Origin of the sequence: Cedecea colo (assembly GCF_011808225.1) — a bacterium.
Classification (GTDB): domain Bacteria; phylum Pseudomonadota; class Gammaproteobacteria; order Enterobacterales; family Enterobacteriaceae; genus Dryocola; species Dryocola colo.
On sequence record NZ_SOYS01000009.1, the window covers coordinates 57,099 to 113,603 of the forward strand.

59 protein-coding genes, 1 tRNA gene and 2 pseudogenes (1 of these 62 cut by a window edge) are annotated in these 56,505 nt (G+C 52.1%); 37 read left to right on the top strand and 25 right to left on the bottom strand.

Going from position 1 to position 56,505, the window contains the following annotated elements; translation table 11 throughout:
- The 3 genes from ansA to chiD form a co-directional block, all read left to right on the top strand.
- Positions 1-416, top strand: partial view of an asparaginase gene (ansA, locus tag E2L00_RS17035; protein WP_167613758.1) — the 3' end only. 601 nt of this gene lie to the left of the window's left edge; 416 of the gene's 1,017 nt are visible here — the last part of the coding sequence; the start codon falls outside the window, past its left edge; its stop codon occupies positions 414-416.
- A 9-nt stretch (positions 417-425) separates the two neighbouring features.
- Entirely contained in the window at positions 426-1,061 is a 636-nt protein-coding gene (gene pncA, locus E2L00_RS17040) for a bifunctional nicotinamidase/pyrazinamidase (protein ID WP_167613760.1), read from the top strand.
- A 173-nt stretch (positions 1,062-1,234) separates the two neighbouring features.
- Positions 1,235-2,506, top strand: coding sequence for a chitinase ChiD (gene chiD / locus E2L00_RS17045; RefSeq protein WP_167613762.1), 1,272 nt, complete (start codon positions 1,235-1,237; stop codon positions 2,504-2,506).
- Between the two features lie 39 nt (positions 2,507-2,545).
- Here the strand turns inward: chiD and E2L00_RS17050 are convergent, their stop codons facing one another.
- Together E2L00_RS17050 and msrB are read right to left on the bottom strand one after the other, a co-directional pair.
- On the bottom strand, positions 2,546-2,821 hold the full coding sequence (locus E2L00_RS17050) for a YeaC family protein (protein ID WP_201279481.1): 276 nt from the start codon (positions 2,819-2,821) through the stop codon (positions 2,546-2,548).
- Positions 2,822-2,864: 43 nt separating this feature from the next.
- A complete protein-coding gene (gene msrB / locus E2L00_RS17055; protein WP_167613766.1) occupies positions 2,865-3,278 on the bottom strand; it encodes a peptide-methionine (R)-S-oxide reductase MsrB in 414 nt (137 codons plus the stop codon).
- A 345-nt stretch (positions 3,279-3,623) separates the two neighbouring features.
- On the opposite strand from msrB, the gene gapA reads away from it, so the two are divergent.
- Positions 3,624-4,619: a glyceraldehyde-3-phosphate dehydrogenase gene (gene gapA, locus E2L00_RS17060; RefSeq protein ID WP_167613768.1), complete on the top strand. Its 996-nt coding sequence runs from the start codon at positions 3,624-3,626 to the stop codon at positions 4,617-4,619.
- A 77-nt stretch (positions 4,620-4,696) separates the two neighbouring features.
- A complete protein-coding gene (locus E2L00_RS17065) occupies positions 4,697-5,584 on the top strand; it encodes a D-hexose-6-phosphate mutarotase (RefSeq protein WP_167613770.1) in 888 nt (295 codons plus the stop codon).
- On the opposite strand, the gene E2L00_RS17070 is transcribed toward E2L00_RS17065, so the two are convergent.
- Together E2L00_RS17070 and E2L00_RS17075 are read right to left on the bottom strand one after the other, a co-directional pair.
- Positions 5,581-6,432, bottom strand: coding sequence for an aldo/keto reductase (locus E2L00_RS17070; RefSeq protein ID WP_167613772.1), 852 nt, complete (start codon positions 6,430-6,432; stop codon positions 5,581-5,583). The two genes, E2L00_RS17065 and E2L00_RS17070, sit on opposite strands and share 4 nt — an antisense overlap.
- 77 nt (positions 6,433-6,509) lie before the next feature.
- A complete protein-coding gene (locus E2L00_RS17075) occupies positions 6,510-7,256 on the bottom strand; it encodes a MipA/OmpV family protein (protein ID WP_167613774.1) in 747 nt (248 codons plus the stop codon).
- Positions 7,257-7,683: 427 nt separating this feature from the next.
- Between E2L00_RS17075 and yeaG the strand changes: the two genes are divergently transcribed.
- Positions 7,684-9,618: a protein kinase YeaG gene (gene yeaG, locus E2L00_RS17080; protein ID WP_167613776.1), complete on the top strand. Its 1,935-nt coding sequence runs from the start codon at positions 7,684-7,686 to the stop codon at positions 9,616-9,618.
- Positions 9,619-9,812: 194 nt separating this feature from the next.
- Positions 9,813-11,099 (top strand): YeaH/YhbH family protein, encoded by a 1,287-nt coding sequence (locus E2L00_RS17085; protein ID WP_167613778.1) that lies wholly within the window; start codon positions 9,813-9,815, stop codon positions 11,097-11,099.
- Between the two features lie 50 nt (positions 11,100-11,149).
- Here E2L00_RS17085 and E2L00_RS17090 read toward each other — a convergent pair whose 3' ends face one another.
- On the bottom strand, positions 11,150-11,356 hold the full coding sequence (locus E2L00_RS17090; RefSeq protein WP_167613780.1) for a hypothetical protein: 207 nt from the start codon (positions 11,354-11,356) through the stop codon (positions 11,150-11,152).
- 173 nt (positions 11,357-11,529) lie between these two features.
- On the opposite strand from E2L00_RS17090, the gene E2L00_RS17095 reads away from it, so the two are divergent.
- A complete protein-coding gene (locus E2L00_RS17095; RefSeq protein ID WP_167613782.1) occupies positions 11,530-11,820 on the top strand; it encodes a Bor family protein in 291 nt (96 codons plus the stop codon).
- 63 nt (positions 11,821-11,883) lie between these two features.
- Here E2L00_RS17095 and lysM read toward each other — a convergent pair whose 3' ends face one another.
- The 3 genes from lysM to E2L00_RS22030 form a co-directional block, all read right to left on the bottom strand.
- Positions 11,884-12,330 carry a peptidoglycan-binding protein LysM gene (gene lysM / locus E2L00_RS17100; RefSeq protein ID WP_167613784.1) on the bottom strand — a complete coding sequence of 149 codons (447 nt, stop codon included), beginning with the start codon at positions 12,328-12,330 and terminating at the stop codon, positions 11,884-11,886.
- A 47-nt stretch (positions 12,331-12,377) separates the two neighbouring features.
- The gene (locus E2L00_RS22025; protein WP_420808862.1) at positions 12,378-12,683 is read right to left on the bottom strand and encodes a transporter substrate-binding domain-containing protein; all 306 of its coding nucleotides are present in this window, start codon (positions 12,681-12,683) and stop codon (positions 12,378-12,380) included.
- A gap of 88 nt (positions 12,684-12,771) precedes the next feature.
- The gene (locus E2L00_RS22030; protein WP_420808863.1) at positions 12,772-12,972 is read right to left on the bottom strand and encodes a hypothetical protein; all 201 of its coding nucleotides are present in this window, start codon (positions 12,970-12,972) and stop codon (positions 12,772-12,774) included.
- Positions 12,973-13,266: 294 nt separating this feature from the next.
- Between E2L00_RS22030 and E2L00_RS17110 the strand changes: the two genes are divergently transcribed.
- On the top strand, positions 13,267-14,805 hold the full coding sequence (locus E2L00_RS17110) for a methyl-accepting chemotaxis protein (protein WP_167613786.1): 1,539 nt from the start codon (positions 13,267-13,269) through the stop codon (positions 14,803-14,805).
- Here E2L00_RS17110 and E2L00_RS17115 read toward each other — a convergent pair.
- Complete coding sequence (locus E2L00_RS17115) at positions 14,802-15,587, bottom strand: AraC family transcriptional regulator (protein WP_167613788.1); 786 nt, start codon at positions 15,585-15,587, stop codon at positions 14,802-14,804. The genes E2L00_RS17110 and E2L00_RS17115 overlap by 4 nt on opposite strands.
- A 98-nt stretch (positions 15,588-15,685) precedes the next feature.
- Between E2L00_RS17115 and E2L00_RS17120 the strand changes: the two genes are divergently transcribed.
- Positions 15,686-16,888: a CynX/NimT family MFS transporter gene (locus E2L00_RS17120; protein ID WP_167613790.1), complete on the top strand. Its 1,203-nt coding sequence runs from the start codon at positions 15,686-15,688 to the stop codon at positions 16,886-16,888.
- Positions 16,889-16,923: 35 nt separating this feature from the next.
- A complete protein-coding gene (locus E2L00_RS17125; protein WP_167613792.1) occupies positions 16,924-17,673 on the top strand; it encodes a class I SAM-dependent methyltransferase in 750 nt (249 codons plus the stop codon).
- Between the two features lie 50 nt (positions 17,674-17,723).
- Here E2L00_RS17125 and E2L00_RS17130 read toward each other — a convergent pair whose 3' ends face one another.
- A complete protein-coding gene (locus E2L00_RS17130; protein ID WP_167613794.1) occupies positions 17,724-18,428 on the bottom strand; it encodes a CTP synthase C-terminal region-related (seleno)protein in 705 nt (234 codons plus the stop codon).
- A gap of 194 nt (positions 18,429-18,622) precedes the next feature.
- Between E2L00_RS17130 and E2L00_RS17135 the strand changes: the two genes are divergently transcribed.
- Positions 18,623-18,973 (top strand): DUF488 domain-containing protein, encoded by a 351-nt coding sequence (locus E2L00_RS17135; RefSeq protein WP_167613796.1) that lies wholly within the window; start codon positions 18,623-18,625, stop codon positions 18,971-18,973.
- Here the strand turns inward: E2L00_RS17135 and E2L00_RS17140 are convergent.
- The 4 genes and pseudogenes from E2L00_RS17140 to E2L00_RS21875 form a co-directional block, all read right to left on the bottom strand.
- Positions 18,970-19,275: a hypothetical protein gene (locus tag E2L00_RS17140; RefSeq protein ID WP_167613798.1), complete on the bottom strand. Its 306-nt coding sequence runs from the start codon at positions 19,273-19,275 to the stop codon at positions 18,970-18,972. The genes E2L00_RS17135 and E2L00_RS17140 overlap by 4 nt on opposite strands.
- A 126-nt stretch (positions 19,276-19,401) precedes the next feature.
- The gene (locus tag E2L00_RS17145) at positions 19,402-19,560 is read right to left on the bottom strand and encodes a YqaE/Pmp3 family membrane protein (protein WP_121267868.1); all 159 of its coding nucleotides are present in this window, start codon (positions 19,558-19,560) and stop codon (positions 19,402-19,404) included.
- Between the two features lie 173 nt (positions 19,561-19,733).
- On the bottom strand, positions 19,734-19,946 hold the full coding sequence (cspG, locus tag E2L00_RS17150) for a cold shock protein CspG (protein WP_121267867.1): 213 nt from the start codon (positions 19,944-19,946) through the stop codon (positions 19,734-19,736).
- 242 nt (positions 19,947-20,188) lie between these two features.
- Positions 20,189-20,374 (bottom strand): annotated as a pseudogene (locus tag E2L00_RS21875) (LysR family transcriptional regulator); the annotation flags it as partial.
- A 240-nt stretch (positions 20,375-20,614) separates the two neighbouring features.
- Here E2L00_RS21875 and E2L00_RS17160 point away from each other — a divergent pair.
- Together E2L00_RS17160 and E2L00_RS17165 are read left to right on the top strand one after the other, a co-directional pair.
- The gene (locus E2L00_RS17160; protein WP_167613802.1) at positions 20,615-20,857 is read left to right on the top strand and encodes a DinI family protein; all 243 of its coding nucleotides are present in this window, start codon (positions 20,615-20,617) and stop codon (positions 20,855-20,857) included.
- Between the two features lie 351 nt (positions 20,858-21,208).
- Positions 21,209-21,751 carry a hypothetical protein gene (locus E2L00_RS17165; RefSeq protein ID WP_167613804.1) on the top strand — a complete coding sequence of 181 codons (543 nt, stop codon included), beginning with the start codon at positions 21,209-21,211 and terminating at the stop codon, positions 21,749-21,751.
- A 105-nt stretch (positions 21,752-21,856) separates the two neighbouring features.
- Here E2L00_RS17165 and E2L00_RS17170 read toward each other — a convergent pair.
- The 4 genes from E2L00_RS17170 to fucI form a co-directional block, all read right to left on the bottom strand.
- Positions 21,857-21,932, bottom strand: a tRNA-Thr gene (locus E2L00_RS17170).
- A gap of 129 nt (positions 21,933-22,061) precedes the next feature.
- Complete coding sequence (gene fucU, locus E2L00_RS17175; protein ID WP_167613806.1) at positions 22,062-22,490, bottom strand: L-fucose mutarotase; 429 nt, start codon at positions 22,488-22,490, stop codon at positions 22,062-22,064.
- Positions 22,417-23,937: an L-fuculokinase gene (fucK, locus tag E2L00_RS17180; RefSeq protein WP_167613808.1), complete on the bottom strand. Its 1,521-nt coding sequence runs from the start codon at positions 23,935-23,937 to the stop codon at positions 22,417-22,419. Before fucK ends, fucU begins: the two co-directional genes overlap by 74 nt.
- 52 nt (positions 23,938-23,989) lie before the next feature.
- Positions 23,990-25,768, bottom strand: a complete 1,779-nt coding sequence (gene fucI / locus E2L00_RS17185; protein WP_167613810.1) for an L-fucose isomerase — start codon at positions 25,766-25,768, stop codon at positions 23,990-23,992.
- 491 nt (positions 25,769-26,259) lie between these two features.
- Between fucI and E2L00_RS17190 the strand changes: the two genes are divergently transcribed.
- The 7 genes from E2L00_RS17190 (at position 26,260) to hmpA (ending at position 33,727) form a co-directional block, all read left to right on the top strand.
- Positions 26,260-27,759, top strand: a complete 1,500-nt coding sequence (locus tag E2L00_RS17190) for a sugar ABC transporter ATP-binding protein (protein WP_167613812.1) — start codon at positions 26,260-26,262, stop codon at positions 27,757-27,759.
- A gap of 3 nt (positions 27,760-27,762) precedes the next feature.
- Positions 27,763-28,746, top strand: a complete 984-nt coding sequence (locus tag E2L00_RS17195; RefSeq protein WP_167613814.1) for an ABC transporter permease — start codon at positions 27,763-27,765, stop codon at positions 28,744-28,746.
- Positions 28,747-28,807: 61 nt separating this feature from the next.
- Positions 28,808-29,758 (top strand): ABC transporter substrate-binding protein, encoded by a 951-nt coding sequence (locus E2L00_RS17200; RefSeq protein WP_167613816.1) that lies wholly within the window; start codon positions 28,808-28,810, stop codon positions 29,756-29,758.
- A gap of 145 nt (positions 29,759-29,903) precedes the next feature.
- Positions 29,904-30,899, top strand: coding sequence for a LacI family DNA-binding transcriptional regulator (locus E2L00_RS17205; RefSeq protein WP_167613818.1), 996 nt, complete (start codon positions 29,904-29,906; stop codon positions 30,897-30,899).
- Positions 30,900-31,012: 113 nt separating this feature from the next.
- The gene (fucA, locus tag E2L00_RS17210; protein WP_167613820.1) at positions 31,013-31,660 is read left to right on the top strand and encodes an L-fuculose-phosphate aldolase; all 648 of its coding nucleotides are present in this window, start codon (positions 31,013-31,015) and stop codon (positions 31,658-31,660) included.
- 76 nt (positions 31,661-31,736) lie between these two features.
- On the top strand, positions 31,737-32,408 hold the full coding sequence (locus E2L00_RS17215; RefSeq protein ID WP_167613822.1) for an SOS response-associated peptidase: 672 nt from the start codon (positions 31,737-31,739) through the stop codon (positions 32,406-32,408).
- Positions 32,409-32,509: 101 nt separating this feature from the next.
- Positions 32,510-33,727, top strand: coding sequence for an NO-inducible flavohemoprotein (gene hmpA / locus E2L00_RS17220; protein WP_167613824.1), 1,218 nt, complete (start codon positions 32,510-32,512; stop codon positions 33,725-33,727).
- Positions 33,728-33,829: 102 nt separating this feature from the next.
- Here hmpA and E2L00_RS17225 read toward each other — a convergent pair whose 3' ends face one another.
- The 5 genes and pseudogenes from E2L00_RS17225 to icd all read right to left on the bottom strand — a co-directional run bounded on the left by E2L00_RS17225 (position 33,830) and on the right by icd (position 37,716).
- Entirely contained in the window at positions 33,830-34,627 is a 798-nt protein-coding gene (locus E2L00_RS17225; protein ID WP_167613826.1) for an alpha/beta hydrolase, read from the bottom strand.
- A gap of 374 nt (positions 34,628-35,001) precedes the next feature.
- Positions 35,002-35,328 (bottom strand): four-helix bundle copper-binding protein, encoded by a 327-nt coding sequence (locus E2L00_RS17230; protein ID WP_167613828.1) that lies wholly within the window; start codon positions 35,326-35,328, stop codon positions 35,002-35,004.
- 216 nt (positions 35,329-35,544) lie between these two features.
- On the bottom strand, positions 35,545-35,787 hold the full coding sequence (locus tag E2L00_RS17235; protein WP_167613830.1) for a hypothetical protein: 243 nt from the start codon (positions 35,785-35,787) through the stop codon (positions 35,545-35,547).
- A 279-nt stretch (positions 35,788-36,066) separates the two neighbouring features.
- A pseudogene (locus tag E2L00_RS17240) lies at positions 36,067-36,174 on the bottom strand (transposase); the annotation flags it as partial.
- A 291-nt stretch (positions 36,175-36,465) separates the two neighbouring features.
- Positions 36,466-37,716, bottom strand: a complete 1,251-nt coding sequence (gene icd / locus E2L00_RS17245) for an NADP-dependent isocitrate dehydrogenase (RefSeq protein ID WP_167613832.1) — start codon at positions 37,714-37,716, stop codon at positions 36,466-36,468.
- 103 nt (positions 37,717-37,819) lie between these two features.
- Between icd and rluE the strand changes: the two genes are divergently transcribed.
- The 9 genes from rluE to E2L00_RS17290 all read left to right on the top strand — a co-directional run bounded on the left by rluE (position 37,820) and on the right by E2L00_RS17290 (position 45,979).
- Positions 37,820-38,485, top strand: a complete 666-nt coding sequence (gene rluE / locus E2L00_RS17250) for a 23S rRNA pseudouridine(2457) synthase RluE (protein WP_167614080.1) — start codon at positions 37,820-37,822, stop codon at positions 38,483-38,485.
- The gene (locus E2L00_RS17255; protein ID WP_167613834.1) at positions 38,482-38,811 is read left to right on the top strand and encodes a lysozyme inhibitor LprI family protein; all 330 of its coding nucleotides are present in this window, start codon (positions 38,482-38,484) and stop codon (positions 38,809-38,811) included. The genes rluE and E2L00_RS17255 overlap by 4 nt, the downstream gene beginning before the upstream one ends.
- Before the next feature lie 11 nt (positions 38,812-38,822).
- Positions 38,823-39,272, top strand: a complete 450-nt coding sequence (locus tag E2L00_RS17260; RefSeq protein WP_167613836.1) for an NUDIX hydrolase — start codon at positions 38,823-38,825, stop codon at positions 39,270-39,272.
- A gap of 66 nt (positions 39,273-39,338) precedes the next feature.
- On the top strand, positions 39,339-40,445 hold the full coding sequence (gene mnmA / locus E2L00_RS17265) for a tRNA 2-thiouridine(34) synthase MnmA (protein WP_167613838.1): 1,107 nt from the start codon (positions 39,339-39,341) through the stop codon (positions 40,443-40,445).
- Between the two features lie 23 nt (positions 40,446-40,468).
- Entirely contained in the window at positions 40,469-41,098 is a 630-nt protein-coding gene (gene hflD / locus E2L00_RS17270) for a high frequency lysogenization protein HflD (RefSeq protein WP_167613840.1), read from the top strand.
- 21 nt (positions 41,099-41,119) lie between these two features.
- Entirely contained in the window at positions 41,120-42,490 is a 1,371-nt protein-coding gene (gene purB / locus E2L00_RS17275; protein WP_167613842.1) for an adenylosuccinate lyase, read from the top strand.
- A gap of 161 nt (positions 42,491-42,651) precedes the next feature.
- Positions 42,652-43,323: a two-component system response regulator PhoP gene (gene phoP, locus E2L00_RS17280; RefSeq protein WP_167613844.1), complete on the top strand. Its 672-nt coding sequence runs from the start codon at positions 42,652-42,654 to the stop codon at positions 43,321-43,323.
- A gap of 2 nt (positions 43,324-43,325) precedes the next feature.
- Positions 43,326-44,786, top strand: coding sequence for a two-component system sensor histidine kinase PhoQ (gene phoQ, locus E2L00_RS17285; protein ID WP_167613846.1), 1,461 nt, complete (start codon positions 43,326-43,328; stop codon positions 44,784-44,786).
- A 71-nt stretch (positions 44,787-44,857) separates the two neighbouring features.
- Entirely contained in the window at positions 44,858-45,979 is a 1,122-nt protein-coding gene (locus E2L00_RS17290) for a ribosomal protein uL16 3-hydroxylase (RefSeq protein WP_167613848.1), read from the top strand.
- Positions 45,980-46,284: 305 nt separating this feature from the next.
- Here E2L00_RS17290 and E2L00_RS17295 read toward each other — a convergent pair whose 3' ends face one another.
- Entirely contained in the window at positions 46,285-46,563 is a 279-nt protein-coding gene (locus E2L00_RS17295; protein WP_236127772.1) for a hypothetical protein, read from the bottom strand.
- Positions 46,564-47,590: 1,027 nt separating this feature from the next.
- Between E2L00_RS17295 and E2L00_RS17300 the strand changes: the two genes are divergently transcribed.
- Positions 47,591-48,382, top strand: a complete 792-nt coding sequence (locus E2L00_RS17300; RefSeq protein ID WP_167613850.1) for an MBL fold metallo-hydrolase — start codon at positions 47,591-47,593, stop codon at positions 48,380-48,382.
- Between the two features lie 339 nt (positions 48,383-48,721).
- Here E2L00_RS17300 and E2L00_RS17305 read toward each other — a convergent pair whose 3' ends face one another.
- On the bottom strand, positions 48,722-49,750 hold the full coding sequence (locus tag E2L00_RS17305; protein ID WP_167613852.1) for an LLM class flavin-dependent oxidoreductase: 1,029 nt from the start codon (positions 49,748-49,750) through the stop codon (positions 48,722-48,724).
- 393 nt (positions 49,751-50,143) lie between these two features.
- Here E2L00_RS17305 and E2L00_RS17310 point away from each other — a divergent pair, with 393 nt between their 5' ends.
- The 6 genes from E2L00_RS17310 (at position 50,144) to E2L00_RS17335 (ending at position 56,245) form a co-directional block, all read left to right on the top strand.
- The gene (locus tag E2L00_RS17310) at positions 50,144-51,442 is read left to right on the top strand and encodes a hypothetical protein (RefSeq protein WP_167613854.1); all 1,299 of its coding nucleotides are present in this window, start codon (positions 50,144-50,146) and stop codon (positions 51,440-51,442) included.
- 415 nt (positions 51,443-51,857) lie between these two features.
- Positions 51,858-52,556: an RluA family pseudouridine synthase gene (locus E2L00_RS17315; protein ID WP_167613856.1), complete on the top strand. Its 699-nt coding sequence runs from the start codon at positions 51,858-51,860 to the stop codon at positions 52,554-52,556.
- Between the two features lie 115 nt (positions 52,557-52,671).
- A complete protein-coding gene (locus tag E2L00_RS17320) occupies positions 52,672-53,535 on the top strand; it encodes an alpha/beta fold hydrolase (RefSeq protein ID WP_167613858.1) in 864 nt (287 codons plus the stop codon).
- Positions 53,536-54,265: 730 nt separating this feature from the next.
- Positions 54,266-54,847: a DUF4142 domain-containing protein gene (locus E2L00_RS17325; RefSeq protein ID WP_167613860.1), complete on the top strand. Its 582-nt coding sequence runs from the start codon at positions 54,266-54,268 to the stop codon at positions 54,845-54,847.
- Between the two features lie 424 nt (positions 54,848-55,271).
- Entirely contained in the window at positions 55,272-55,676 is a 405-nt protein-coding gene (locus tag E2L00_RS17330) for a tautomerase family protein (RefSeq protein ID WP_167613862.1), read from the top strand.
- A 257-nt stretch (positions 55,677-55,933) separates the two neighbouring features.
- Entirely contained in the window at positions 55,934-56,245 is a 312-nt protein-coding gene (locus E2L00_RS17335) for a hypothetical protein (RefSeq protein WP_167613864.1), read from the top strand.
- The last annotated feature ends 260 nt before the right edge of the window (positions 56,246-56,505 follow it).

The following is a 56,505-nucleotide window of genomic DNA, read 5'->3' on the forward strand; positions in this document are numbered from 1 at the left end:
AACTTATCGTTCACCCGATTACGCCGCAGCCGATTGGCGTGGTGACAATTTATCCGGGCATTTCTGCTAACGTTATTGGTAACTTCCTGCGTCAGCCGGTCAAGGCGCTGATCCTTCGTTCGTATGGCGTGGGTAACGCGCCGCAGCATGGCGCATTCCTTCAGGAGCTGCAGGAAGCCTGCTCGCGCGGCATTGTGGTGGTGAACCTCACCCAGTGTATGTCCGGGAAAGTGAATATGGGCGGCTACGCTACGGGTAATGCGCTTGCGCAGGCGGGCGTTATCAGCGGCTATGATATGACTGTTGAAGCGACGCTGACTAAACTGCACTATCTGCTAAGTCAGGGTCTGGATGCGCAGGCCATTCGCGATGCGATGTCGCGAAATCTGCGTGGGGAATTAACACCTGATGAGTAAGGAGAGTCGATGACCAAGCGTGCATTATTACTGGTCGATTTGCAGAACGATTTCTGTGCTGGCGGCGCGCTGGCCGTGACGGAAGGTGACAGCACAATTGATGTGGCAAACGAGCTGATTAACCGCTGTAAAGCGCGTGACGACGCGATCGTTGCCTCTCAGGACTGGCATCCCGCTAATCATGGCAGCTTTGCCAGCGTGCAGGTTACCGAGCCTTATACCCAGGGCGAGCTTGATGGTTTACCGCAAACCTGGTGGCCCGTTCATTGCGTGCAAAATACCGAAGGGGCCGCCTTTCATCCTTTGCTCAATGCTAAAGCTATCGACGCCGTGTTCCATAAAGGCGAAAACCCCGCTATCGATAGCTACAGCGCATTTTTTGATAACGGTCATCGCCAGAAAACCGGGCTGGACACATGGCTGCGCGAATGCGGCATAACAGAATTGATCGTGCTGGGACTCGCCACCGATTATTGCGTGAGATTTACCGTGCTGGACGCGTTGAAGCTGGGCTACGCCGTCACGGTTATTACCGACGGCTGCCGTGGGGTTAATATCCATCCGCAGGACAGCCTGATGGCTTTCCAGGACATGTCAGCAGCAGGTGCCGTGCTGATGACGCTTGCCGATTTCTCCTGCCGGTAACGATCGGGGCGCCCGCGCCCTGCTTCTTTTTCGACCCTGCTCTCATTTTGAAGGTTATTTGCTCGCCCTTTTTTGAGAGCGCTCTCATAATCTTCCTGCTTATTTATTCAGCGTTTAGCTGATTTTTACCTCTTCAGAGGTTTTTCAATATTGTCCGTCAAAGAGGAATTGCTATGAAGTGTACGCGCAACTTGCTGCCGTTGCTGGCAGCGCTCCCACTCGCTTTTGCCGGTGTCGCCCATGCAAAAAATTATCTTTCAGTCGGTTATTTTAACGGTGGCGGCGATATAACGGCCGGGCCGGGAGGCGACGTTAACAAGCTTGATGTCCGGCAGATTACCCACCTTAACTATTCGTTTGGCCTTATCTACAACGATGAAAAAGGTGAAACTAACACGGCGTTAAAAGACCCCGCTAAGCTGCATCAAATCTGGCTTTCGCCAAAAGTAACGGCCGATCTGGAAAAAATTTCTGCCCTGCGCAAACAGAATCCCCGGCTGAAAGTGCTGCTTTCCGTGGGCGGCTGGGGCGCACGTGGTTTCTCCGGGGCGGCGGCAAGCCCGGAAAACAGAGCCATTTTTATCCGGTCGGCGCAGGAGGTTATCAAGCGCTATGGCCTGGACGGCATCGATCTGGACTGGGAATACCCGATTAACGGCGCGTGGGGTCTGGTGGATGCAACTGAAGCTGACCGCGATAACTTCACCGCCCTGCTTAACGAACTACGGCAGGCGCTGGGTAAAGAGAAATTGCTGACCATTGCCGTGGGCGCCAATGTGAAAAGCCCAACAGAATGGGTGGACGTAAAAGCCATCGCCCCGGCGCTGGATTACATCAATCTGATGACCTACGACATGGCTTACGGTACGCAATATTTCAACGCCAATCTGTATGATTCGAAAGCCTGGCCGACGGTTGCCAGCGCAGATAAGTACAGCGCGAATTTTGTGGTGAACAACTACATAGCAGCGGGACTGAAGCCTGCGCAGCTGAACCTCGGTATCGGCTTCTATGGCCGCGTGCCTAAGCGCGCGACCGAACCCGGCATCGACTGGGATAAACCAGACGCGGCAAAAAATCCGGTAACGCAGCCTTATTTTGGCGCACCGGAGAAAGCGATCTTCGCTTCGTACGGGTTAGATCTGACCAAAGACAGCTATTTCAAATACAACGCTATCGTCAGCAAGCTGCTTAACGATCCGCAGAAACGTTTTACAGCACGCTGGGATGACGATGCGAAGGTGCCGTATCTGACCATGAAGACTTCAGAGGGCAAAGATGTCTTTGCTATCTCTTATGAAAATCCAAAGTCCGTGGCGATTAAAGCGGAATATATCAAGCGCAAGGGCCTGGGCGGCGCGATGTTCTGGGAGTATGGCGCCGACGATAAAAACCAGCTAGCGAAGCAGCTTGCCCGGACGCTGGGGATTCAGAGCGGACATTAACAGTTTGCCTCCCTCTCCTTGCCGGGAGAGGGAGCAGCGCTACAGCTTCACCGTCACAATCGGCGCAGGCTCAATGCCGAACTCTGCTTTTAACTGCTGCTTACTCTTCATTACGATGTTGCCGTCGGTGCCGATGGACATATGCTGTGCATCGACGTTATGCCGCGTTTGCCACATCATCACCAGTTGCAGACTGTTTTCTTTCTGGTCTGGCGTTAATGCCACGCCGTCCGGCCATTTACCTAACTCAACCGCGGTCACCAGACGCTGATAAATTTCCGGCGTCATCGCGGCTAACATATCATCCAGATTCATCATGCGGGTTGCTTCCTGTGGAATAATTGGCTGAATCGATTTTTCACCCTTTCGTTTGCTCGCCGTCTTTTTCATCGGTGAAGCTTAACGATGCGGAATTCACGCAGTAGCGTTCGCCTGTAGGCTGCGGCCCGTCAGGGAAAACGTGGCCAAGGTGCGCTTCGCAGTTGCCGCAGCGGATCTCGACCCGCTCCATCCCGTGTGAAAAATCCTTTATATAACGGATGGCCGTCTCGCTTACCGGCTCGTAAAAGCTCGGCCAGCCGCAGCCGGAGTCATACTTGGATTCAGACATAAACAACGGTGCATCGCAGACCAGGCAGTGATAGACACCGTCACGTTTGTTATGCAGCAGACGCCCCGAAAACGGCGGCTCTGTGCCGTGTTGTTGGGTGACATAAAACTGCATCTCGTTAAGGTTTTTTTTCGCGAAATCAGGGGGGGTTTGGTTAGCCATATGCGTGCGTCTCGGGCAATAATTGCAGTGACTGATAACAGCATGATTCTAACAAAAAATTAACAACGCCGCGCAGCTTTTTGTTCTAAACTTAGGCCTGAATTTCTGGCGCAGCACTAATTGTGATATGCATCACATTTTTGTTGGATGTGCCCTTTAAAATTCCCGGATTCGCCCTCATATGGTCGACAGCCAAGAGGGAAACGTGAAGCGGTTTGATCGTACGATTGGTGTCCACAGGATTGATTTGTCGCAATGATTGACACGATTCCGCTTGACGCTGCGTAAGGTTTTTGTAATTTTACAGGCAACCTTTTATTCACTAACAAATAGCTGGTGGAATATATGACTATCAAAGTAGGTATCAACGGTTTTGGCCGTATCGGCCGTATTGTTTTCCGTGCTGCTCAGGAACGTTCTGACATCGAAATCGTTGGTATCAACGATCTGTTAGACGCTGAATACATGGCGTACATGCTGAAGTATGACTCCACTCACGGCCGTTTCAACGGTACCGTAGAAGTGAAAGACGGCCACCTGGTTGTCAACGGCAAAACCATCCGTGTTACCGCTGAAAAAGATCCGGCTAACCTGAAGTGGAACGAAATCGGCGTTGACGTTGTTGCTGAAGCTACCGGTATCTTCCTGACCGACGAAACCGCTCGTAAGCACATCTCTGCCGGCGCGAAAAAAGTCGTTCTGACTGGTCCTTCCAAAGACAACACCCCAATGTTCGTTCGTGGTGCAAACTTTGAAAAATACGCGGGTCAGGATATCGTTTCTAACGCATCCTGCACCACCAACTGCCTGGCGCCGCTGGCTAAAGTTATCAACGACAACTTCGGTATCGTTGAAGGCCTGATGACCACCGTTCACGCTACCACCGCTACGCAGAAAACCGTTGATGGCCCGTCTCATAAAGACTGGCGCGGCGGCCGTGGCGCGGCACAGAACATCATCCCTTCTTCTACCGGTGCTGCTAAAGCAGTAGGTAAAGTTCTGCCAGAGCTGAACGGCAAACTGACCGGTATGGCGTTCCGCGTGCCTACGCCTAACGTATCCGTTGTTGACCTGACCGTGCGTCTGGAAAAAGCAGCGTCCTACGAAGAAATCAAGAAAGCCATCAAAGCCGCTTCTGAAGGCGAAATGAAAGGCGTTCTGGGTTACACCGAAGACGACGTTGTTTCTACCGATTTCAACGGCGAAGTTTGCACTTCCGTGTTCGATGCCAAAGCGGGTATCGCACTGAACGACAACTTTGTGAAACTGGTTTCCTGGTACGACAACGAAACTGGCTACTCCAATAAAGTACTGGATCTGATCGCTCACATCTCCAAATAAGCTGCGATGAGTAATTAATCCCAGAAGGGCGACAATGGTCGCCCTTTTTTTTCGCTTTCGATATATAGGTTGAGTCAATGATTACTAAAATTTTTGCCCTTCCGGTTATTGAACAGATCGCCCCTGTCCTCTCTCGTCGTCAGCTTGATGAACTGGACGTAATTGTGGTCGATCACCCACAGGTACGCGCCTCCGTGGCTTTACAGGGGGCGCATCTGCTCTCCTGGAAACCGGCCGGTGAAGAAGAAGTCCTGTGGCTGAGCAACAACACGCCGTTTAAAAATGGCAAAGCGCTGCGCGGCGGCGTGCCGGTCTGCTGGCCGTGGTTTGGCCCGGCTGAAGATAAAGCCCTGCCCGCGCACGGCTTTGCCCGTAATTTGCCGTGGACGCTGAGCGCGCATAGCGAAGACGCCAGCGGCGTTTCGCTGACGTTTGAACTGCAAAGCAGCGATGAAACCCGCAAGCTCTGGCCGCATGATTTCACTCTGTACGCACGTTATAAGCTGGGTAAAACCTGCGAAATGGAGCTGGAAGCGCACGGTGAATTTGAAGTCACCAGCGCCCTGCACACCTATTTCAACGTGGGCAATATTGCCGATGTGAAAGTGAGCGGCCTGGGCGATATCTATATCGACAAGGTGCTCGGCGGTGAAAAAGGCCAGTTAACCGATGGCGTGCAGACTTTCCCCGATCGTACCGATCGCGTTTACCTGGCGGCAGAAGAATGCAGCGTCATTCATGATGCAAGCCTGAAGCGCACCATTGACGTTGAGCATCGCCACCACAGCAACGTAGTGGGCTGGAATCCGGGCCCGGCGCTGTCTGCCTCGATGGGCGATATGCCGGACGACGGCTATAAGACTTTTGTTTGTGTAGAAACGGCTTGCGTGACAACGTCACAAAAAGCGAGCACCGACAAACCGGCGCGCCTGGCAGCAACGCTGCGTGTAGCGAAGAACGGCTAAACCATAGCTAAAGGCGTTTTGTGGCCCGGTGCCGGAAACGCCTTTTCCATCACGGCAATTTCTTCGTTACTCAGGGTTATTTCGCGCGCCGCAGCGTTCTCTTTAACATGCGCCACGCTGCCGGCTTTTGGAATCGCCATCACGCCGTTATGGCTTATCAACCACGCTAATAACAACTGCGCGACAGCGACGCCCTTCTGCGCAGCCATTTGCTTCAGCGCCGGATGATTCATCAGCCCATCGCGCAATCGCCCCGCCTGAGCCAGCGGGCAATAGGCCATCACCGGCATGTTTTGTTGCTGGCACCATGGCAATAGATCGTGCTCAATGCCACGCGAAGCTAAATGATAAAGCACCTGATTGGTTGCACATTCTGCACCACCGGCAAGCACGGTGAGCTCCCGCATATCGTCATAATCGAGATTTGATACGCCCCAACGGCGGATTTTCCCCTGCTGCTTCAGGGCTTGCATGGCGCTAACGGTTTCTTCCAGCGGGATATCCCCGCGCCAGTGCAGCAGATAAAGGTCGAGATAATCGCTCTGCAAACGTTTGAGGCTGGCTTCACAGGCGGCAATAGCTCGTTCTCCGCCCGCGTTCCATGGATAGACTTTCGAAACAAGGAAAACCTCGTCACGCCGTCCGCGAATGGCTTCGCCAACTATGCGTTCCGCGCCGCCCTCGGCGTACATTTCAGCCGTGTCGATAAGCGTCAAACCAAGATCGATACCTGCCTGCAGGGCATGAACCTCATCCCGACGCTGTAACGCCTTCTCGCCCATAGCCCAGGTTCCCTGCCCTATTGCCGGTAAGCCCTTGTTTGCTGAAAAATGAATCTGTCTGGTCATAACGCTTCCTTCACAGTTTGCCTCGTCATAATGCAAACGGGGCGCAAGCGCCCCGTAAATATGCATAAATTGCACTATCAGAAACTATAGGTTATGCCGGCAGAAATCAGACTGCTCCATGATTTATCGACCATCGGGCTGTCTTTGATCTCATTACCCAGGCGGTTGTAACGTCCGCTGCCATACACGCTCCAGTCGTCAGCAAACTTGTAGCTCGCCGTCAGTTCCAGATACGGGTTCCAGCTATCGTCAGCATCGTAGCTATTCAGACCGCTACGTCTCGCCTCATTATGGGAAACCCCATAATAGTAATCATTATAGTTTTCGCTGTGCCACGCCATACCAATGCCCGGCGTCAGGGTTAACGCGCCGTTGGTATAGCGGTACAGCCAGGCCAGATCCCAGACGATGCCGTTGCTGTTATCCAGCGTATCGCCCGACAGCGTCGTACGCAGGAAACCATATTCAGTGTTATGAACGTATGACAGCCCCGCCATCATTGTGCTCTTACGCTTGTCCAGACGGCGTAACTGACGATCGTCACTGTCGCCCGGTTTAAAATAGGTAGGCGAGTAATAGGCCATGATTGACAGTTTGTCGGCCTTGTCGTTCCACAGATAGTAGCCGCCGCCCAGCCCGCGGAACCAGAAGTCATCTCCTTCATAGGTGACAACCGGTATCGGGTAGACATCGCGATCGTACTGTTTATACGGGCTCTCAACGATACCAACGCCCGCACCAACAGACCATTGACTGGCCGCGCTCGCGGTACCCAGTGAAGAAGCGATAATGACACTCAATGCCAGAAGTTTGAATTTGGTCACAATCCATTCAGTCCTTTAATCAAATAATCAGCGGAACAAGTGTAACTGTGCCGCCCATTTCTCCCAAATTTTTTACCAATCAAAAAACCTTATCAATCAATCAGGCTGGCAGAAAAGGATTTCATTCTCTTTTCACTTTCATGACGGCTGTATTATTCCGGCGGCGGCGCTTTACGCCGGAGGAAGCAAGAACCTGATGAGTTATTGATATGTCGTTGAAATTGGCCTGCGGCCGTATGCAAGTTTTGCAAATGCCATCTACGCTTTATTTTAAGAAGGTGAATTACTCTGACGGCAGTACCGAAAAGCACCACAACAGATAAGTTGGCATAAGGGTTGCTGTACTCAGAATACGTCTTCCGGGAGCCCCTATTACTATTACCTTCGGCTCTCTAACCTGTGCTAAAAAACGAAAGGACGGCATGCCATGAATATATTCGATCACTATCGCCAGCGTTATGAAGCTGCCAAGGACGAAGAGTTCACACTGCAGGAATTTCTTGCCATCTGTAAGCAAGATCGCAGTGCCTATGCCAACGCGGCAGAAAGGCTATTGATGGCCATTGGTGAGCCAGTGATGGTGGATACTGCCACAGAGCCACGGCTGTCCCGTCTCTTTTCGAACCGGGTGATTTCCCGTTATCCGGCGTTTGAAGAGTTCTATGGTATGGAAGAAGCCATTGAGCAAATCGTTTCCTATCTGAAACATGCGGCTCAGGGGCTGGAAGAGAAGAAACAAATTCTCTATTTGCTGGGGCCGGTCGGCGGCGGTAAGTCTTCACTCGCCGAACGCCTGAAGGCGCTGATGCAGCGCGTACCGATTTATACCCTCAGCGCGAACGGCGAACGCAGCCCGGTAAACGACCACCCGCTGTGTCTGTTCAACCCGCAGGAAGACGCCTCGATCCTTGAAAAAGAGTACGGCGTACCTAACCGCTACCTGGGCACGATTATGTCCCCATGGGCGGCGAAGCGCCTGCACGAATTTGGCGGCGATATCACCAAATTCCGCGTGGTGAAAGTCTGGCCGTCGATTCTGGCGCAGATTGCCATCGCCAAAACCGAACCGGGGGATGAAAACAACCAGGACATCTCGGCGCTGGTCGGTAAGGTGGATATCCGCAAGCTGGAAAACCACGCGCAAAACGATCCTGATGCCTATGGCTACTCCGGTGCGCTGTGCCGCGCCAACCAGGGCATTATGGAATTCGTTGAGATGTTTAAAGCGCCGATTAAAGTGCTGCACCCGCTGCTGACGGCGACTCAGGAAGGCAACTACAACGGCACGGAAGGCATCTCCGCCCTACCGTTCAACGGCATTATTCTGGCGCACTCCAACGAATCTGAATGGGTGACCTTCCGCAATAACAAAAACAACGAGGCGTTCCTTGACCGTGTGTATATCGTCAAGGTGCCTTATTGCCTGCGGATTTCCGAAGAGATCAAAATCTACGAGAAGCTGCTTAATCACAGCGAGCTGTCCCACGCGCCTTGTGCGCCGGGTACGCTCGAAACGCTGTCGCGCTTCTCCATTCTTTCACGCCTGAAAGAGCCGGAAAACTCCAGCATTTACTCCAAAATGCGGGTGTACGACGGCGAAAGCCTGAAGGATACCGACCCGAAAGCGAAGTCCTACCAGGAATATCGCGACTACGCCGGGGTGGATGAAGGCATGAACGGCCTGTCGACACGCTTTGCGTTCAAAATCCTCTCGCGCGTGTTTAACTTCGACCATGTAGAGGTCGCGGCCAACCCGGTTCATCTTTTCTACGTGCTGGAGCAACAGATCGAACGCGAGCAGTTCCCTCAGGATCTGGCAGAGAAATATCTGGAGCACCTGAAAGGCTATCTGATCCCGAAATACGCTGAATTCATCGGCAAAGAGATCCAGACGGCGTATCTCGAATCTTATTCAGAATACGGACAGAACATTTTCGACCGTTATGTCACCTACGCTGACTTCTGGATTCAGGATCAGGAATACCGCGACCCGGATACCGGCCAGCTCTTCGATCGTGAAGCCCTGAATGCGGAGCTGGAAAAAATTGAAAAACCGGCAGGCATCAGCAACCCGAAAGATTTCCGCAATGAAATCGTCAACTTCGTGCTGCGCGCCCGCGCCAACAATAACGGTCGTAATCCTAACTGGACCAGCTACGAGAAGCTGCGCACGGTTATTGAGAAGAAAATGTTCTCCAATACCGAAGAGCTGCTGCCCGTTATTTCGTTCAACGCCAAAACCTCGACCGACGAACAGAAGAAACACGATGATTTTGTCGATCGTATGATGGAGAAAGGCTATACCCGCAAACAGGTCCGTCTGCTGTGCGAATGGTATCTGCGGGTACGCAAATCTTCATAACGTCTGTACTCGATATAATTCGGGTTGTGGTCAGGCGGCAAGGAAGCTCATCGCCAGGAGCTTATCTAAGCAAGCGACCGGGAGGAGTAAGTACAGCCGCCTTCGCCGCAACCTGAAGTATGACGGGCATAAGTCAAAAAAGGGCGACACAACCGTGTCGCCCCTGCGCAGTCGGCAAAGAAGTTGGGGGAACTATGGCCTATTTTATTGACAGGCGACTGAACGGCAAAAACAAGAGCGCGGTCAACCGCCAGCGCTTCCTGCGCCGTTATAAAGCACAAATCAAACAGTCGATTTCCGAGGCCATCAACAAGCGTTCGGTAACCGACGTGGATAGCGGCGAGTCCGTCTCCATTCCCAGTGAAGATATCAGCGAACCGATGTTTCACCAGGGGCGTGGCGGCCTGCGCCATCGCGTACATCCCGGGAACGATCATTTCGTCCAGAACGACCGCATCGAGCGCCCTCAGGGCGGCGGCGGTGGTTCAGGCGGCGGTCAGGGTCAGGCAAGCCCGGACGGCGAAGGCCAGGATGAATTCGTCTTCCAGATCTCAAAAGATGAATACCTCGATTTGCTGTTTGAAGACCTGGCGTTGCCAAATCTGCAGAAAAACCAGCAGCGGCAGCTCAACGAGTTTAAAACGCATCGTGCGGGTTATACCTCTAACGGCGTGCCTGCAAACATTGCCGTGGTTCGTTCACTGCAAAACTCGCTGGCAAGACGCACGGCAATGACCGCCGGGAAACGCCGTCAGCTACACGAGCTGGAAGATAGCCTTGAAACCGTCAGCAAAAGCGAACCTGCGCAACTGCTGGAAGAAGAACGTTTGCGCAAAGAGATAGCTGAGCTACGCGAGAAAATCGCCCGCGTGCCGTTTATCGATACGTTCGATTTGCGCTACAAAAACTACGAAAAACGCGCCGAGCCTTCAAGCCAGGCCGTCATGTTTTGTCTGATGGACGTCTCCGGTTCGATGGACCAGGCCACCAAAGACATGGCAAAACGTTTTTATATTCTGCTCTATTTATTCCTGAGCAGAACCTATAAAAACGTGGAAGTGGTTTATATCCGCCATCACACGCAGGCGAAAGAAGTGGATGAGCACGAGTTTTTCTATTCGCAGGAAACCGGCGGCACCATTGTATCAAGCGCGTTGAAGCTGATGGATGAAGTCGTGAAGGAAAGGTATGACCCAGCGCAGTGGAATATTTACGCCGCACAAGCTTCGGACGGCGACAACTGGGCGGATGACTCGCCGCTGTGTCATGAACTGCTGGCGAAAAAACTGCTGCCGGTGGTGCGCTATTACAGCTATATCGAAATCACCCGGCGCGCGCACCAGACGCTGTGGCGCGAATATGAAGACCTACAGGCAACCTTCGATAACTTCGCCATGCAGCACATCCGCGACCAGGACGATATCTATCCTGTATTCCGGGAGCTTTTCCACAAGCAGCAGACCAGCGACTCTTACAATTAGCACTGATAAATCAGCCAGTTAATTTACGTTTGCTGGCTGATTTTTGCAGTTTATTTGCCGGTATCCTTGTACGGGCCTTTCTTATCATCCTCACTGTCGTCTCGCTTACGGGGTATTTCTCCGTGTTTCTTAGGCTCGCCCCCGATCGAACGATCGTCTTCTTCGTGCGCATTACTGGCGTCAGGCGCTACCTCAGGCAGGCCTTTGCTTACTTCGCCCTCTTCTCTGCGATGTTCGTTTGAATCAAGTTTCGACATAACGTTCTCCTTTTGCTTCCGAATCTTAAGCTTAGACGATAATACCGCACGGTTTAGCCGCTACTGGAGAATCGGCAGGCGCTATTAAATCCAGGGAATTGTAGTTTGTGGCCTTTGCTGTGTAATATTTTTCACTGAAACAACACGGGCTTATTACACAAAAAAGGAATGATATGAAAAAGTTGATTATGGTTATTTTGGCTGCCACGGCCATTTCTGGATGCGCACAGCAAACCTTCTCTGTGAACAAAGGCGTGACCGCTGCACCGCAACAGATAACCACCCATCACTTCTTCGTAAGCGGTATTGGTCAAAAGAAACAAATTGACGCAGCTCAGGTTTGTGGCGGCGCGGATAAGGTCGTGAGCACCGAAGTCCAGCAGACTTTTGTTAACGGCCTGCTTGGTTTTGTTACTTTCGGCATTTATACGCCGCGCGAAGCGCGAGTATATTGCGCTAAGTAATTCACGACGCTGCTATAAAAAAGCCCACCGGTAGGATTGACCCCAGTCGGTGGGCTTTCTGCGTTATTTCGGCACCCTCAGCACCTGTCCTGGATAAATTTTTTCCGGGCTTTTGAGCATCGGCTTGTTGGCCTCGAAGATCTTGTTGTACTGGTTTGCGTCGCCGTAAACCTGCTTAGAAATTGCGCTCAGGGTATCGCCTGATTTCACGGTGTAATACTGGCTCTCTGCAGCCGCCTCTTTCACCGTTACCTTATCTTCCACGCCGGCAATGCCCGCAACGTTACCAACGGCTACCAGGATTTTCTCTTTTGCTTCCTGGCTTAGCCCTTCGCCCGTCACGACGGCCTTGCCATCTGCAACTTTTACGTCGACTTTATCTGCATCCGGAACGCCGGTTTTTTTCAGGTGCTCTTTAAGAAGTTCGTTTTGATCGGCGGCGTGCGCCGTTCCGGTAACCGCATGGAATATTTTCTCGCCTGCTTCTTTCACAAAACTGATTAAGCCCATATCTCCTCCTGATAATTTTCGTTCGGGTAGTAACAACACTATCAACTTCAAAGTCTAGCAGAGGAAAGCACTATGCGAGCGGGAACGCGTCGAAGCGCGAAAATGAACAAAGAACAAGGCAATATCATTCCCGTAGCTGACGTGATGATGCCGGTTGCCAGCGCGATACCAGCCAGCCCCGGCTGCTGCACAGCGGGTAATAAACCATGCCCGTAATCGTCAAGCTTATCCGGCGAGGCGGTAAAGACGAGGAATTGCTGACCGGTCACAACATCAGGCCTGGAGAAGCCCACCACCTGCGCACGCTCCGGCGTAATGGGGATATCCGCGGCTATCAGATCGACTTTGCCCAACTGTAAAAGAGGAATGCGTTGGCCGGATTTGTGGCGCCCAGCTCCAGTTTAATGCCAGGATAATTTATAAGTTATTAGCAAAATCAATTTAGTAGAAAAAAAGAATACGTGTTTTAGCCTCTATGGAGCCAAAGAGTGGATTAGCGTCAAAAGTAGCAACTCTTACCATGCCCGCTTTCTGCTTATTCACCCGCCAATCGGCCTGCGTCGCCGTTGCATAAAGCCCGAAAAACGTCAAAAGAAATGATGCAGAGAGCTTATTTTTATGGGGTGTCACCGCCTGGGCCATAGATTTTCCTTGTTATCCCCGCCGGTTAGCGGGCCGTGGCTTTACGCTCCCATAACAGCAGCGTCTTTCCCAATGCGTAAAGCTGCATTGCATATACGCAAAAAGTCTTAGTTAGCATACTGTTAAAAGTTTTCCTTATAGATTTTGAAATAATTCCTATAACAAACTGTTTTTAAATATAAAAAACCGAGAAATATGCCAACAAAGTGTGATGCGGTCTTTGTTTTTAACATCGCCCTGAAAAGTTTCTTTTCGCTCAGGCCGATAACTCTGCCAGTTAACAGGAGAGATAAAATGAAATCACTGACCCACAATTTGTTGTTATTGATCTGCTGCTCCGTCCTGATGTCGGCGCTGGTTACCGCCATTGCGCTTTATGGTAGCCAGCAGAGCGCGCAAAAGACGGCGAACGGCATGCTGGCGAAGGATCTGGTGTCGGATATCCATCCCGCGCCGGTCTATCTAATCGAGCTGCGTCTGGTGCTTTCTCGCGTGGTTGAGGGCACCCTGACCGTCGATCAGGCCGATAGCGAAATAAAGCGACTGAGCAAAATCTGGCATCAAAGAATCGACTACTGGAAAAGCGTTTTGCCGCCGGAGCTACAGGAGAAACTACTGGGCGCGCAGTACACGGCCGGACTGGCGATGATCAAAGAAGCGAACGATTTGATTGAGCTAATTCGCAGCGGTGCGCCGACGCCGCTGTTTGAGAGGCTCAAAGCGGCGGATAAGTACTTCTTCGCCCACGAAAAAGGGATTAACGCCTTTGTGCAGCAATCCTCAAACTACGCCAACAGCGCCGTCAACGACGCGCAAAACAGCACCAGTAACTCGGTGAAATGGCAGATGATCGGCTCGGCCGCTGCGGTGTTATTGCTGCTGCTTATCGGTTACTGGGTGCATCGCAGTATTTTCAAATCGTTGGGCGCAGAACCGGCGCAGGTGGCTGAGATAGCCAATGCCGTTGCCAATGGCGATTTGACCCGCCATGTTCCCGTGCGGGAAGGCGATACGCAAAGCGTGATGGCCGCTATGAAGACCATGTGTGAAGAATTAATGATGATCATTAATATCGTTCATCAGAGCAGCGACCATATCACCAACAGCTCCGGTGAAATTGTCAGCGGCAACGTGGATCTGGCTTCCCGCACCGAGGAGCAGGCCAGCGCGCTGGAACAGACCGCTTCTTCAATGGAAGAGATGACCGCCACGGTAAAACAGAACGCCGAGAATGCGCAAACCGCCAGCCAGCTTGCGGCAGCGGCTTCACGCAGCGCCGAACAAGGCGGTGCCGTCGTCGCCCGCGTGGTGCAGACCATGAACGAGATCTCCACTTCCGCCAGCAAAATCACCGACATCATCAGCGTCATTGACGGCATCGCTTTCCAGACCAATATTCTGGCGCTTAACGCCGCCGTGGAAGCCGCCCGTGCAGGTGACCAGGGACGTGGGTTCGCGGTGGTTGCCGGAGAAGTTCGCAGCCTGGCGCAACGCAGTGCGGGCGCGGCAAAAGAGATAAAAGTACTGATTGAAAACTCCGTTTCACAGGTTACGCACGGCAGCGAACTGGTGAACGAAGCAGGCAAAACTATCAATACCGCCGTAACGGATGTGAAACGCGTGGCGGCTCTGATGGCCGAGATCACTAACGCCAGCGAAGAGCAAAGCAGCGGTATTGCGCAGGTAAGCACCGCAATCAGCCAGATGGACGTCACCACGCAGCAGAACGCGGCGATGGTAAACCAGGCAGCCGCGGCGGCAGAGGCGTTGCTGGACCAGACTCGCGGGCTACGCGAAGTCGTCTCGCAATTCCGTCTGAGTAACGCTATCTAAGAGGTAAGCGACGCCAGGTAACGCCCCGGCGTCGTTCCCAGTGATTTCCTGAACATAGTAATAAAAGCATTGGTGGACTCGTATCCCAGCGCGTCCGCCACCTTCTGTACCGTCTCACCATCGATTAATAATTGCAGAGCGATAATCAACTGCAACTGCTGCCGCCAGCGGCGGAAATTCAACCCCGTTTCCTTAACCACCAGCCGGGCCAGATTTCGCTCGCTCATTGCCAGCATTTGGGCCCATTGCGCCAGCGTTCGCCGGGCCTGCGGAGCCTGCACCAGCTGTTCGGCCATCTGACGGATTTTGGGATGGCGGGACATTGGCAAACGCAGCTGCTCAACCGGCTGGTGCGGCAACTCATCGAACAAAACCTGAACCAGGCGTTTTCGCGCAGGCGTGTCATCTTCGTCATCGGGACACCGGGTCAGATGCAGAATCAACTCCCGCACCAGCGGGGAAATTTTTAACGTGCAGCACTGGTCCGGCATCGCCACGACGCCGAGCTCGATAAATAAAAAACAGATCCGTGCGTTGGCCGTGGCGCGGTTGCTGTGCAACATTGAGCCGGGGATCCATACCGCGTATTGCGTCGGCACCATCCACATCGCCTGCTCCACCTCGCAGGTTATCCCGCCGTGTAAAGCAACGATAAGCTGGCCCTTGCGGTGCTGATGAAAAGGTATTTCCCTGACGCTTTCAGCCACGCGTATGCGGAAAGCCTGGGCAGGCTGCTGGCTGCTGTCCGGGTCGAATCCTTCTAAGGCTAAACCACGCTCCATTATTCTGTCCGAATTTAGGGATAATCTGTCATTTTACGTTGATTTGTTCAGCGACAGAAGCGTGTATCTTTAGGCCTCGATTTTAATGGACATGAAAAATGACGACTTCCTCTTCAGCGAGCATAAAAAAACGTGGCCTGTTACTGCTCGGTATTCTGTCGATTGCCACAACGCTACGCGTCACCTTTACCGGCGCGGCCCCGTTACTGGATATGGTGCACGACGCCTTCGGCCTGACCACGGCACAGACCGGCGTGCTGACTACGCTCCCTCTGCTGGCCTTTGCGGTTGTTTCACCTATGGCGGCGGGTATCGCCCGGCGCTTCGGCATCGAGCGCAGTTTATTTGGCGCAACGATCGTTATCTGCGCGGGTATCGCCCTTCGCTCTGCCGGCAGCACAGCGGCGTTGTACATCGGCACCGCAATTATTGGTTGCGGAATTGCCATGGGTAACGTGCTGCTGCCGAGCCTGGTTAAACGCGACTTCCCGGACCAGGTTGCGCGCCTTACCGGTGCATATTCGCTAACGATGGGCGTTGCGGCGGCTATTGGTTCCATTATGGTAGTGCCCATCGCGCTGCACGGCTACGGCTGGCAGGGTGCGCTGATGGCGCTGATTGCCTTCCCTGTTGTCGCGCTGCTGCTGTGGCTGCCTCAGTTAGCGAACCATACGCCTGCCAGGCTGAGCAGCAATAGCGCCCTGCACAACCGCGGGATCTGGTCTTCGCCGCTCGCCTGGCAGGTTACGATGTATCTCGGTATTAACTCGTTGATTTACTATGTGGTCATCGGCTGGCTACCTTCAATCCTGATTAGCCACGGATACAGCGAAGCACAGGCAGGTTCCCTGCACGGCCTGTTACAACTGGCAACCGCCGTTCCCGGCCTGGTTATCGGCCTGCTGCTAAGCCGCCTGAAAGATCAGCGTGGCATCGCCGTGTTAATGGCGATGTTGTGGGGCCTGAGCGCCATCGGCCTGTGGCTGCTGCCTGAATTTGCCAGCGTCTGGGTTTGTGTCGGTGGATTTGGTTCAGGTGCGGCGATGATTCTGGGCCTGTCTTTTATCGGCCTGCGTACCGGTTCTGCGCATCAGGCGGCGGCGCTTTCCGGTATGGCGCAGTGCGTGGGTTATTTACTGGCGGCGTTCGGCCCGCCGGTAATGGGGAAAATCCACGACGTTTCAGGCGGCTGGGGCTTGCCTCTGCTGGGATGCACGTTACTCTCTATAGCCATGGCGGCATTCGGTGCCTGGGCTGGCCGCAACGCTGAAATCGGCTCCGCGGCTAACGCCAGGACCTGATGCCCTGAGCGAAACCATCATTCCGGAGAGCGACAATGCAAAAAGAAGCTAAGCCATCAGCACCGCAGAACATTTTTGACGACCCGGTTTTTTTTGAGAACTATCGGCAGCTACGCGAGAACGATTCTGGCCTGAATGGCTTACTGGAGCTGCCTGCGCTCTATTCCCTGCTTCCCGAACTCGGCGGACGGTCGGTTCTGGATCTCGGCTGCGGCTTCGGGGATTTTGCCCGCTACGCCCGTAAACACGGGGCCGCCAGCGTTCTTGGCGTGGATGTTTCGCAGAAAATGCTGGCCCAGGCCATGGCCTGTACCAATGACGAAAGTATTGTCTATCTGCATCTTGCCATCGAGCAGTTACAGGTGCAGGAGCAACGTTTTGATGTGGCCGTCTCTTCGCTGGCGCTGCATTACATCGAAGATTTCAGCGCGCTGTGCGGGAAAGTTTTTGCGTCGTTAAAACCCGGCGGCCAGTTTATATTTTCCGTTGAGCATCCGATGTGCACGGCCTTGCAGGTGGGTTGGGTACCGTATGAAAATGGCGACGTCTGGCCTGTGGATCGCTATCAGGAACAAACGCTGCGGCACACCACCTGGTTTGTAGACGACGTGCAAAAATATCACCGCACGGTAGAAAATTACGTGAATACGCTGCTGGACAACGGCTTTGCGCTCACCCGCCTGCTTGAACCAAAACCGCGAGACGAAGCCGTCGCGCTGCGGCCGGATCTTGCCACCCAGTGCCGCCGTCCGCCTTTCCTGCTGCTGCGAGCGGCTAAAATCTAACGTACCGGCGGGTGGTGAAACGCTTACCCGCCCGCGCAAAATCCGGTTTATCATTGTGCCGCGCGTAGCAAAGCCTCCACCAAAGGAGCCGGCCGGTCTTTAAAAGCGTTGCGTTCGTGCTGGAACAGCGTCCCCACGAAGAAAGGATGATCGCTCAGCTCCACGGCACGGATTTCGCCCTGCTTATCCCATCCGGTGGCTTGCAGAGAGTATGGCTCAAGCGCTGCGGTAAAGAGTTCTGCGATGCCGTAATTGCAGCGGTAGTCTTCTTCTATTTTTGTCGTGCCATAAGCGCGGGCAATTTTTGAACCTTCCGCAAGCTTAATGGCGTCAGATTTTTCCACCAGCGAGCAGGTTAATGGCGCAATAACCAGCCGCCCGTCGCTGTCCGTTTCTGCATGTGCCGCGTCATCCCAGCCCATAACATTGCGGGCATACTCAACGATTGCATACTGAAATCCACCGCAGGTGCCAAGGAAGGGAATGCCGTTTTCACGCGCATAGCGTATCGCCAGCAACGCGCCGTCGTCATTTTGGTATGGGCTTGCGGGAACGCACCAGATTGCGTCATAACCGACTAAATCTTCCGGACTGACAACCTCCGGAGTTGGCAGCCAGTCATAGTCTGCGGTTACGCCGACGACCGCTGCCGCATTGTCTAATGCCTGTGGAATAGCCTGATGCGCAATGACCGCCGGATTAAAATCACCAACTAATGCAATACGAAGCGTGGATTTGAGGATGGAGGCTGGCATTTATTTGATTATCCTTATGTTTGCAAGCAGGGGACAACATAAGGAATCATAGAATAGTCACTTTGGGTTTATCTGACAACGCCGAAAATTGGCAGGGTGGAAATCGACAACCGTCCTGTGCAAATATTGCATTTCAGACCGGGCGCCGGGTCAGGCGCTAATAAGCCGAACAGAAGAGTTCGAAAGGAGGCACAATGATTCGCTGCAAACGCGTATACGACGAAGCCGCTCAGGACGATGGCTATCGGGTACTGGTTGACCGCCTGTGGCCACGCGGCATGAAAAAGGCCGATCTGCACTGCGATGAGTGGGCCAGAATGCTGGCACCCTCAACGGAACTGCGCAAAGCCTTCCACAGCGAAACCATAGATTTCATCGGATTTAGCAAATGCTACCGGGAAGAACTTAAGCAGGCAGGTGATGCGGCGCAAACGCTGGCAAAACGCGCGCGGAAAGAAACGATCACCTTGCTTTATGGCGCAAAAAATACCGAACAAAACCACGCTTTGGTGCTGGCTGATTTTTTACGCCATCTGGAAGGCTAAAGAACGGCCTGCTTTTCATCCATCTGCGAGACAGACGGCTTGTCGAGCGGCATAAGGTGCTCGGCGCGGACAAAGGCATAGCCAACTCTTCCGTCAAACGCCACTACGTCGCCGGTGACTAGCCAAAGGGGATAATTCGCTTCCAGCGGCAACTGCGTAATAACGCCGGTTACCGGATTCACGAAACGCTCGCCCGGCAAACATAGGCCAAATAATTCAACCGTTTTACCGATATTGATCCGGCCTCTGTCAGTTCGGGAGCCGATAATCATCGCCAGAGTACCCGGCTTTAACTGAAACATATTACTTCTCTTGTCCTGTTCACTTACGCGAAAGATCAGAACATTCTTAGCTGCAGTTGTAAACAGTAGCGGTGATAAAAGTACAAAACCCGCCGCAGCGGGTTTCAGAATGGTGACGAGATTGCGTTAATCTCTGGTTTGCACCCAAAAAGCATGGATCAGGCCTGGAATGTAGCCCAGCAGCGTCAGGATGATATTCAGGATAAACGCCCAACCAAACCCTTTGCCGATAAGTACGCCAAGAGGTGGGAGCAAAATAGTGATAACTACGCGCCAAAAACCCATAAACTCTCCTGTTTAAAAAATCCAACTGATTGTAATAAAAACGAATTTTCTCTTTAAGCCTGGCATGGAAATCGTATTTTTGCAAAAAACCTCGCCGGGTTACCAGGGCGCAGAAACGCAAAAACCCGCCGAAGCGGGTTTTTTAGTTCGCTGAAAACAGCGAGCGTTAAGGCTTACAGAGCAACTACGTTAGCTGCTGCCGGGCCTTTAGCGCCGTTCTCGATAGAGAACTCAACTTTCTGACCTTCGTCCAGCGTTTTGAAATCGTTGCTCTGGATTGCAGAGAAGTGTACGAATACATCTTTGCTGCCGTTGTCAGGAGTGATGAAGCCGAAGCCTTTTTCAGCGTTGAACCATTTTACTAAACCAGTCATTTTATTAGACATAGATACTTCCTCAATATATTTGGCCACATAACGTGGCGAACGTGGTCTGTATTGCAGAACGTTTCTTATTCAGGCACTTAGGAGGAGACTCACGAAGAAGGGTATCTATTGTGAACTGCTTTACTAAAACTGCTTTCATAAGGTCTGTGTTTCAAACCGATGGCGCATTTACGCATGCCCGTTCCATCTAAGCAAGAATTATTTTCATTATCGATAAAGCTATGTCTTTGTAGCCGCTTCGTTTATTCCCCCGGAGGCCTTGTCCCGGTAAGGCCGGGCATCGCTTCTTTCATCAGCTCAATAAATTTTCGCAGACGAGCCGGATAATCGCTGGCGTAAGGATAAAGCAGGTAAATTGGCAGCGGCGCGGCCTGCCAGTCTGGCAACCCATGCTGTAATGCGCCCTCTTCCAGATGCGATTTAAATACTCATGAAAAAGTCATTGCGGCACCGGGAAGCGCAGCCCTGGACAACGTTGGCTGGCCGGGCCAGGCCGCGCTGACTACGCTTGCCGCAACGGGCGGCTGGTCATGCGCTTATCGACCCGTTCTGATATATAATGCTGCTTCGGGAACGGCCGGTTCCCGCTTCTTTTTATACGATAGTTCTTGCCCTTGCGCCGGAGATTTATTACTGTATATAAATACAGCTTTATGGAAGATTTATGAATGTACGTTGAACTGGTTTACGACAAACGAAACGTGGCGGGTCTGCCGGGTGCAAATGAGAAGATCCTTGCTGAACTTACTCGCCGAATGCAGTCGCTTTTTCCCGATGCCGAGGTAAGAGTGAAGCCAATGCAGGCCAACGCCGTCAACAGCGACTGCACCAAGAGCGAAAAGGAAAGGATCAATCGTCTGATTGAAGAGATGTTTGACGAAGCCGACTTCTGGCTGGTTACCGAGGAATAGCAATGAGAAAGACAACAATAGTCCTGATTGTGGTCGCAATCGTGGTCTGGTTAGCAAGTCAACAAGGCTGGATTTGATCGGAAGAGATGGTTCAAGAACACCTTTCAGGTATTGAGCCATCGTTTACTGCTCTTTTTCGACTTTTGCTAGCCTGATAATTAACATTCCCTCTCTAAGCGTGATCGGACGCGCGTAGGTAAAAAGCTCGGGATATTGATGACCGATCCTATTTTAAAGGGCTTTCTATATATTCGATCAAAAAAATACTTTTTCTGTTAAACAATAAATCTTCCTGCCGGGGGAGAAATTATTTATCATACGAAAAATTATAATCATAAACGGACTTCAAATATGATTAATCGTGACTTCGATCATCTGGCGACTTTACTTCATATGTTTTTCACCCGCGATGACATCAGGCAAAAGCTGAACATCATCGATCAAAACAATATTTCCGGATGGGAGATCTGGATGCAGATTGAGTTTGCTAATCTGCTGGTTTCAACCGGGCATGAGTGGTGGCGTGAGCAGGCGCTGGAATGCGATCAACGTCAAAAACCAACACGCAGCACGCTACGCACAGATTTCTTGCTACGTAAAAAAGGCTGGACGTTGGATTCTTATATCGCCCTGGAGGTAAAGCAAAATAACGATCCTACGACGTGCATCAGAAATATGATTCTTGATCTTGAAAAAACAGCAAAAATAAAACGCTCGGAAATTGAACTACGGAGTTTCTGGACTCTCGGTGTAACCCGTATAATAGAACCCGAAAGACTTAACCTGTTAATCGACAGGTATCTCCACAATAAGTATTACCAAACCAAAGCCCGAGATAAGCATGTGCTTTTAGTACCAATTGAACAAACGCCTTTTTGCTATATTGTGATTTGAAAAATATAAATAATCAGGCAAAAATTTTGTGGTATCAACCTGGTATGGTTTGTTAGCCATCAGGATTGGATTTCAATAACGGATTGAATTTAAAAACAGGGGAAATGGTGCCGACTACCGGAATCGAACTGGTGACCTACTGATTACAAGTCAGTTGCTCTACCTACTGAGCTAAGTCGGCACTGGCGGGCATATTACACATCCCGCCTGTGCGATGCAATTCCCCCTGATACCGTTCGCTTAAAAATTCAACCGATTGATATCCATCACTTCTTATTGGGCATATATTCAACAGCAAGCTTTACGATTCTTACATCCGTGGCGTGACTCCCTTCTTCAATAAGATGTTGCCATATTTTGCCTGCTCGCCGGTTATCACAATGGCAAAAGCTTTCTGCGCCCGCTCATAAAACGCGTAGCGCTCGATTCTTTCAATGGCCGGGCCATCTTCTTCTTTAAAAAGCGCCCTGCGATAGCGCTGTTCCACGGCCGGATCCAGCTCGTCGTCCGCAGCCGTAGCCATCATAATCAATGGCGCCGCGTAGCTGTCCAGCTCGAACAGGGGAATAACGGCCGCCAGCAAATCGCTGACCAACAGCCCGTCGGCCCGAATCACCTGCGGCCCGAGGCTGTGCCCCGGGAAATGCGCATCGGCAAAAATGATTTCATCGCCGTGGCCCATTTCCGCCAGCGTTTTCAGGAGTTGCGGAGAAATCAGGGGAGAAATTGTCTTTAGCATTTCGCTCTCCTTCCGGCTGCAAAGCGCGATAGGCATCACGCTGCTCGCCCGGATAAAAATATCGGTAGGTATAGTTAATCTGCGCGCGGGCCTGCTCGGGTGAGGCAAATTCACCGCAGCCGTACCAGGCAAACATCGCCGCACCCAGTACGGTAGTTTCGGCGTCTTCCAGCACTTTTACCGGCAATCCCAGCACATCCGCTTTCATTTGATTCCATAGCGCATTGCGGCTTCCGCCGCCAACCAGCAGAAGTTCCTGCGCCTTAAAGCCGCCGATTGATTCCAGTACGCCAAGGTTCCGCTGTAACGTCCAGCACAGGCTTTCTAATGCGGAACGGTAAAAATGCCCGCGTGTGGTATTAAGGTTAATGCCCTGCCAGCCCGCCTGTTTGCCGGGCTCCAGCAGATGAGTATTCATGCGTAACCCTTCCGAACCCGGCGCCAGCGCAGCGGCTTCCGCCATCATGCTGCGATATACGTCGGGCGGCGTTTCACCGCGCCAGTAAAGCGGGCGTAGCCACTCCAGTACGCCTGAGGCGAGCCATTGCAGGCCGGGGTTAAACAGCCCACTACGGCTATCCAGCTCGCAGGTCGATCCTTTATAACGCGGCAGCAGCGAGGTATTCACCGAACCCGAACGCGCCAGCAGAATTTCCCAGGTGCCGGATGAAAGCACCGGCTGCTCAAGGCCCGCTCCCGAGCCAAACAACGCAAACTGCGTGTCGTGCCCCGTTGATATCACAGGCGTGCCCGGCGCCAGCCCCAGCCTCTCAGCCATCGCTGGCAGCAACGGCCCCACGATTTCGCCCGCCTCCACCATGCGGGGAAAAAGGGATGCGGATAAACCGACACGCTGGAGAATAGTGTCGCTAAAGCGTTCTGCGCGCACGTCCAGCAACTGGCTGGTGCCCGCCATCGTCCGATCGGTGGTGAATTCGCCGGTCAGCCGCTGATTGATGAGTGAGGAGATAAACAGCCAGGCGTGGGCCTGCTGAAGCTGCCGGGGCTGATGCTCCTTTAGCCACAGCAGCTTATAAAGCGTATTGAAGCTGAACTGCCCGATGCCCGAGAGCGACTGGAGCGTTTCGGGCGAAATCAACTCGCCGATTCGCGCCATTATTTCGGTGGTACGAGGGCATTTCCAGCTAATAACGGGATACAGCAGTCGCCCGTTCTCATCCGTCAGCGCACCGTCCACGCCAAACGTCGTCACGGTAACGGCACGGATTATCCATCCTTCCAGCTGCGGCATAATTTGCTGGCAACACAACTGCAAACGACAAAGAATTTCATCGAGCGACCAGGTATGCCATGCGGGATTTTCTGGCGCGGGCTGGCTTGCATTCGCCATCGCCGCTTTTGCCACTACCTTTCCTTGCCTGTCTACCGCCATTGCCCGGACGTTGGTCGCACCACAATCCAGCACCAGAACCGCTTCTTGCTTCATAGCGCCACCTGCTTTGTGATTGGGCAGCACCCGCGCGCTGCCCCGGAATCCGTTAACGTTTATAAAGCGGGCCGTAGTTCTGACAGGCACGATAATCCTGCCCTTCGCTGTCCATACCGTGTGCGGCCCAGGCCGTTGGACGGTAAATCGTCTCTTCCTCCACGTTATGCATGCAGACCGGAATACGCAGCATCGAAGCAAGCGTGATGAGATCCGCCCCAACATGGCCGACGGTCAGCACGCCGTGGTTAGCTCCCCAGTTCGCCATTACCGACCAGACGTCTTTAAACGGCCCGCTGCCGGTAAGGCGCGGAGCAAACCAGGTGGTCGGCCACGACGAGTCGGTACGTTTATCCAGGGTATCGTGAACGTCCTGCGGCAAATCGACGCTCCAGCCCTCGGCAATCTGCAATACCGGACCAATGCCTTTCACAATATTGACGCGGCTCATGGTGAACGGCACGCCACCGCGCGTGAGGAAGCGCGAGGAGTAACCGCCGCCACGGAAGTATTCATGCACGGCCGGGCACCATTCGGTCGCCGCAAGGCAGGCATCCGCTTCCTGCTGGCTGATTTGCCAGTGGGGTTTCATGGTCGGCTGACCTTCGGCATCCTGCTGGCGGCACGTGCCATCAAGCGCAGCAGAACCGGAGTTGATCAGGTGAATAATGCCTTGTTCCGCACGTCCGGTCAGGGTCTGGCCGGTAACGCGCTGCACCGCTTCCGGCGACCAGAAGGTGCGCACGTCGGCAAAGACCTGAGCGGTGCCGGTCAGCAAATGACCAAAGAGCATAGAGACGCCGTTCAGGCTGTCGTTTTCGGTCGCGACAACGTACGGCTGTCGCACGCCGTTCCAGTCGAACGAACTGTTCAGCAATGCCTCTGCCGTATCGCCATTCGGATATTGATCCGTCCAGTGACGCTGGCCCTGGAAGCCCGCCGCAATGGCGTTATAGCCCAGAGACTCTTCCACGCGCCCGATGTCCGCCAGCTTTTTATTGCCCTGCATCATGTCCCGGATGCAGATCGCCATCAGCAGGCTTTCGCGCAGGATTGCCCTGTTAGCCTCGTCGCTGCGGCGATACCGCGCGGCGTTTTTATCTTCGCCGTACTGAAAGTGCTTATCCGCCCAGCCAAGAGCAAGCTCCAGCTCCTGCTCGTCGTAGATTTTCTGATCGATACGGCGGCGCAGCTCGGTCATGTCCACCGCCTGCACTTTCATGCCAAGGAAAGATTCAAAGAAATGGTGATCGACGATGGAACCGGCAATGCCCATCGACACGCCGCCCAGCGAGAGATAGCTTTTCCCCTTCATGCTGGCCACCGCAAGCCCTGCCCGGGCAAAGCGCAGCAGTTTTTCTTCCACGTCAGCCGGAATGCTGGTGTCGCCGGAATCCTGCACATCGTGGCCGTAAATCGAAAACGCAGGCAGCCCTTTCTGGTTATGTGCCGCAAGCGCCGCAGCCAGGTAAACCGCGCCCGGACGCTCGGTGCCGTTAAAACCCCAGATGGCCTTCGGGCGCATCGGGTCCATGTCGATTGTTTCGCTGCCATAGCACCAGCACGGCGTAACGGTGATGGTTAGCCCGACATTCTGGCTGCTGAACTTCTCCTCACAGGCGGCAGACTCGGCCATGCCGGCGATGCAGGTATCGGCAATCACGCATTCGATGCTCTCGCCATTGGGATGACGCAGCCGCTCGGCAATAAGCTGCGCCGTGGCCCTGGCCATATTCAGGGTTTGTTCCTCAAGGGATTCCCGCACGCCCATTCTGCGGCCATCAATCACCGGGCGGATGCCAATTTTCGGTAAGGTACTGATTCGGTTCATTGTGATTCCTCAGGTTGATGAATCTTTTTCAGCTAATCGGATCGATACGGCTTCACCGCGCCGGCAAAGGCAGCGAGGCTCAACGATGTAGAATTAATAATTGCTAACTCGAATTAGCATAGGTATTTACGGTGAAATTAAACAATATCTTTCTTCACAAACTGTGATGTTTTTCACGACTCGCGTGGTAAAGCGGCATGAAGAAGGAAAATACATATCAGCACCCAGCAATAAAATTACTTTTATTCAAAGAGATGCGTTATTAAGATTGCGCAGCGTCACAATTTACCATGAAAATATTTGTCTGTTCTGAGGAGTTTGAATAGGTTTAAAGCGCAAAAGCTAATTCGAGTTAGCTAAGCGTCATCAAACGGAATATATGCCATACGGACCGGGCGGGAAGAGAGTAACCATGCCAGCCTGTAATCCATTCGACGGCATCTGTCTTTCCCGTTTCCTTAGACCGCGACACCTGATTTAAGGGCAAGCGCATGCCAGACACTTTTTTGCAGATGAATAATATTACTAAACGCTTTCCGGGTGTGTTGGCGTTAAGTGATGTCAGTTTTAATCTACGACGCGGTGAAGTCCATGCCCTGCTCGGGGAAAACGGCGCAGGTAAATCAACGCTGATGAAAATACTTTCCGGCGTTTATCGCCCGGATGAAGGCGAAATTATTTTCGAGAATAATAGAGTGCAATTTTCCAGCCCGCTGGAAGCGCAAAAAATTGGCATCACCATTATTCATCAGGAATTTAATCTCTTTCCTGACCTGACCGTAGAAGAGAATATTTTTATTGGCCGCGAGTTTTGTAAAAATAATCGCTGGCAGCTGGATGCAAAAACGCAGCGCGCTCAGGTCAGCGATATCCTGACGAAATTAAACCTGAAAATAAAACCGGACAGCCGCGTGGCGGACTTGACGGTTGCCCAGCAGCAGATGGTCGAAATCGCCAAAGCAATTTCCGTTAATGCCAAAGTGCTGATTATGGACGAACCCACCGCGGCGCTGACCGAGAGCGAAATCGACAGCCTGTTTCGCGTTACCCGCTTGCTTAAGGAACAGGGCACCGGCGTGGTCTACATCTCGCACCGCCTGGAGGAGCTGGCGTTGATTGCCGACCGGGCAACCGTGATGCGCGACGGGCAGTATATCGCCACCGTCGATTACGAAACCGTGCAGATTAACGATCTGATAACCATGATGGTGGGCCGCAAGCTGGGTGATATTTACCCGCGCCGCCCGCCGTTTACCGGCACGCAAAAAGTGCTGGAGGTAAAAAACCTGCAGCGTAAAGACGTGCTGTACGATATCAATTTTTCGCTTAATCGTGGCGAGATCCTCGGCCTGTCCGGGTTAATGGGCGCCGGTCGAACAGAGCTTGCACGTGTCATATTTGGCGCTGACCCCATTGACGGCGGCGAAGTCTGGCTCAACGGGAAATTAATTAAGGTTAATCATGTTTCACAGGCCATAGAACAGGGCATTGGCTATTTAACCGAGGATCGTAAAAAGGAAGGTCTCGCGCTGGGTTTATCCGTCGAGCTGAATATTATGCTCGGTAATTTCCCTGAATATTCCGACAAATTTGGCATCGTAAAAGAAAAACAATGCCGGGAAGTCAGCGAGCAGTTAGTGAAAACCCTGCGTATTAAGACACCGCATTTGCAACAGGCGGCTTTGCATTTAAGCGGGGGGAATCAGCAAAAAATTATTATTGCCCGCTGGGTGTGTAAAGACACCGACATTCTCATTTTCGACGAGCCGACGCGCGGTATTGACGTGGGCGCCAAGCTGGAAATTTATGAATTAATGAACCGGCTGGTGGCGAAAGGGAAATCCATCATCATGATCTCCTCGGAGCTGCCGGAAATTATTGGCATGTGCGATCGCATTTTAGTGATGCGCAGCGGACGTATTACCGGCGAGCTGAATAAGGCCAGTGCCACCCAGGAAAATATCATGAAATATGCGACGTTAGAGGACTGAATCATGACCGACTCATTAACTCCCGCCTCACAACCGGCCAAATCGCGCAGAATCAATAGAGCGCTGCTGATGCGCCTTGCGCCGCTATTAAGCCTGGTATTGCTGGTAATATTTTTTAGCCTGAGCTCACCGTTCTTTTTTAATACCGAAAATATTATGACCATCGCCCTGCAAACCTCGGTTATCGGCATTATGGCGATTGGTGTGACCTACGTGATTATTACCGCTGGCATAGATCTCTCTTTAGGCTCGGTAGTGGCATTCTCCGGTGTGGCGGTCGGCCTGTGCGCGTCATTCAGCATGCCGCTGATTGTCTGCGTTATTGCCGGCATGCTGGCTGGAGGGCTGTGCGGCTGCGTTAACGGCCTGCTGGTAACGCGAGGAACCATTCCGCCGTTTATCGCAACGCTTGGGCTGATGATGTCGGTGCGTGGCATCAACATGGTGATGACCGACGGCCGCGCGATTTATTTCTCCGACTACCCAACCTTTAAACTGCTCGCCCAGGGCCGTCTGTTCGACGTACTGCCCTACCCGGTGTTTTACCTGGCGATTATCGCGGTGATTGCAGCTTATATCCTCAAGAAAACGATCGTTGGCCGCTATGTGTACGCCGTGGGCAGCAATGAAGTGGCGGCGCATTTGTCCGGCATCAAGGTTCAGCGCGTCAAAATCTTCGTTTACGCCTTCTGCGGCCTGTTAACCGGCATCGCCGGGGTGATCCTCGCGTCACGCCTTAATTCCGGGCAGCCAACGGTTGGCGTTGGTTACGAACTGGAAGCCATTGCCGCCGTGGTGATTGGCGGAACAAGTCTGATGGGCGGCGTGGGCACCATCGGCGGAACAATAATTGGCGCGTTCATCATGAGCGTGCTGAAGAACGGCCTCAACCTGATGGGCGTCTCACAGTTCTGGCAGATGGTTGCCATGGGCGTGGTGGTGGTGGCTGCGGTGTATCTCGATACGTTACGTAAAAAAATGCGTTAACCACGCGTAATAACAAAAACCTTACCCTGTAATAAAACCTACAAAATCTGGAGCGAGTCATATGAAAGCTAAACATATTTTAGGTGCGGTATCGCTTGCCGCACTGCTGGTCAGCACGGCTTACGCGAAGACGTTAACCCTGCCTGTGGTGAGTAAAGGATATCAGCACGAGTTTTTCCAGACGGTAAAAATGGGCACGGAAGCGGCGGCGAAAGACCTTGGCGTCAGCACCAGCTTTGTCGGCCCGGCGGATGAAACGCAAATCGCCGAGCAAATCCAGCTTCTCGAAAACACCATGGCTAAAAAGCCGGACGGTATTCTGCTGGCGGCCCTTGATGCCAATGCGCTGGCGCCGCTGGTCGAAACCGCCAATAGTCGAGGCATTAAGGTCGTCACGTTCGATTCCGGCGTAAATTCCGATCTGCCAGCTAGTTTTGTCGCTACCAATAACGTGAAGGCCGGTGCACAAGCGGCTGATGCGCTGGCGGCCGAAATCGGCGGTAAAGGCAAAGTGGGCGTGGTAGCGCATGTAGCCGGCACAACCTCGGCTATTGAACGTTCCGAAGGCTTTACCAAACGCATGAAAGAGAAGTACCCGCAGGTAACGGTGCTGCCGGTGCAGTACAGCGACGGCGACCCGCAAAAAGCGATGGATAAAACGACTGATATGGTGCAGGCCAACCCGGATCTGGCAGGGATTTACGCGACTAACGAAGGTGCGACATTGGGCGTAGCCAACGCCGTGGACAGCCTGGGCATCAAAGGCAAGGTTAAAGTCATCGGCTTCGACAGCACCGAAGCCATCATCGGCTTCCTGAAATCCGGCGTGCTGCAGGGCTTTGTGGTGCAGGATGCTTATCAGATTGGCTATCAGGGTATCAAAGCGCTCGATGACGCCATCAACGGCAAGTCGGTGGCAAAAGAGATCGATATCCCGGTGAAATATGTCAGCATGAAGAATATTAACGACCCGGCGGTGGATAAACTGCTGCACCCGTTCGGTAAGAAGTAATCATTTCCACCAGTTCAGCCCCCCTCTCCCTGCGAGAGGGGGAGCGAAGCGATAAGCATTCCAGACCGCAGCATGGCAGCACTTTGAACATTAGTTTTATAATGGTGGCAATTTTCGATAATGGATTAGCCCGGGGCGAGTGGTTATGGCCAAAACAGTAGAACAGATTGCAACCGATCTGAATTTGTCAGTGACGACGGTCAGGCTGGTGTTAAGCGGTAAAGCGGAGCGGTACCGCATTAGCCTGAAGACGCAGGCGCGTATAAATGAACATGTCGAACGCTATGGCTATACGATTAACCACTCCGCACGCAGTCTGAAATTAAATAAAACCGAGACGCTGGGATTAATCGTCCCCTGTATTTCGAACGTCTTCTTCGCAACGCTTGCCGAAAAGCTGGAATTACGCTGCCGCAAATCGGGTTATCAGCTAATGATTAGCTGTACTTATAACGATGTGGATTACGAAAACAAGCTGGTAAAAGCGCTGATTGCGCGTAATGTCGACGGCCTGTTTATTACGCCCGCAACGCTTGAAAATCAGCAGCATCATCTGCGCCAGGTAAAAAAGCCGCTGGTGCTGCTCGACCGGGATTTTAAATTTACCGATAACGCTCTGGTGGAGTCCGATAACTTTGCTGGTGCCGTAACGCTCACCGAATCAATGCTGGATGCCGGGGAAAGCCCGCTGTGGTTTCTGGTCGGCGATACTGCCCTGCCAAGTATTCATGACCGTTTGCAGGGCTACCTCCATGCGCTACAGCAAAGGCAAACAGAACAGGCCTGGGTCGAAGAAGCGCATGACAACACGCCGGAAGGCGGCGCCGAACTAATGCAACGCCTGATAGCCAGAGACGGCGTGCCGCAGGCGTTTATTGCCTCCTCGCTTCCGATGCTGGAGGGCGCAATAAAAGTTATTCGCGAGCACTGCGGCAATATTCCGCATTCGATTAATATCGGCACCTTCGATGAACATCCCATGCTGGGATTTTTATCCAATAACGTCTGGTCGATGCAGCAGGACGAAGCTGCCTGGGCTGAAAAAGCGTTCGAATTAATGCAGCAGGGAATAGAAGGACTCCCGGTACAACGCACCGAAAAGGTAACGATGAAACTGATAAAACGTAGCGCTACTTGCTGATTATTTTGCTGCCGCAAGCGGCGAATTATTACATCCGATGATAGGGATTCTTTTTAAGAATCCAGTGAATTCCTGTTTTCGTTATTCCGCTTTGCACATTCTGGAGAAGAAAAATGGAAAGAGTAAAACTGGCCCGAGAAATCATTGAAACCTGTCTTGAAATGACCCGTATAGGGTTAAACCAGGGCACCGCTGGTAACGTCAGCGTTCGTTTTAACGGCGGCATGCTTATTACCCCGACCGGCGTTCCCTATGAAAAGTTAACCACAGATCATATTGTTTATATCGATGCGGATGGTCAGCACGAAGCAGGGAAAATTCCCTCCAGCGAATGGCGTTTTCACCAGGCGGTTTACCATACGCGCCCGGATGCCGGTGCGGTGGTGCATAACCACGCCGTCCACTGCACGGCGGTCTCGATCCTCAATCGCCCTATTCCCGCCATCCACTACATGATTGCCGCAGGAGGCGGAAACAGTATTCCGTGTGCGCCTTACGCGACCTTCGGCACCCGAAAGCTTTCTGAGTATGTCGCCGTCGCCATGAAGGACCGTAAGGCTACGCTTTTACAGCATCATGGCCTGATCGCCTGTGAAGAAAATCTGCAAAAAGCGCTGTGGCTGGCTCAGGAAGTGGAAGTGCTGGCGCGGCTGTATCTGACGACCTTAGCGATTGTCGATCCCGTCCCGGTGCTCGACGACGAAGAGATAGCTATCGTGCTGGAGAAGTTTAAAACCTACGGACTGCGGATCGAAGAATAATTTAACGCGCTGATTTTTATGCAAATAAATTAATGCACGCAGAGGCTATACTTCCTGTATTAATCAGGAGGTGACCATGTGCGGACGCTTTGCCCAGGCTCAAACTCGCGAAGAATATCTGACTTATCTGGCCGATGAAGCTGAACGGGATATACCTTACGACCCCGAACCGATTGGACGTTACAACGTGGCGCCCGGCACAAAAGTTTTGCTGCTAAGCGAGCGGAACGAAGCGTTGCATCTGGATCCGGTATTTTGGGGATATGCCCCAGGATGGTGGGATAAGCCACCGCTAATCAACGCCCGGGTAGAAACCGCGGCCACCAGCAGAATGTTTAAAAACCTCTGGCAGCACGGTCGCGCTATTGTGTTTGCTGACGGCTGGTATGAATGGAAAAAGCAAGGCGATAAAAAGCAGCCCTACTTTATTCACCGCTCCGACGGCCAGCCAGTTTTCATGGCGGCGATTGGCAGCGCGCCCTTTGAGCGTGGGGATGACGCCGAAGGGTTTCTGATTGTGACGGGGGCTGCCGATAAAGGCCTGATCGATATCCACGACAGGCGCCCTCTTGTTCTCTCGCCGGAAGCAGCACGCGAATGGATGAGGCAGGATACGGATGGAAAGGAAGCCGGGGAAATTGCGGCTGATGGCGCTGTAGCGTCGGATAAATTCACCTGGCACCCGGTTACACGCGCCGTAGGTAATATTAAAAATCAGGGGCCAGAATTAATCGAGCCGGTTACCTGAAGGTAAGCAGATCCGTAGTCAGAGCAGGCTCCTGGTTAGCCACAACGTAGATGTGCTGCTAGTTTTAAGTGACTAACAGAAGGCTTCGGGAGGAATATCGTATGATGACTGAGCAGACCAAAAATATTATTAAAGCCACGGTACCGGTGCTTGCGGAACACGGTAAAGAAATCGTCACCCGTTTTTACCAGAATATGCTGCAGGCTCACCCTGAACTTAAAAATGTCTTCAATATGGCCCATCAGCAGAAGGGGCAGCAGCAGGAGGCCCTGGCCCGTGCGGTTTATGCCTACGCCGCCAATATTGACGATCCCCTCAGCCTGAACGCGCTGCTGGAAAACATTGCCAACAAGCACACCAGCCTCGGCGTACAGCCCGATCAGTATCCCATCGTCGGTGAGCATCTGCTTGGCGCTATCAAAGAAGTTCTTGGCGACGCCGCGACAGATGACATCCTGAATGCGTGGGGAGAAGCATACGGCCAGCTGGCTGGCGTGCTGATGGGTATGGAACATGAACTATATCGGGTCAGCGCCGCTGCACCCGGCGGCTGGAACGGCTGGCGCACCTTTATCGTTCGTGAAAAGAACCCCGAAAGCGACGTTATCACCTCGTTCGTGATGGAGCCGGAGGATGGGCTGCCGGTAGCCAGCTTCGAACCCGGACAGTATACCAGCGTGGCGGTGCAGGTACCGGAGTTGGGCGTACAACAGATCCGGCAGTACAGCCTTTCCGACGCGCCAAATGGAAGTACGTACCGTATCTCAGTGAAGCGTGAAGAGGGTAGCGATAACCAGCCGCCGGGGTACGTTTCCAACCTGCTGCATAATCACGTCAACGTCGGGGACAGCATCAAACTCGCCCCGCCTTACGGTAACTTCTATATTAACGTTAACGCGACTAATCCGGTTGTGCTGATCAGCGGCGGCGTGGGGCTAACGCCCATGATCAGCATGCTTAAGCGGGTACTGCAGTCTCCTGAGCAGCGGCCTCTGGTCTTTGTTCACGGCGCCCGCAACGGAAAAGTCCAGGCGATGAAGCACAAACTGCGTCAGACGGCGGCGGACCATCAAAACTTCAGGCTAATTATGTTTTATAACGAGCCGCTGGAGAGCGATATAGAGGGGCAGGATTATGATTTCGCAGGCTTCGTGGATATCAACCAGATAGCGGACAAGGTCCTTTTGCCTGATGCCGACTATTATATCTGCGGCCCGGTCCCGTTTATGCGTTTACAACACGATGCGTTGATGAACCATGGCGTGCCGGAAACGCACATCCATTATGAAGTTTTCGGCCCGGATTTGTTCGCCGAATAAACGGCGTTGCCGTTTTTGTCGAACGGAAAAGTTTGATAGCGTTATAAACGGGAGCCAGCAGGTTCCCGTTTTCACCTCTCTGATAAAGCCGATTACCCGCTTTCAAGCTTCGTTATTATATTTTTCCTGAGCCGATAAACAACGCTCAAAAAGACCGCGTGCTTGCTCATATGAGCGAGCCGAGAGCGTTAAATTATGCCATATGCTGTTATGGTCAGCTCCCGGCACTAACAGCAGATGCTTCCAGGCCTGCTTCGGGGCCGAAGATATCAGCTTAAGCGGTATTTCTTCGGGAATAATATCGTCTTTCTCAGCGGCAATAACGAGCAGTTTACCGGTAAATTCCGCCGCTATAGCCCATGCGTCTGTGCTCTCCCAGCTTCTTTCCTTGCGAATCAGCCCGGAGAATTGTGGGCCAAAATTCACATCGTATGCAGAGGCGGTATACACGCCGGGAACCATAAGGATTAATGAGCGCAACGGTATTTTCCTGCTAAGGTGAAGCGCGTTATAAGCCCCCATGCTGATACCCATGCAGCCTGTTAAAGGCTGTTGCAAATGCGCTATTACGGCCTCCGCCTGCAACGTGCGGCTGCATAAAGAAGACTCGCTCATTCTTCCGCTCGTTTCGCCATGCCCGAGGCAATCAAAAGCGGTAGTGCCGTAACCCAGGCTATGCATAAGGCGGCGATAGTTAGAGAAAACTTTACGATCTCTGGAACCCCCGTGGATCATTAAAACATGCCCTTTACTACCCGAAATACTATCAGCACATATCGTTTCACCACGAAAGTTCACATAAAAAAGCTGGCGTAAGGCCTCGTCAGACATAATTGCTTCCGGGTCATTTTTAATACGGATACATTTTTTACTGTGGAAACATGCAGAATTCAACAGCAAAAAAGGTTCAGCTTAAAGCGGCGCTTTTCTTTCAGCTGAATTCAGGCCGAAATATGAACGGGCGTATTTTTCAAGCGTTTTGCGTGGCAGGATAACCGTTGCACGTTCACCGGGAATTTTCAGTTTATATCCTCCCTGCATTGGCGCAGGAACAACCTGATACCACCTTCCCATATAAAATATCCAGTTCATAGCTACCCTAACAGCCTAACAGAGCGGCCAAGAGAATAGACTTAATTTAACTTAGGTAATCAGAGCAGGATCGCACTTTTGCTATGTGGGGGCTGAAGGACCTTTTTGCCGGCCTGGAGAGTAAAAAAGCCGCCATCAAGACAGCTTTATAGGATGCTGACAGCCAGAGCTTTTCTGACAGGCTATGCAGCCATATTGCCGCAGGCTTTTGCACAATTCATACACGCCTCTGAGCAATCCTGGCAGTGGCTGGCTTGATGTTTACCGCACTCCTCACCACACTTCTGGCATACCTGCGCACAGATCTTGCAAAGAGACGATGCGAATTCACTGTTCATCGTCATCAGCTGCGCAGCCAGTCGACAGATGTTTGCGCACTGTATATCCAGCCGCACACATTCACGCATCATATCAAGCTGCTCTTCTTTAAGGCACGAAGCAGCACAAAAATCACAGGCGGCGGCACACCTGTAACAGGCCTCAATACAATCAGCATACTGTTCTGACATACTTTTTCTCCTGCTGGTTTTTATTACGGAAGTTAAGCCTGGTAGTGAAAAAGCGTATATGCCAGAAGATGATTACATAATTTCAAATGGATATATGAAAAAAATTCTTAGCAGTCCTGGCTATGAGCAATATCAATTCCCTCAGGGTCCTGAATGCAAAAAACCCGCGGCGTTAACCGGCGGGCTTCTTCGTCGTTACTGCTCGGGATATAAAAGCTAAAGGATAGCTTCTTTCGCTGAAATGCTTTCGCACTCTTTAGCGTAAAGCTCTAAATCATGGATAAGACTGCGGGCCTTTTCAGGCGTTAAGGCAAAGAACTGTGAATCAAAAGTTGAAGCATTGTTGCCATAAGGAGACGTGCTGTAACCAAACTTAATCACTAATGAAGCGTTTTCCCTGGCGGGACCAATTTGCCAGTCGGTGACAGGAAAAGCAGGAAAGACCCGATCGCTATTCATATAATTTCCCTTATATATTTAACAGATTAGAAAGCATTAACACTTGCGCCCGATAAGGAGGGCGTGGATGTAAGGTTTAATTAAATATAGGCAAGGAAATTTTATTTAGAGTACTAAAAATTACGTTTTTACAGAGGTCCGGCCAGTGATGCGGTTTTAGTAAAAAATACGCTTTCGTAGAAAACGACATTGGCATAGCAAAAAGCTTCGTAAAAACAATAAAGCTGGATTATAGCAGTACCAGGCCACCAAACTTCTTGCCAGGTGTAAGGAGGTAGAGGTAGAGCCAGAGCTCGCATGCTTACGGCAAAGCTCGCGGGCGGGAAATCCGGCTTCAGCCTCGCGGAGGATACTGATGATCTGGTCGTCGGAAAAATACTTCTTCATGGGATTGTCCCCACGTTACTGATGAAGACACTACTAACATCGGGATGTATTAAACAACGGAGAGCAGGTCAGCAGCCTTATGAGACAGGAACAAAAAAACCATGCTGGTGGATGGCTAGTTGAGTTCTAATACAAGATCCGTTACCCCAGAAAGCAAAAACCCGCCAGAGGGCGGGTTTCAAAAAGCTCCAACCAGGTTCATGCTGCCTTACGACGGCGCGCCTTACCCTGCTGTTCTTTACCCGAAACGGGAGCATATAGCTCCCGTTGACACACAATCAGCAAAGCTGATTACATGTGTTCGATCATCGCATCGCCAAACTCTGAACATTTCAGCAGCTTAGCGCCATCCATCAGGCGTTCAAAATCATAAGTGACGGTTTTGGCGTTAATCGCGCCTTCCATACCTTTCACGATAAGGTCAGCCGCTTCGAACCATTCCATATGACGCAGCATCATTTCTGCGGACAGGATGATGGAACCTGGGTTCACTTTGTCCTGGCCTGCATATTTTGGTGCGGTGCCGTGGGTCGCTTCGAACAGTGCGCATTCGTCACCGATGTTAGCGCCAGGGGCGATACCGATACCGCCAACCTGCGCTGCCAGGGCGTCAGAGATGTAGTCACCGTTCAGGTTCATACAGGCAATCACGTCATATTCAGCAGGACGCAGCAGGATCTGCTGCAGGAACGCATCGGCGATCACGTCTTTAACGACGATTTCTTTGCCGGTATTTGGGTTTTTGAGTTTCACCCATGGGCCGCCGTCGATAAGCTCACCACCAAATTCTTCACGCGCTAACTGGTAACCCCAGTCTTTGAAAGCGCCTTCGGTGAATTTCATGATGTTGCCTTTGTGCACCAGCGTCACGGAATCACGGTCGTTGGTGATAGCATATTCGATGGCCGCACGAACCAGGCGTTTGGTGCCTTCTTCGGAGCAAGGCTTAATGCCGATACCGCAATGTTCAGGGAAACGAATTTTCGTGACGTTCATTTCATCACGCAGGAATTTGATAACTTTTTCAGCTTCGGCGCTGTCGGCTTTCCACTCAATGCCCGCATAGATATCTTCTGAGTTTTCACGGAAGATAACCATGTTGGTCAGCTCCGGATGCTTAACCGGGCTAGGCGTGCCCTGGTAGTAACGCACCGGACGCAGGCAAACGTACAGGTCAAGCTGCTGGCGCAGCGCAACGTTCAGAGAACGAATACCGCCACCGACCGGGGTAGTCAGCGGGCCTTTGATGGCAACGCGGTAATCACGAATCAGATCCAGAGTTTCTTCTGGCAGCCAGACGTCCTGGCCGTACAGTTGGGTAGATTTTTCGCCGGTATAGATTTCCATCCAGGAAATTTTCCGCTCGCCGTTGTAGGCTTTTTGCACGGCGGCATCCACCACTTTGATCATGGCTGGCGTCACATCTACACCGATACCATCACCTTCAATAAAAGGAATGATCGGATTGTGAGGAACGTTCAGTTTGCCATTTTGCAGGGTGATCTTTGTACCTTCCGCCGGAACAACTACTTTGCTTTCCATTAACCTCTCCTTCGAGCGCTTCTGTTTGTTAATGATTTGTAATATGCGCGTCAATACTACTTGAATATCAGGCCCGCGCCAATCACCGATGATTTCCGTTATAATGCGTGAATACCCGTCGTCTGAAAATACTATGAATAAAACATCTTTTAGAAATCACCCAGTTAAACGATTCAGCACAAAACGGCAGACCAAAAAACCGGGTTCTGACGGACCGAAGCGGCTGGTTATCTTCAATAAACCGTACGATGTCCTGCCGCAGTTCACGGACGAAGCGGGACGCAGCACCCTAAAAGATTACATCCCGTTACAGGGAATATATGCTGCCGGGCGTCTTGACCGGGATAGCGAAGGTTTGCTGGTGCTCACCAACGACGGTGCGCTGCAGGCGCAGCTTACTCAGCCGGGTAAACGAACCGGCAAGATTTACTATGTGCAGGTGGAAGGCGAGCCAACGGAAGAAGCGCTGGCTGCGCTGCGCAAGGGCGTCACGCTTAACGACGGCCCTACCCTGCCCGCAGGCATCGAACTGGTAAACGAGCCGGAATGGCTGTGGGCGCGTAATCCGCCCATTCGGGAACGCAAAACCATCCCTACCCGCTGGCTGAAAATCACGCTGTATGAAGGGCGTAACCGCCAGGTTCGTCGTATGACCGCGCATGTAGGCTACCCTACGTTGCGTCTGATTCGTTTTGCGATGGGTGCCTATACGCTGGACGGTCTAGATAACGGCCAATGGCGGGAGATCCCGCAGGAGAAAAGTCAATGAAACGACTCATTTTAACTCTCGCGTTACTAAGCCCCCTGGCCGCCGGTGCGGCAAGCTTTGACTGCCAGAAGGCCAAAGCGGCGGATGAGAAAGCCATCTGCGCCCATCTTTCCCTGAATGATAAAGATGTGGAAATGAGCACCAAATATCAGTTCCTGAAGGGGCTGTTCGCGATGGGAGGCCGGGGTGCCATTCAGGATGCCCAGCAGAGCTGGCTCAAAAAACGCCGGCAATGCGGCGGCGACGTGACCTGCCTGACAAAAGCCTACGATCGGCGCCTGCAACAGCTGGATGCGATGTACGACAACATTAACAAGCCGATTTAATAAGGATTTTTATGTTCAAACCGCACGTGACCGTAGCCTGCGTGGTGCAGGCACAGGGAAAATTTTTGCTCGTAGAAGAGACGATTAATGGCAAAACCCTGTGGAACCAGCCTGCCGGGCACCTTGAGGCTGACGAAACGCTCCCGGAAGCCGCCAGCCGCGAGCTTTATGAAGAAACGGGTATTCGTGCCGAGCCGCAAAGCTTTATCCGCATGCACCAGTGGATAGCGCCGGATAAAACGCCTTTCCTGCGTTTTCTGTTTGCCATTGATTTGGATGAACAGCTGCCGACAACGCCGCACGACAGCGATATTGACCGTTGCCTGTGGCTGGATGCGCAACAAATTGTTAACGCGACGAATTTACGCTCGCCGCTGGTTGCCGAAAGCATCCGCTGCTATCAGCAGGCTGAACGTTATCCGCTCGCGTTGCTCGGCGCATTTAACTGGCCGTTTACTTAAGGGTGCCAGGTCCGGGGATGCGTGATAGAATACGCCGCCTTTAAGTTCAATGTCGTGAGTTACTCCATGTCTGAAAGCCCAAAAAAAGTGATCGTCGGGATGTCCGGCGGTGTTGATTCCTCGGTTTCTGCCTTCCTGTTGCAACAGCAGGGTTACAAGGTAGAAGGCCTGTTCATGAAGAACTGGGAAGAGGATGATGGCGAGGAGTACTGCACCGCAGCCGCCGATTTAGCGGATGCGCAGGCCGTATGCGATAAGCTCGGCATTGTACTGCACACCGTTAACTTTGCCGCAGAATACTGGGACAACGTCTTTGAGCACTTCCTGGCAGAGTACAAGGCCGGGCGCACGCCGAACCCGGATATTCTGTGCAATAAAGAAATCAAATTTAAAGCCTTCCTTGAATTCGCCGCTGAAGATTTAGGCGCCGATTACATCGCCACTGGTCATTATGTGCGTCGCGCTGATGTGGACGGTAAAAGCCAGCTGCTGCGCGGGCTGGATGGCAATAAAGACCAGAGTTATTTTCTCTACACGCTCGGTCATGAGCAAATTGCTCAAAGCCTGTTCCCGGTCGGCGAATTAGAAAAGCCAGAAGTACGCCGCATTGCCGAAGAGCTGGACCTCATCACCGCGAAGAAAAAAGACTCCACCGGAATCTGCTTTATCGGCGAGCGCAAATTCCGCGAATTCCTGGGCCGTTATCTGCCCGCCCAGCCGGGCAAAATCGTAACGGTTGACGGCGAAACCATCGGCGAACACCAGGGCCTGATGTATCACACCCTCGGCCAGCGTAAAGGCCTGGGCATCGGCGGTACCAAAGAGGGTAGCGAAGATCCATGGTATGTCGTTGATAAAGACGTTGAGAACAACGTTCTGGTTGTTGCGCAGGGGCACGATCACCCGCGCCTGATGTCCGTTGGCCTGATTGCACAGCAGTTACACTGGGTTGATCGCGAAACGCTCAGCAAACCGCTGGCCTGCACGGTAAAAACGCGTTATCGCCAGACAGATATTCCCTGCACCATCACCCCAATCGATGCCGATCGCATTGAAGTGCGTTTCGAAGAGCCGGTTGCGGCAGTCACTCCAGGCCAGTCCGCGGTATTTTACAGCGGTGAAGTGTGCTTGGGCGGTAGTGTTATTGAGCAGCGTTTGCCGCTCGCCGACTAACTTGCGGACAAGGACGAACCACCGTGGCTAAGAATTATTACGATATTACTCTCGCGCTGGCAGGCATCTGCCAGTCCGCCCGCCTGGTTCAACAGCTTGCGCACCAGGGGCACTGCGATACCGACGCACTGCATGTCGCGCTTAACAGCGTTATCGATCTTAATCCTGGCTCCACGCTCGGCGTCTTTGGCGGCAGCGAAGCTAACCTGAAGCTGGGGCTGGAAACATTGCTCGGCGTGCTGAACGCCAGCAATCGCCAGGGCCTGAACGCTGAATTAACGCGTTACACCTTAAGCCTGATGGTGCTGGAACGGAAGCTGCATGCCAGCGCCGGTGCCATGGACACGCTTGGGTCGCGCATTGCCGGTCTGCAACGCCAGCTTGAGCATTTCGAACTGGAATCCGACACGCTGCTCAGCGCGATGGCCGGTATTTATGTCGACGTGATTAGCCCGCTGGGGCCACGCATTCAGGTCACCGGCTCTCCTGCCGTGCTGCAAAGTCCGCAGGTGCAAAGCAAGGTTCGTGCCTCGCTGCTGGCCGGTATCCGCGCCGCCGTGCTGTGGCATCAGGTTGGCGGCGGCCGCCTGCAGTTAATGTTTTCCCGTAATCGCCTGTGCACACAGGCAAAACAAATTCTTGCTCATTGTTAACCTCTTTCGGAGTTGTGACTTATGGAATTATCCTCACTGACCGCCGTTTCCCCCGTAGATGGACGCTACGGCGATAAAGTCAGCGCGCTGCGCGCTATTTTCAGCGAATTTGGCCTGCTGAAATTCCGCGTACAGGTAGAAGTGCGTTGGCTGCAAAAGTTAGCCGCGCACGCAGCGATCAGGGAAGTTCCTGCTTTTGACGCCGACGCAATCGGTTACCTTGATAAAATTATTGCCGAATTCAATGAAGAAGACGCGGCGCGCATCAAAACCATTGAACGCACCACCAACCACGATGTGAAAGCCGTTGAGTATTTCCTGAAAGAGAAAGTGGAGTCCGTTCCTGCCCTGCATGCGGTCTCCGAGTTTATTCACTTCGCTTGCACCTCCGAAGATATCAATAACCTTTCCCACGCGCTGATGCTGGAAACGGCCCGCCAGGAAGTGGTGCTGCCGTACTGGCGTAAAATCATCGATGCGGTGAAAGACCTGTCGGTGCAGTATCGCGACATCCCGCTGCTTTCCCGTACCCACGGCCAGCCTGCAACGCCTTCCACCATGGGTAAAGAGATGGCGAACGTGGCCTACCGTATGGAGCGCCAGTTCCGTCAGCTTGAGAAGGTAGAAATTCTCGGCAAAATCAACGGCGCCGTTGGCAACTATAATGCTCACATCGCCGCTTACCCGGAAGTTGACTGGCATCAGTTTAGCGAAGAGTTCGTCACGTCGCTGGGCATCCAGTGGAACCCGTACACTACGCAGATTGAGCCGCACGACTATATCGCCGAGCTGTTTGACTGCGTGGCGCGCTTCAACACCATCCTTCTCGATTTCGATCGCGACGTATGGGGCTATATCGCGCTGAATCACTTCAGGCAGAAAACCATTGCCGGTGAAATTGGCTCTTCCACCATGCCGCATAAAGTTAACCCAATCGACTTCGAAAACTCCGAAGGCAACCTGGGCCTGTCTAACGCCATGCTGCAACATCTGGCAAGCAAGCTGCCCGTTTCCCGCTGGCAGCGCGACCTGACGGACTCCACCGTGCTGCGTAACCTGGGCGTCGGTATTGGCTACGCGCTGATTGCTTATCAGTCTACGCTCAAAGGCGTGAGCAAGCTGGAAGTGAACCGCGACCGTCTGCTGGACGAGCTGGACAGTAACTGGGAAGTGCTGGCGGAGCCAATCCAGACCGTAATGCGTCGCTACGGCATTGAGAAGCCGTATGAAAAGCTAAAAGAGCTGACTCGCGGCAAGCGCGTGGATGCAGAAGGCATGAAACAGTTTATCGACGGCCTCGAACTGCCGGAAGACGAGAAAACCCGCCTGAAGGCGATGACGCCGGCTAATTACATCGGCCGCGCTATCACCATGGTCGATGAACTGAAGTAAGTTTTAACTGCCCGGCGGGTGGCGCTACGCTTACCCGCCCTACAGAATCCTGGCTCCGCCGCCCGGCGGAGTCTATTTCCAGATGTTTATCCGTTGTTTACTCCGCCTCACCGATAATTAGCGTTAAACTTGCGATGACATTTTTACACTGAGGAAATGCGATGCGCGTTCTGGTTGTGGAAGATAATGCCCTGTTACGTCACCACTTAACGGTGCAACTGCGCGAAACGGGCCACCAGGTCGATGCCGCCGAAGATGCTAAAGAGGCGGATTACTTCTTAAACGAACACACGCCGGATATTGCGATTGTCGATCTCGGCCTGCCTGACGAGGACGGTATGAGCCTGATCCGCCGCTGGCGAAGCCATGATGTCACCATTCCTGTTCTCGTCTTAACCGCCCGTGAAGGCTGGCAGGATAAGGTCGAAGCGCTCGGTGCCGGGGCCGATGACTATGTGACTAAACCTTTTCATCTTGAAGAAGTTATCGCGCGTATGCAGGCCCTGATGCGCCGCAATAGCGGGCTTGCCTCGCAGCTTATTGCCCTGCCGCCGTTCCAGGTGGATTTATCCCGCCGTGAATTGTCCATTAACGACACGCTTATTAAGCTCACCGCTTTTGAATACACGATTATGGAAACCCTGATCCGCAACGTCGGAAAGGTGGTCAGCAAAGATTCGCTGATGCTCCAGCTCTACCCCGACGCGGAGCTGCGCGAAAGCCACACTATTGACGTACTGATGGGCCGCCTGCGTAAGAAAATCCAGGCTGAACATGCCCGGGAAGTGATTACCACCGTGCGGGGCCAGGGCTACCGTTTCGACCTGCGTTAGCGATGACATTCTTATATCATTTTTTTCCGCTCTCGCTGCGGGTACGCTTTTTGCTGGCTACTGCCGCCGTGGTGCTGGTGCTGTCGCTCGCCTACGGTCTGGTCGCGCTGGTGGGCTACAGCGTCAGCTTTGATAAAACCACCTTCCGTTTGCTGCGCGGCGAAAGCAATCTGTACTATACCCTCGCAAGCCGGGTGAACGGTAAGATCGAAGTTGAAATACCGGAAAATCTGAATCTGCAAAGTCCGACAATGGCGCTGATCTATGACGATCGCGGCAATCTGCTGTGGGCGCAGCGGGATATGCCGCAGCTCAGGCAGAAAATTAAAAAAGAATGGCTTGGCTCGAACAGTTTTCACGAGCTGGAAGCGAATTTCGCCACCAGCCGCACCCTGCTGGGCAATGACAATTCTCTGCAGGCAAAACTAAAGGTTATTCACGATAATGATGAAGATAACGAGATGACGCACTCGGTAGCCGTGAACCTGTATCCGGCTACCGCCAGGATGCCTGCGTTAACCATCGTGGTAATCGATAATATTCCCATTGAACTAAAACGTTCTTACCAGGTGTGGAGCTGGTTTATTTATGTCCTGCTCGCCAACCTGCTGCTGGTCATTCCGCTGCTGTGGGTCGCCGCCTGGTGGAGCCTGCGGCCTATTGAAGCGCTGGCAAAAGAGGTACGCGAGCTGGAAAAACACGACCGCGACAGCCTCAATCCGGAAACGACCCGCGAGCTGATTAGCCTGGTCCGCAACCTGAACCGCCTGCTGCGAACAGAACGCGATCGCTACGATAAATACCGCACCACGCTGACCGACTTAACCCACAGCCTGAAAACGCCGCTGGCGGTACTGCAAACTACTCTGCGCTCCCTGCGTACGCACAAGCTGGGCGTTGAAGAAGCCGAGCCGATAATGCTCGAACAAATCAGCCGTATCTCGCAGCAAATCGGTTATTACCTGCATCGCGCCAGCATGCGTGGCAACAGCGCTTTATTAAGCCGCGAACTGCATTCGGTTGCCCCTTTGCTTGATAATCTTTGCTCGGCGCTTAACAAGGTTTACCAGCGTAAAGGCGTGAACATTACCCTTGATATCTCACCGGAAATTACTTTTATCGGCGAAAAAAACGACTTTATGGAAGTCATGGGTAACGTGCTGGATAACGCCTGTAAATACTGTCTGGAGTTTGTGGAGATCTCCGCCTCGCAGGCGGACGATACCCTGCATTTATTGGTGGAAGATGACGGCCCTGGCATCCCGGAAAGCAAACGAGCCATTGTTTTTGACCGCGGACAGCGGGTCGATACGCTGCGGCCAGGCCAGGGCGTTGGCCTGTCGGTGGCTCGTGAAATCGTCGGGCAGTACGACGGTGAAATCCTCCCCGACACCAGCGAGTTGGGCGGCGTGCGTATGGAAGTGATTTTTGCGCGCCAGCGTCCCGTCAGCGAAGAAGATTGAAAATACTCCCGTAAACGCCCTCTCCATCCGTTATAATCCGGACAGGTTCCTCCACCTGCCGGATAACAAAAATGGAATACACCCTGGATTTAAACTGGCCCGATTTTATCGAGCGCTACTGGCAAAAACGCCCGGTAGTGTTAAAGCGCGGCTTTAAAAACTTTATCGATCCCATCTCCCCGGATGAACTGGCAGGCCTTGCCATGGAAAACGAGGTAGACAGCCGCCTGGTGAGCCATCAGGACGGCAAATGGCAGGTCAGCCACGGTCCATTCCAGAGCTACGATCATTTAAGCGAGAACAACTGGTCGCTGCTGGTGCAGGCGGTTAACCACTGGCACGAGCAGAGCGCCGGGTTAATGCGTCCCTTCCGCGCCCTGCCGGACTGGCGTATTGACGATCTGATGATCTCTTTCTCCGTCCCTGGCGGCGGCGTTGGTCCGCATCTGGACCAGTACGACGTATTTATCATTCAGGGCGTTGGCCGCCGCCGCTGGCGCGTGGGCGAAAAAGTGCCGATGAAGCAGCACTGCCCGCACCCGGACCTGCTCCAGGTTGAGCCGTTCGAAGGCATTATTGATGAAGAGTTAGAGCCGGGGGATATTCTTTATATCCCGCCAGGTTTCCCGCATGAAGGCTATTCCCTGGAAAATTCGATGAACTATTCCGTCGGGTTCCGCGCGCCAAGCGGTCGGGAGCTGATTAGCGGTTTCGCCGACTATGTATTACAGCGCGAGCTGGGCAGCCATCGTTATACCGACCCGGATGTGCCTTCCCGCCAGCAGCCGGCGGACGTTCTGCCGGAAGAACTGGCTAAGCTGCGCGGCATGATGCTGGAGCTGATTAACCAGCCGGAGCATTTCGAAGCCTGGTTTGGCGAGTTTATTACCCAGTCGCGCCACGAGCTTGATGTGGCCCCGCCTGAGCCGCCTTACCAGCCGGATGAAATCTACGATGCGATAAAACAGGGCGACTCGCTGACGCGTCTTGGCGGCCTGCGCGTGCTGCGTATTGCCAATGAGGTGTATGTCAACGGCGAGAAAATTGACAGCCCGCACCGCCCGGCGGTTGAAGCTCTGGCAAGCCACATCACGGTAAATGCTGAGATTTTAGGGGACGCGCTGGAAGACCCTTCATTCCTGGCGATGCTGGCCGCGCTGGTTAACAGCGGGTACTGGTACTTCGAGGATTAACGCCTCGCTCGCCCTCTCAGCCAAAGTCATTTACTGGCTGAGAGGGCGGGGAATCAAGTTTTTAATCAATATAAAGTTTCGCTTAATTATTTGAAAGTTAAAATATTCGGCACGCATCACAAAGCGGTGAAAATTCCGGCAGGAATTGCAGAGGGATATGTATATTTTTTGGGGGTATTAATGTTGTTATATAAGCCAGAGTTATTGAGTCAATATTGAGCGTTTCAACGATGCAGAGCGGTAACTTTATGAACATTGACGTTATATTTATCACTTTTCACCGCACCCACAAACGTCGGCCATTTTTACACGCTGAATAGATAAATCAAAGTAATAATAACGACAGAGACAGCACATATTACGGCGCTAGTAGAGAGTTCTTTCAATGAATGCAAATAACCTTCGTTGTGCTCATTTAATTTTATAATGGCCTGATTTTCGTTTTCAGCTTCTACCTCGACGAAATGCCTTCTGAATCCTTTTTGCTTCATCTCCTGAACAAACGAATGCGTCACTGAATTTTTTGGCATTGCTTTCGAAATTGCTTTTGACCGATCGTTTTTTATAAACACTATATACTTCATAAGCATAACCTTCAGAAAAGCACAGGTTTTGACATCTGTGCTTGTTAAATTAATCAATGATTTTTACCGCCCAGTTCTCTTCTTCCCGATGCCGTCTTTGGCCCGGTACCATTTCAACCGTAACCATTCCCCGTCTTCATTGTATTCTCACCCCAGATACCCTTTGCGGCAGAACCACTCCCATACGGAGAGTTTTTTGATAGATAAGACTGACCACTACGATTACCGCTGTTGCCCCCGCCATTCGAATTGCCTGAACCACCGTTACTTGACGATCGTTTTCCACTTCCCTCTCTGTCCTGCCGCCCGCCAGATATCAATCGATATTGACCACTTAAAAATTCTTTTATTCGTATTCTTCTTGAACTTATTACAACTGGCATTACCAACCAGTTAAGATTCATACTATCCCTATAGAAAAGATAAACAAGAATATTTTTTTGATCTTTGATGCCGCTCGATAAAAACCATTATATTAACTGAATGCGTTAAATAAACCACTAACGAAAGACATACCAGAAAGGGATAAAAGCATCGAACATTTTACTGAATATGAGGGAGTTAAGGTGTTCCGCATAATTCTGTAAAAGAGTATCTGGTTGCGGAGAAATCATAATTCCAGAATAACCAACCACGGAATAGGGAGCCCAATGAAGGCTCCTGCCGGTTGGTTTTAGTGAATCGTGAGAAGTTTTACGGCAGGTTCATCAGACAGAATATATAAGCTCTTCTGCAAGGCATAGTTTTGAAGATCCAGTGAAAAGGAGAATGCTCTCTAATCAGATTTATAAAAAACGCGTTCAGCTACCGGAAACGGGCGGGAAGAAAAAATATATCCATCTGAATCAACCCCTGATGAACTCAACGTTTTTTCTGCATAAACTTTCATCGTTAAATCGCCGGGTTTCGTCATTCCCGCCTCGCAGTATTTTGACTTAAGCGGCAGCACTAACCGGCACATCCTTATGTACCGATGTGCCATGCTGACTATGATTTGATTGGATACTGCAACAGAGAGGACGGCTCAATGATCGTTTTATGCAAGGCCTGCGGCACCTCCTATGAGATCGCCGGTTCCCATCCAGAACATTGCAAAATCTGCGAAGATGAGCGTCAGTATGTGCCCGCAACGGGGCAGAAATGGGTCAATCTGGACGCCCTTTGTGCGTCACACTCAAATAAGTGGAAACAGCACGAAACATCTCTCCTCAGCATCCAGACCGTGCCTGCTTTTGCAATTAATCAGCGCGCTTTTATTTTGCGAACGCCGGAAGGCAATATTCTGTGGGACTGCATTGCTACTCTCGACGACGCCACGAAAACGCTAATTTCCTCCCAGGGCGGACTCAGGGCTATTGCCATATCGCATCCGCATTACTACACCACCATGCAGGACTGGGCGGCCGCATTTGACGCCCCGGTTTACCTTCATGCCAGCGATCGCCAGTGGATCATGCGCGACAGCCCTCGGATTATTCTCTGGGAAGGTGACACCCTTAAGCTGACCACTGATGTCAGTGTAATACGCCTCGGTGGGCACTTCGCCGGCGGCAGCGTTCTTCACTGGGCACAGGGCGAAGGGGCGCTGCTTTCAGGAGATATCGTTCAGGTTACCCCGGGCGCGGATGCCGTCTCCTTTATGTGGAGCTATCCCAATATGCTGCCGCTGTCGGCAGTGACGGTCAGCGATATTATGCGCCGCCTGAGCGCCGTAAAATTTGCAAAACTCTACGGCGCGTTTGAAGGAAAGGATATTACAGAAAATGCCGATGATATCGTGCGTCGTTCAGGTGAAAAGTATATTGCCTGTCTCAGCTAAGGATTAATTATGCATGCTAAATAACCCTGTATAACTTACCGCCCTGCCCTGGAACGCAGTATCCGCTTCTGGTATTCAACCGCTCGCACAAAGGATAGCGGGCAGCAATGCTCAAAAGCAGAGATCGGTATTTTCCAGTCAAGGCCAGGATTTTAGAGCCCATAGCACTCCAGGACGTCTACCAGGAACGAGACGATTCAGAGCCAGCAAGAATAAGTTTAACGTTTGCCTTGCTGCATCTGGCGTAGCGTATAGGTAACGCCTGTGGCCAGGGATCAGGCTAGCCAGTTTTAACGCCTCGCATGTCGTAAAAGACGCGAGGCGTTTTTCGTTTCAAGCTTACTCGTCGCGCCAGCCCATTGCTGGCGCAACATATTTCAGAATGGACTCGATAACATGCGCGTTGTAATCCACGCCCAGCTGATTCGGCACGGTCAGTAATAACGTATCCGCTTCGGCGATCGCTTCGTCCTGTTTCAGCTGTTCGACCAGCCTGTCAGGTTCTGCGGCGTAGCTGCGCCCGAAGATCGCGCGAGTTTTCTCATCGAGGAAACCGACTTTGTCGCTATCGTCACGGCTTGAACCGAAATACATCCTGTCGCGATCGTCCGTCAGGGCAAAAATGCTACGGCTGACCGAGACGCGTGGTGCGCGTGCATGCCCCGCTTCCGCCCAGGCCTCGCGATACGCACGGATCTGTTTTGCCTGCTGAATATGGAAAGGTTCGCCTGTTTCATCGTCTTTCAACGTGGAACTTTGCAGGTTCATTCCCAGTTTTGCGGCCCACACCGCTGTCGCATTCGAACCGGCGCCCCACCAGATACGCTCGCGTAAACCTGCGGAATGAGGCTCAAGGCGCAACAGGCCCGGCGGATTAGGAAACATCGGTTGTGGATTGGGGTTAGCAAAGCCTTCTCCACGTAGCGCGTCCAGCAGCACTTCGGTATGGCGGCGCGCCATATCAGACTCGTTTTCCCCTTCCTGAGGGACGTAACCAAAATAGCGCCAGCCATCAATCACCTGTTCCGGGGAGCCGCGGCTGATACCAAGCTGCAAACGGCCTCCGGAGATCAAATCCGCCGCACCCGCATCCTCCGCCATATACATCGGGTTTTCATAGCGCATATCGATAACGCCAGTACCGATTTCAATACGCCTGTTTTTCGCGCCTATCGCTGCCAGCAGGGGGAACGGTGAGCTGAGCTGGCGGGCAAAGTGATGCACCCTGAAATATGCTCCGTCCGCGCCCAGCTCTTCGGCGGCAACAGCCAGATCGATGGATTGCAGCAGCGCATCAGCGGCCGAACGGGTTCCAGACTGCGGCGACGGCGTCCAGTGACCAAATGACAAAAATCCGATCTTTTTCATGACGAGTTTATCCTGGTTCCAGGGAAACGATCGGCAGGCGAAGCATAGTTCATGATGAGCAAGCCCGTTCCTGCCTTGAGTGGCACCTACTTTACGCGCTTCCAGATGAGAATAAATGTCGTTTGTTTAACAGAATACATCAAATAAATTGACTGAAGTCAGCGAGAAGCGGATACCGCAGCTTTATTCGACGGCAGGATAACCAACCGAGCAGAAGCGTTGTCCGGATTATCCGTGGCGATTCAGAGGTATTAACCAGCAGGGAATAGCCACCGCTTCACTATATCATTTTGGGATACGTGGACGGCCGAGCGAAAGATTAGAACGGAGGATAATTTTTATGTATTCTTTAACAAAATAAAGCAGTTACCTTGACGTTACCTACGGCCGCCCATGCTTATCCAGTTCTTTACGCCATATATCACGCTTTGCTTCCTGGCCTCCTGGGGTTTGGCACAAAATCTCGAAGGCCTGGGGATGTTCAAATACGTTAATACACGGCCAGTGCAGGTCGATGACTTCATCTTCTATCCCATGGTTTTAAACCCGACCACGGGTGTCGCCGCCCTCGCCTTTGTCCTCACCTGCATCCTCATTGTTGTATTTATGCTGAACATTCGCGCCTCCTTCTACCTGAACAAATGGGTCGGCGGCACCAGTTTGATCTTATGGTTACTTCCCGGTCTGCTGAGCATGACGGGTTACCTGCCGGATATCCAGGGCATGGGGCCAGATGTGTTCCGCTTCAATGAAGGCTTTCCCGGAAGCATGGAATCGGCTGCGGCCAATTTGCTGATATGTCTGGTGAGCGGCTGGTCCATCATCATGCTGCTCGGTTCTCTCTGGCAGAAAAATACGTTCAAGAACGTCTATGACCACATTTGGTACACCCTGGGATTGATAGCCGCCCTGTATTTTGTCGTGGACGCAGGGCTTCCCTCCTACAAGACAGACTTAGCAGAAGCTGACGACCGTATGGTCCGAACCCTGCAACTGTTTAGTACAGCAGAGGAACGACTTGAGATCTTATGCGCTCAGCCAAAGGTTAAGGCGCTATCTCCTGCTTTGTGCGCGCTGGCTCCTGAGCTGAAGTGGAGCATTTTCAACCACCTGGACCTGAAGGGAAATTTGCGCGCCAGGATTGAGCCGCCCAGTTGGACGATTAAGCTTGCTCAGGATCCGATGCTGGCGCGTCAGATTAATGCGCTCAACAACTGGGCCTGTATCCTGGGCCAGCAATTAGCACAATGTCAAAAAATTCCCTCTGACACGGCGTTGTCAATCCAGGGTATTGATACGCCAATGGCTTTTCCAACGCCAAACTATGCGCAGCAAATTAATTATCTATTTGCATCAATGGAAAAAACAGATCTTCACATCCAGGATATTGAGCGAGGGCATAATCTTCGTTATTTCGTTTTCCTCTTCCTGGCGTTTCTTGCCGGAGGAAAATTGGCTAATGCTTCAAGGACAATGGTTAAAATTGATTCTGTCCGCCCGCCATCGTGGACGCTTATTTTCATTAAGTATGCCAGCAGGAAAACCATTGTCTGGTTTAAAAGTCTGGCAATATTCATTGCCGATAAATCTCGCTACCTCGCCAAACAGGCTATCACGCTATTCGCTCTCTATCAGAAAACCAGAGCGGCCAGCCGTGAACAACGGAAAAAATCGGAACCCGGACAAGAATAGATCTTATTCTGGCGGAGTAAGGCGCGTGATGTTGCCCCTTACTATTCACCACGTTACGAATCAGTACAGCTGGCGTTTACGCCGTTATTGCAGGTGTGCGTCTGGCAGAAAAGATGGACAAGGATATGATTGCTGTAAGAATCGGACCAGATATTTATTGATCTCCGCTTCAGGCACAAACCCGTGTAGCTTGTGCTGTGTTGATAACCCGGCACCGATTTTAATTAGAGATCGGTGATCCAGAAATTCAAAAACTCGTAGCACTAAAACCGTTATGTTTATACCGGCAATATATAACCGCGAATAACCCGACGTCGTCATCTGCATGACAGATTGCCATCAGCCGGACAGCCGGATTCGTCAGTCGGCTGAAAATCCGGTATTATCCGCTGCCACTCTCCGTCCGGGCAGCCTGATGTCTACGATTATCGATACCTTTATTGCCCCGCCATGTTATGACAGGATAGAAACGCTCTATCAGGACGATCATCTGGTGCTTATTAATAAACCCGCCGGGCTGCTCAGCCTCTCAGGGAAAAATCCGCAAAATCTCGATTCGGTGCATCATCGACTGGTACAGATATTTCCCGGCTGCACCCTGGTCCACCGTCTTGATTTCGGCACTTCCGGGCTGATGGTGATCGCCCGCAATAAGGCTATCAATGCCGCCCTCTGCCAGCAGTTCAGCCAGCGCACGGTGACCAAAGTGTACAGCGCGCTGCTCTGCGGACATCTGGATGACAACGAAGGGGTGATAGACGCAGCGATTGCCAAAGACCCGGCGCTGTTCCCGCTGATGTCGATTTGTTCAATCCACGGCAAGCCCGCTCGCTCCCGCTATCGGGTCGTTGAGCGTTTTTATCATGAGCTGGAAGGCGGGACGTTGCTGCCATTGACGCGAGTGCAGCTCAACCCGGAAACCGGGCGCACCCATCAACTCCGTATCCACTGCCAGCAACTGGGCCACCCTATTTTGGGCTGTGATCTGTATGGCGGTCGCCTGCTGCCTGGCTGCGAACGGACTCCGCGGCTGATGCTGCACGCCAGCGAGCTGCATTTTGTTCACCCTGTCAGCGAAGAATGGATCAACGCCCGTAATGCCAGCCCGTTCTGAAAGCGAAAGTATCGACGACCACGCTGTTCCCCCCGTATTACCCAGGCTTGTGTAAAAGCTACGGCGGCAGAACCTGTCTATAATCTGTACTACAGTTCGGGCAGGAGAAGAGCATATGTTTGAGGGATTTATGCATACAGAAATAACGCTTTCTGAAGCAGTGCTGAATGTGCGTTATGGCGGTAACGGCCCACCGGTTATGCTATTACATGGCCATCCTCGTACCCATGCGACCTGGTCAAAGGTGGCCCCCGAGCTTGCTAAATCATTTACTGTCGTTTGCCCTGACCTACGCGGTTTTGGCCGCTCATCTAAACCTGCCGACCTGCCTGAGCATGCAGGTTCTTCTAAACGAGCTAAGGCAAGAGATTGTATTGAGCTAATGCATCAACTTGGCTTTGACCAGTTTGCGCTTGTCGGACACGACAGAGGAAGTTACACGGCCTACAGGGCTGCCCTTGATTATCCTGACCGAATCACACGCCTTGCCGTACTGGATTCTATTCCAATACTTGAAGCGCTCAACCGCTGTAATGAGAAGTTTGCCCGTCAGTGGTATCACTGGTTTTTCTTTGCTCAAGCGGAAAAGCCGGAGCGGGCAATTTTGGCTGACCCGGATAAATGGTATGGAGGCCAGCCGGAAACAATGGGAGACGAGGAATACCTGGAATTCAGGCGAGCTATACACGATCCGGCAACGGTACATGGAATGATTGAAGACTATCGCGCTGGTTTGACTATAGATAAACAGCACGAGCTTCAGGACCGTCAGCTCGGACGAATAATTGAATGCCCTACTCTGTGCTTATGGTCAAAGTATGATGACTTAGAAGATATATACGGTGACATATTGGGTATCTGGAAAAGCTGGGCACCGGCTGTTCGAGGCAAACCAATCAACAGCGGTCATCATATGGCTGAAGAAGCGCCCGAAGAAGTTACAGCCGAACTCCGGCATTTTCTATTACAGCGTAGCTAGTACCGGGATAAGCGGCTGATAACTTCCGGCATTGCCCTGCGCTAAAATTTCAAAAGCCTGCTATTTACAACCGTTTTTAAACTGAACACAGACATCGTGCTTTTTATCTGCCAGTCCAGACCAATATGAGCAGCAAACCGATCTATAACAGTCATCACCAACTCCTTTTTATCGGGGACTGGTATGCATTCCACGTTCTTCGAAAGAAATATAGTCAGCAGTTTATCTGCATGCCCTGAGTAATCGTTAGCGAACGTGGAGCACTTACTGGTTCGAAAGCAAAGCGGCAATCATCAAGTTACATGATTCTGGCACAATATTCGTAACCAGTAAGCGCATACCCTGAATCACTTAGAAGTGTAACTCTCAGGGTTCGAATGACTATATCTGGCACTTAACGGCCAGGCTAAAAGGCCGCCTGCTCGGCTATGAGCGAGGAGCAGATATAACGGCATATCAGTTAAGGCGGCTATGCCGCTCACAGAGTCAGTTGCTCGCGTTCGTGAGCAGGATGCCTCCAATTCGACCTTCGCCTTGAACTCCGCGCTGTGCAATTTCCGCTTCTTTGCTTTCGTCATTTCCTGCCGTCCTCCGTTGAGGACCATAACTTAAACTGCTGTCTCAAATCGTTGAGCCACTATACTGACCATTGCAGTTGTAATTTTCATACGAAGCTGCGCACGATTAATTACCTAACACCAACCTTACCCATGCCCCGCAGGAGAACAAAATGCAAAAGAGTAAAACCCTGAAAACGCTGCTAGCCGTATCAGCAGTAGCAGCTATGTTCAGCACTGTCGGCGTGCAAGCCCAGACGTCGACGAGCGCCGCGCAGAATGGCGCCGCAGGCCAGACCGCATCGAGCGCCAGTCTCAGTTCCGGTGACGAAAAAGCGTTGAAGGACATGGCGCAGGCCGATATCAATGAAGTCGCCGCCGCCAAAATCGCGCTGAGCAAGGCCCAAAGCAGCGAGGTCAAAGCATTCGCTCAGCAGATGGTCAAAGATCACGGCGATGCCTTGAGCAAAGTACAGACGGTCGCTCAGCAAAAGGGCGTGGCACTGCCGACTGAGCCGGATGCCAAGCATAAGGCCATGGCCGACAAGCTGGAAAAGCAGAGCGGCGACGCATTTGACAAGATGTATATGGAAAACGCCGGCACCAAGGACCACAAGATGGTGCTGTCGACGCTGCAAAGTGACTCCAGGAAGATCAAGGATCCGGATGTGAAGGCCCTGGCCGACGCACACACGCCGGTCGTTGAGCGGCACCTCAAGTCCGCCGAGCAGATGTCGATGCCAGCAGGCAAGTAAATAGGTTGTTCGATGGGCACACGATCCTGCGACATGGACTACCCTGGTTCAAATTGTTGCAGAAAGTCACGGCGGGTGTGTGATTGTTGGCCGTGCTGAAGAACGGAGGACGACCTTTACTGTAAGTGTGCCGATCGATGCTCACCCATGTGCAGTTGCAAGCCGACGCTCACTCTACGTGTTGACGACCAGAATTGACCCGAAGCAGCCATTCGATAGACTGCATGGACAAACATTGCGAAGGACCGCTCCTGGCACAGAGCGGGCTGGCCCAGGAGATGTCAGTTCAGCTATGAGCGAGGAGCGGACTTAAAATTGCGCTCACCTTTTCGATTATGCCATCTTAGGGAACTCTAAATAGCCGAAAGTCTTTGGCAGCGTCTGTAATAATAAATCTAAGTGATAATTAATATAAGGAGTAATTATGCCTGGAATAACCCTCACATTGTCCGGCAGTAAGAATGAAAATTTAACAAAAAAGTGCGTACTTTTAGCCACGCAAATCACATGCGATGTATTAAAGAAAAATAGCTTCGAAACGATGGTCATAGTGAGGCATGTAGATGATGATGACTGGTTTATTGATGGCAAAAGTTTGCATGAATGGGGGAAAAATTCGTTCAGGCTTGAAGTTACAGTCGTAGATGAAACCTGTAGCAAAGATCAGAAAGCGGCGTACCAAAAAGCAATTTACAACGCTATGGAACAAGCCATTGGTAACTTACATCCTCAGTCGAACGTGCACGTTATTGATTGCAAAGCTGCCTCCTATGGATACACAGGAATAACGCAAGAATATAGATATCAGCATAAAGACGAGTTTTACTAAAAATAAGTCTGGCTGCTATAGCGTTAATGTGGGGTGTTATAGCTGTGAGTTTAAAGCGCCAATGCCCTCCTCGTTTAAAGGTTGCGTTGCATCGCCCCGTTGAACTCACAGCAAGAAGCGGAATTACAGGCCGGAGTGAAAACAGTCCTGATACAATAAAAATATTTCGAACTGCGAGGGCACGTTCTTCAGAAAACATACAATAAGATGCCTTCCGGTGGTATGGTTATATTTTGCCACCAAAAGAGGAAAAGTTAATGATTGTAAGGACCTGGCATGGATGTGTTCCGCTAAAAAATGCGGAAGGTTTTGCGAAACACCTTGAGGAGACTGGCGTGGAGCATTCAAGGAGCATACCGGGGAACAAAGGCGCGTTCGTGCGCAGGGAAACCCAGGGCAGCTGGGAGCATTTCTTTCTGGCTACTTACTGGCAGGATCTGCAGTCGGTAAAGGCATTTGCCGGAGAAAACTATCACGTGGCGGTGACTTACCCTGACGACGAAGAATTTGAGCTACTTTCCGATCCCTACGTTTTCCAGCATGTTGTGGAAGCCGTTTCACCGCTTTAGCCTTACTTCCGGGGCAACCTGACGGTTACCCTGATTTGCCATAATATCCGTATAATTCCAAAACGCCCAGGACCGCTCCTGGCACAGAGCAAACATTTGAACTTTGCCCTGCCCTGCAAATCTGAACTTACCTTTTCCAATTTAATGATTTTGTTAGATTAAAATTACTTATTCTGCTAAGCGCCATCACACTTGAAATCGAGGACGTGATAGCGTTCCAGCATCCTGAAGCATTATAAAACTCAATTCCTGAAAAAGCG

Coding starts and splice junctions, on each gene's coding strand:
- E2L00_RS17065 (WP_167613770.1), top strand. CDS start 4,697: ATGATTACTAAAATTTTTGCCCTTCCGGTTATTGAACAGATCGCCCCT.
- E2L00_RS17120 (WP_167613790.1), top strand. CDS start 15,686: ATGACGACTTCCTCTTCAGCGAGCATAAAAAAACGTGGCCTGTTACTG.
- phoQ (WP_167613846.1), top strand. CDS start 43,326: ATGACATTCTTATATCATTTTTTTCCGCTCTCGCTGCGGGTACGCTTT.
- E2L00_RS17330 (WP_167613862.1), top strand. CDS start 55,272: ATGCCTGGAATAACCCTCACATTGTCCGGCAGTAAGAATGAAAATTTA.
- E2L00_RS17115 (WP_167613788.1), bottom strand. CDS start 15,587: ATGGAGCGTGGTTTAGCCTTAGAAGGATTCGACCCGGACAGCAGCCAG.
- phoP (WP_167613844.1), top strand. CDS start 42,652: ATGCGCGTTCTGGTTGTGGAAGATAATGCCCTGTTACGTCACCACTTA.
- chiD (WP_167613762.1), top strand. CDS start 1,235: ATGAAGTGTACGCGCAACTTGCTGCCGTTGCTGGCAGCGCTCCCACTC.
- E2L00_RS17090 (WP_167613780.1), bottom strand. CDS start 11,356: ATGTCGAAACTTGATTCAAACGAACATCGCAGAGAAGAGGGCGAAGTA.
- E2L00_RS17070 (WP_167613772.1), bottom strand. CDS start 6,432: ATGACCAGACAGATTCATTTTTCAGCAAACAAGGGCTTACCGGCAATA.
- E2L00_RS22030 (WP_420808863.1), bottom strand. CDS start 12,972: ATGGCCCAGGCGGTGACACCCCATAAAAATAAGCTCTCTGCATCATTT.
- E2L00_RS17130 (WP_167613794.1), bottom strand. CDS start 18,428: ATGCCAGCCTCCATCCTCAAATCCACGCTTCGTATTGCATTAGTTGGT.
- fucI (WP_167613810.1), bottom strand. CDS start 25,768: ATGAACCGAATCAGTACCTTACCGAAAATTGGCATCCGCCCGGTGATT.
- E2L00_RS17190 (WP_167613812.1), top strand. CDS start 26,260: ATGCCAGACACTTTTTTGCAGATGAATAATATTACTAAACGCTTTCCG.
- E2L00_RS17300 (WP_167613850.1), top strand. CDS start 47,591: ATGATCGTTTTATGCAAGGCCTGCGGCACCTCCTATGAGATCGCCGGT.
- fucA (WP_167613820.1), top strand. CDS start 31,013: ATGGAAAGAGTAAAACTGGCCCGAGAAATCATTGAAACCTGTCTTGAA.
- E2L00_RS17305 (WP_167613852.1), bottom strand. CDS start 49,750: ATGAAAAAGATCGGATTTTTGTCATTTGGTCACTGGACGCCGTCGCCG.
- pncA (WP_167613760.1), top strand. CDS start 426: ATGACCAAGCGTGCATTATTACTGGTCGATTTGCAGAACGATTTCTGT.
- E2L00_RS17315 (WP_167613856.1), top strand. CDS start 51,858: ATGTCTACGATTATCGATACCTTTATTGCCCCGCCATGTTATGACAGG.
- yeaG (WP_167613776.1), top strand. CDS start 7,684: ATGAATATATTCGATCACTATCGCCAGCGTTATGAAGCTGCCAAGGAC.
- E2L00_RS17260 (WP_167613836.1), top strand. CDS start 38,823: ATGTTCAAACCGCACGTGACCGTAGCCTGCGTGGTGCAGGCACAGGGA.
- msrB (WP_167613766.1), bottom strand. CDS start 3,278: ATGGCTAACCAAACCCCCCCTGATTTCGCGAAAAAAAACCTTAACGAG.
- E2L00_RS17255 (WP_167613834.1), top strand. CDS start 38,482: ATGAAACGACTCATTTTAACTCTCGCGTTACTAAGCCCCCTGGCCGCC.
- E2L00_RS17200 (WP_167613816.1), top strand. CDS start 28,808: ATGAAAGCTAAACATATTTTAGGTGCGGTATCGCTTGCCGCACTGCTG.
- E2L00_RS17160 (WP_167613802.1), top strand. CDS start 20,615: ATGTACGTTGAACTGGTTTACGACAAACGAAACGTGGCGGGTCTGCCG.
- E2L00_RS17085 (WP_167613778.1), top strand. CDS start 9,813: ATGGCCTATTTTATTGACAGGCGACTGAACGGCAAAAACAAGAGCGCG.
- E2L00_RS17095 (WP_167613782.1), top strand. CDS start 11,530: ATGAAAAAGTTGATTATGGTTATTTTGGCTGCCACGGCCATTTCTGGA.
- E2L00_RS17110 (WP_167613786.1), top strand. CDS start 13,267: ATGAAATCACTGACCCACAATTTGTTGTTATTGATCTGCTGCTCCGTC.
- mnmA (WP_167613838.1), top strand. CDS start 39,339: ATGTCTGAAAGCCCAAAAAAAGTGATCGTCGGGATGTCCGGCGGTGTT.
- E2L00_RS17050 (WP_201279481.1), bottom strand. CDS start 2,821: ATGAATCTGGATGATATGTTAGCCGCGATGACGCCGGAAATTTATCAG.
- E2L00_RS17295 (WP_236127772.1), bottom strand. CDS start 46,563: ATGAAGTATATAGTGTTTATAAAAAACGATCGGTCAAAAGCAATTTCG.
- E2L00_RS17230 (WP_167613828.1), bottom strand. CDS start 35,328: ATGTCAGAACAGTATGCTGATTGTATTGAGGCCTGTTACAGGTGTGCC.
- E2L00_RS17290 (WP_167613848.1), top strand. CDS start 44,858: ATGGAATACACCCTGGATTTAAACTGGCCCGATTTTATCGAGCGCTAC.
- E2L00_RS17145 (WP_121267868.1), bottom strand. CDS start 19,560: ATGGGTTTTTGGCGCGTAGTTATCACTATTTTGCTCCCACCTCTTGGC.
- E2L00_RS17325 (WP_167613860.1), top strand. CDS start 54,266: ATGCAAAAGAGTAAAACCCTGAAAACGCTGCTAGCCGTATCAGCAGTA.
- lysM (WP_167613784.1), bottom strand. CDS start 12,330: ATGGGCTTAATCAGTTTTGTGAAAGAAGCAGGCGAGAAAATATTCCAT.
- E2L00_RS17195 (WP_167613814.1), top strand. CDS start 27,763: ATGACCGACTCATTAACTCCCGCCTCACAACCGGCCAAATCGCGCAGA.
- E2L00_RS17310 (WP_167613854.1), top strand. CDS start 50,144: ATGCTTATCCAGTTCTTTACGCCATATATCACGCTTTGCTTCCTGGCC.
- E2L00_RS17165 (WP_167613804.1), top strand. CDS start 21,209: ATGATTAATCGTGACTTCGATCATCTGGCGACTTTACTTCATATGTTT.
- E2L00_RS17335 (WP_167613864.1), top strand. CDS start 55,934: ATGATTGTAAGGACCTGGCATGGATGTGTTCCGCTAAAAAATGCGGAA.
- E2L00_RS17320 (WP_167613858.1), top strand. CDS start 52,672: ATGTTTGAGGGATTTATGCATACAGAAATAACGCTTTCTGAAGCAGTG.
- E2L00_RS17135 (WP_167613796.1), top strand. CDS start 18,623: ATGATTCGCTGCAAACGCGTATACGACGAAGCCGCTCAGGACGATGGC.
- fucK (WP_167613808.1), bottom strand. CDS start 23,937: ATGAAGCAAGAAGCGGTTCTGGTGCTGGATTGTGGTGCGACCAACGTC.
- purB (WP_167613842.1), top strand. CDS start 41,120: ATGGAATTATCCTCACTGACCGCCGTTTCCCCCGTAGATGGACGCTAC.
- hmpA (WP_167613824.1), top strand. CDS start 32,510: ATGATGACTGAGCAGACCAAAAATATTATTAAAGCCACGGTACCGGTG.
- fucU (WP_167613806.1), bottom strand. CDS start 22,490: ATGCTAAAGACAATTTCTCCCCTGATTTCTCCGCAACTCCTGAAAACG.
- cspG (WP_121267867.1), bottom strand. CDS start 19,946: ATGTCTAATAAAATGACTGGTTTAGTAAAATGGTTCAACGCTGAAAAA.
- icd (WP_167613832.1), bottom strand. CDS start 37,716: ATGGAAAGCAAAGTAGTTGTTCCGGCGGAAGGTACAAAGATCACCCTG.
- E2L00_RS17205 (WP_167613818.1), top strand. CDS start 29,904: ATGGCCAAAACAGTAGAACAGATTGCAACCGATCTGAATTTGTCAGTG.
- E2L00_RS17125 (WP_167613792.1), top strand. CDS start 16,924: ATGCAAAAAGAAGCTAAGCCATCAGCACCGCAGAACATTTTTGACGAC.
- E2L00_RS17235 (WP_167613830.1), bottom strand. CDS start 35,787: ATGAATAGCGATCGGGTCTTTCCTGCTTTTCCTGTCACCGACTGGCAA.
- rluE (WP_167614080.1), top strand. CDS start 37,820: ATGCGTGAATACCCGTCGTCTGAAAATACTATGAATAAAACATCTTTT.
- gapA (WP_167613768.1), top strand. CDS start 3,624: ATGACTATCAAAGTAGGTATCAACGGTTTTGGCCGTATCGGCCGTATT.
- E2L00_RS17140 (WP_167613798.1), bottom strand. CDS start 19,275: ATGTTTCAGTTAAAGCCGGGTACTCTGGCGATGATTATCGGCTCCCGA.
- E2L00_RS17215 (WP_167613822.1), top strand. CDS start 31,737: ATGTGCGGACGCTTTGCCCAGGCTCAAACTCGCGAAGAATATCTGACT.